Annotated in this window: 56 protein-coding genes and 1 pseudogene (2 of these 57 running past the window's edge); 25 read left to right on the top strand and 32 right to left on the bottom strand. The window is 66.0% G+C overall.

Annotation, left to right across the window (positions count from 1 at the left end; translation table 11 throughout):
- Positions 1–136, top strand: the end of a protein-coding gene (locus tag QXK92_RS21435; protein WP_306245012.1) for a SpoIIE family protein phosphatase. 1,829 nt of this gene lie to the left of the window's left edge; 136 of the gene's 1,965 nt are visible here — the last part of the coding sequence; its start codon lies off the left edge, out of view; it ends in the stop codon at positions 134–136.
- Positions 137–144: 8 nt separating this feature from the next.
- Here the strand turns inward: QXK92_RS21435 and QXK92_RS21440 are convergent, their stop codons facing one another.
- Positions 145–1,380, bottom strand: a complete 1,236-nt coding sequence (locus QXK92_RS21440) for an acyl-CoA dehydrogenase family protein (RefSeq protein WP_306245014.1) — start codon at positions 1,378–1,380, stop codon at positions 145–147.
- On the bottom strand, positions 1,377–2,498 hold the full coding sequence (locus tag QXK92_RS21445) for an acyl-CoA dehydrogenase family protein (RefSeq protein ID WP_306245015.1): 1,122 nt from the start codon (positions 2,496–2,498) through the stop codon (positions 1,377–1,379). The genes QXK92_RS21440 and QXK92_RS21445 overlap by 4 nt, the downstream gene beginning before the upstream one ends.
- Before the next feature lie 175 nt (positions 2,499–2,673).
- On the opposite strand from QXK92_RS21445, the gene QXK92_RS21450 reads away from it, so the two are divergent.
- Positions 2,674–3,525 carry a hypothetical protein gene (locus tag QXK92_RS21450; RefSeq protein ID WP_371934227.1) on the top strand — a complete coding sequence of 284 codons (852 nt, stop codon included), beginning with the start codon at positions 2,674–2,676 and terminating at the stop codon, positions 3,523–3,525.
- A gap of 95 nt (positions 3,526–3,620) precedes the next feature.
- Positions 3,621–4,286 carry a hypothetical protein gene (locus tag QXK92_RS21455; protein WP_306246393.1) on the top strand — a complete coding sequence of 222 codons (666 nt, stop codon included), beginning with the start codon at positions 3,621–3,623 and terminating at the stop codon, positions 4,284–4,286.
- A gap of 82 nt (positions 4,287–4,368) precedes the next feature.
- Here the strand turns inward: QXK92_RS21455 and QXK92_RS21460 are convergent, their stop codons facing one another.
- The 4 genes from QXK92_RS21460 to QXK92_RS21475 are packed head-to-tail and all read right to left on the bottom strand — an operon-like array spanning position 4,369 to position 7,950.
- On the bottom strand, positions 4,369–5,328 hold the full coding sequence (locus QXK92_RS21460) for an alpha/beta hydrolase (protein ID WP_306245019.1): 960 nt from the start codon (positions 5,326–5,328) through the stop codon (positions 4,369–4,371).
- Positions 5,329–5,360: 32 nt separating this feature from the next.
- The gene (locus QXK92_RS21465; RefSeq protein ID WP_306245021.1) at positions 5,361–6,527 is read right to left on the bottom strand and encodes an amidohydrolase family protein; all 1,167 of its coding nucleotides are present in this window, start codon (positions 6,525–6,527) and stop codon (positions 5,361–5,363) included.
- Positions 6,524–7,594, bottom strand: a complete 1,071-nt coding sequence (locus tag QXK92_RS21470) for an amidohydrolase family protein (protein ID WP_306245023.1) — start codon at positions 7,592–7,594, stop codon at positions 6,524–6,526. Before QXK92_RS21470 ends, QXK92_RS21465 begins: the two co-directional genes overlap by 4 nt.
- On the bottom strand, positions 7,591–7,950 hold the full coding sequence (locus QXK92_RS21475) for a Rieske (2Fe-2S) protein (RefSeq protein ID WP_306245024.1): 360 nt from the start codon (positions 7,948–7,950) through the stop codon (positions 7,591–7,593). The genes QXK92_RS21470 and QXK92_RS21475 overlap by 4 nt, the downstream gene beginning before the upstream one ends.
- A 132-nt stretch (positions 7,951–8,082) precedes the next feature.
- Here QXK92_RS21475 and QXK92_RS21480 point away from each other — a divergent pair, with 132 nt between their 5' ends.
- A complete protein-coding gene (locus QXK92_RS21480; protein WP_306245026.1) occupies positions 8,083–9,309 on the top strand; it encodes a cytochrome P450 in 1,227 nt (408 codons plus the stop codon).
- Entirely contained in the window at positions 9,306–10,463 is a 1,158-nt protein-coding gene (locus QXK92_RS21485; protein ID WP_306245027.1) for a Zn-dependent alcohol dehydrogenase, read from the top strand. The genes QXK92_RS21480 and QXK92_RS21485 overlap by 4 nt, the downstream gene beginning before the upstream one ends.
- Before the next feature lie 72 nt (positions 10,464–10,535).
- Here QXK92_RS21485 and QXK92_RS21490 read toward each other — a convergent pair whose 3' ends face one another.
- From QXK92_RS21490 to QXK92_RS21510, 5 genes and pseudogenes are all read right to left on the bottom strand, one after another.
- Positions 10,536–11,318, bottom strand: coding sequence for an SDR family NAD(P)-dependent oxidoreductase (locus QXK92_RS21490; RefSeq protein ID WP_306245029.1), 783 nt, complete (start codon positions 11,316–11,318; stop codon positions 10,536–10,538).
- A complete protein-coding gene (locus QXK92_RS21495; protein ID WP_306245031.1) occupies positions 11,315–11,755 on the bottom strand; it encodes a VOC family protein in 441 nt (146 codons plus the stop codon). The genes QXK92_RS21490 and QXK92_RS21495 overlap by 4 nt, the downstream gene beginning before the upstream one ends.
- A gap of 65 nt (positions 11,756–11,820) precedes the next feature.
- A complete protein-coding gene (locus tag QXK92_RS21500) occupies positions 11,821–12,648 on the bottom strand; it encodes an SDR family NAD(P)-dependent oxidoreductase (protein ID WP_306245033.1) in 828 nt (275 codons plus the stop codon).
- A 12-nt stretch (positions 12,649–12,660) separates the two neighbouring features.
- Positions 12,661–13,882, bottom strand: a pseudogene (locus QXK92_RS21505) (cytochrome P450).
- An 11-nt stretch (positions 13,883–13,893) separates the two neighbouring features.
- Positions 13,894–14,913, bottom strand: a complete 1,020-nt coding sequence (locus QXK92_RS21510) for an LLM class F420-dependent oxidoreductase (RefSeq protein ID WP_306245035.1) — start codon at positions 14,911–14,913, stop codon at positions 13,894–13,896.
- 106 nt (positions 14,914–15,019) lie between these two features.
- Between QXK92_RS21510 and QXK92_RS21515 the strand changes: the two genes are divergently transcribed.
- Entirely contained in the window at positions 15,020–16,516 is a 1,497-nt protein-coding gene (locus QXK92_RS21515) for an acyl-CoA carboxylase subunit beta (RefSeq protein WP_306245038.1), read from the top strand.
- A gap of 76 nt (positions 16,517–16,592) precedes the next feature.
- Here the strand turns inward: QXK92_RS21515 and QXK92_RS21520 are convergent, their stop codons facing one another.
- From QXK92_RS21520 to QXK92_RS21540, 5 genes are all read right to left on the bottom strand, one after another.
- Positions 16,593–16,832: a hypothetical protein gene (locus tag QXK92_RS21520; protein WP_306245040.1), complete on the bottom strand. Its 240-nt coding sequence runs from the start codon at positions 16,830–16,832 to the stop codon at positions 16,593–16,595.
- Positions 16,833–17,119: 287 nt separating this feature from the next.
- Complete coding sequence (locus QXK92_RS21525; protein ID WP_306245042.1) at positions 17,120–18,157, bottom strand: TIGR03857 family LLM class F420-dependent oxidoreductase; 1,038 nt, start codon at positions 18,155–18,157, stop codon at positions 17,120–17,122.
- Entirely contained in the window at positions 18,154–18,531 is a 378-nt protein-coding gene (locus tag QXK92_RS21530) for a nuclear transport factor 2 family protein (protein WP_306245043.1), read from the bottom strand. The genes QXK92_RS21525 and QXK92_RS21530 overlap by 4 nt, the downstream gene beginning before the upstream one ends.
- The gene (locus QXK92_RS21535) at positions 18,531–19,664 is read right to left on the bottom strand and encodes a PHB depolymerase family esterase (protein ID WP_306245045.1); all 1,134 of its coding nucleotides are present in this window, start codon (positions 19,662–19,664) and stop codon (positions 18,531–18,533) included. The genes QXK92_RS21530 and QXK92_RS21535 overlap by 1 nt, the downstream gene beginning before the upstream one ends.
- Positions 19,665–19,673: 9 nt before the next feature.
- Positions 19,674–21,314, bottom strand: a complete 1,641-nt coding sequence (locus QXK92_RS21540; RefSeq protein ID WP_306245046.1) for an NAD(P)/FAD-dependent oxidoreductase — start codon at positions 21,312–21,314, stop codon at positions 19,674–19,676.
- A 90-nt stretch (positions 21,315–21,404) separates the two neighbouring features.
- Between QXK92_RS21540 and QXK92_RS21545 the strand changes: the two genes are divergently transcribed.
- Positions 21,405–22,421, top strand: coding sequence for a Rieske 2Fe-2S domain-containing protein (locus QXK92_RS21545; protein ID WP_306245048.1), 1,017 nt, complete (start codon positions 21,405–21,407; stop codon positions 22,419–22,421).
- Complete coding sequence (locus QXK92_RS21550; protein WP_306245050.1) at positions 22,418–23,071, top strand: cysteine hydrolase; 654 nt, start codon at positions 22,418–22,420, stop codon at positions 23,069–23,071. The genes QXK92_RS21545 and QXK92_RS21550 overlap by 4 nt, the downstream gene beginning before the upstream one ends.
- On the opposite strand, the gene QXK92_RS21555 is transcribed toward QXK92_RS21550, so the two are convergent.
- The gene (locus QXK92_RS21555; protein WP_306240110.1) at positions 23,052–24,260 is read right to left on the bottom strand and encodes an IS110 family transposase; all 1,209 of its coding nucleotides are present in this window, start codon (positions 24,258–24,260) and stop codon (positions 23,052–23,054) included. The two genes, QXK92_RS21550 and QXK92_RS21555, sit on opposite strands and share 20 nt — an antisense overlap.
- A 244-nt stretch (positions 24,261–24,504) precedes the next feature.
- Here QXK92_RS21555 and QXK92_RS21560 point away from each other — a divergent pair, with 244 nt between their 5' ends.
- The 3 genes from QXK92_RS21560 (at position 24,505) to QXK92_RS21570 (ending at position 27,209) form a co-directional block, all read left to right on the top strand.
- Positions 24,505–25,122 carry a PaaI family thioesterase gene (locus QXK92_RS21560; protein WP_306245052.1) on the top strand — a complete coding sequence of 206 codons (618 nt, stop codon included), beginning with the start codon at positions 24,505–24,507 and terminating at the stop codon, positions 25,120–25,122.
- Positions 25,123–25,200: 78 nt separating this feature from the next.
- Positions 25,201–26,838 carry an acyl-CoA synthetase gene (locus tag QXK92_RS21565; protein WP_306245055.1) on the top strand — a complete coding sequence of 546 codons (1,638 nt, stop codon included), beginning with the start codon at positions 25,201–25,203 and terminating at the stop codon, positions 26,836–26,838.
- Positions 26,835–27,209, top strand: coding sequence for a lipocalin-like domain-containing protein (locus QXK92_RS21570; RefSeq protein WP_306245057.1), 375 nt, complete (start codon positions 26,835–26,837; stop codon positions 27,207–27,209). Before QXK92_RS21565 ends, QXK92_RS21570 begins: the two co-directional genes overlap by 4 nt.
- Here the strand turns inward: QXK92_RS21570 and QXK92_RS21575 are convergent.
- Positions 27,206–28,411, bottom strand: coding sequence for a cytochrome P450 (locus QXK92_RS21575; RefSeq protein ID WP_306245059.1), 1,206 nt, complete (start codon positions 28,409–28,411; stop codon positions 27,206–27,208). The genes QXK92_RS21570 and QXK92_RS21575 overlap by 4 nt on opposite strands.
- A gap of 209 nt (positions 28,412–28,620) precedes the next feature.
- On the bottom strand, positions 28,621–29,355 hold the full coding sequence (locus QXK92_RS21580; RefSeq protein ID WP_306245061.1) for a YoaK family protein: 735 nt from the start codon (positions 29,353–29,355) through the stop codon (positions 28,621–28,623).
- A 151-nt stretch (positions 29,356–29,506) separates the two neighbouring features.
- On the opposite strand from QXK92_RS21580, the gene QXK92_RS21585 reads away from it, so the two are divergent.
- Both QXK92_RS21585 and QXK92_RS21590 read left to right on the top strand, forming a co-directional pair.
- A complete protein-coding gene (locus tag QXK92_RS21585; RefSeq protein WP_306245063.1) occupies positions 29,507–30,562 on the top strand; it encodes a YihY/virulence factor BrkB family protein in 1,056 nt (351 codons plus the stop codon).
- Complete coding sequence (locus tag QXK92_RS21590) at positions 30,559–30,681, top strand: hypothetical protein (RefSeq protein ID WP_306245065.1); 123 nt, start codon at positions 30,559–30,561, stop codon at positions 30,679–30,681. Before QXK92_RS21585 ends, QXK92_RS21590 begins: the two co-directional genes overlap by 4 nt.
- Here the strand turns inward: QXK92_RS21590 and QXK92_RS21595 are convergent.
- The 5 genes from QXK92_RS21595 to QXK92_RS21615 are packed head-to-tail and all read right to left on the bottom strand — an operon-like array spanning position 30,678 to position 36,599.
- Complete coding sequence (locus QXK92_RS21595) at positions 30,678–31,862, bottom strand: acyl-CoA dehydrogenase family protein (RefSeq protein ID WP_306245067.1); 1,185 nt, start codon at positions 31,860–31,862, stop codon at positions 30,678–30,680. The genes QXK92_RS21590 and QXK92_RS21595 overlap by 4 nt on opposite strands.
- 5 nt (positions 31,863–31,867) lie before the next feature.
- Complete coding sequence (locus tag QXK92_RS21600) at positions 31,868–32,905, bottom strand: acyl-CoA dehydrogenase family protein (RefSeq protein ID WP_306245070.1); 1,038 nt, start codon at positions 32,903–32,905, stop codon at positions 31,868–31,870.
- A gap of 3 nt (positions 32,906–32,908) precedes the next feature.
- Positions 32,909–33,763, bottom strand: a complete 855-nt coding sequence (locus QXK92_RS21605; RefSeq protein ID WP_306245072.1) for an amidohydrolase family protein — start codon at positions 33,761–33,763, stop codon at positions 32,909–32,911.
- Positions 33,760–35,385: an acyl-CoA synthetase gene (locus QXK92_RS21610; protein WP_306245074.1), complete on the bottom strand. Its 1,626-nt coding sequence runs from the start codon at positions 35,383–35,385 to the stop codon at positions 33,760–33,762. Before QXK92_RS21610 ends, QXK92_RS21605 begins: the two co-directional genes overlap by 4 nt.
- Before the next feature lie 8 nt (positions 35,386–35,393).
- Entirely contained in the window at positions 35,394–36,599 is a 1,206-nt protein-coding gene (locus QXK92_RS21615; RefSeq protein ID WP_306245076.1) for an amidohydrolase family protein, read from the bottom strand.
- Between the two features lie 271 nt (positions 36,600–36,870).
- On the opposite strand from QXK92_RS21615, the gene QXK92_RS21620 reads away from it, so the two are divergent.
- Positions 36,871–38,085, top strand: coding sequence for a CaiB/BaiF CoA-transferase family protein (locus tag QXK92_RS21620; RefSeq protein ID WP_306246394.1), 1,215 nt, complete (start codon positions 36,871–36,873; stop codon positions 38,083–38,085).
- Positions 38,086–38,094: 9 nt separating this feature from the next.
- Here QXK92_RS21620 and trxA read toward each other — a convergent pair whose 3' ends face one another.
- Positions 38,095–38,469: a thioredoxin gene (gene trxA / locus QXK92_RS21625; RefSeq protein WP_306245078.1), complete on the bottom strand. Its 375-nt coding sequence runs from the start codon at positions 38,467–38,469 to the stop codon at positions 38,095–38,097.
- A 297-nt stretch (positions 38,470–38,766) separates the two neighbouring features.
- On the opposite strand from trxA, the gene QXK92_RS21630 reads away from it, so the two are divergent.
- On the top strand, positions 38,767–40,224 hold the full coding sequence (locus QXK92_RS21630) for an NAD(P)/FAD-dependent oxidoreductase (RefSeq protein WP_306245080.1): 1,458 nt from the start codon (positions 38,767–38,769) through the stop codon (positions 40,222–40,224).
- Between the two features lie 20 nt (positions 40,225–40,244).
- Complete coding sequence (locus QXK92_RS21635; protein ID WP_306245082.1) at positions 40,245–40,400, top strand: hypothetical protein; 156 nt, start codon at positions 40,245–40,247, stop codon at positions 40,398–40,400.
- 64 nt (positions 40,401–40,464) lie between these two features.
- Here QXK92_RS21635 and QXK92_RS21640 read toward each other — a convergent pair whose 3' ends face one another.
- The 4 genes from QXK92_RS21640 to QXK92_RS21655 form a co-directional block, all read right to left on the bottom strand.
- Entirely contained in the window at positions 40,465–43,386 is a 2,922-nt protein-coding gene (locus QXK92_RS21640) for an RND family transporter (protein ID WP_306245084.1), read from the bottom strand.
- Complete coding sequence (locus tag QXK92_RS21645) at positions 43,383–43,814, bottom strand: MmpS family transport accessory protein (protein ID WP_306245086.1); 432 nt, start codon at positions 43,812–43,814, stop codon at positions 43,383–43,385. Before QXK92_RS21645 ends, QXK92_RS21640 begins: the two co-directional genes overlap by 4 nt.
- Before the next feature lie 267 nt (positions 43,815–44,081).
- Positions 44,082–44,912: an enoyl-CoA hydratase gene (locus QXK92_RS21650; protein WP_306245088.1), complete on the bottom strand. Its 831-nt coding sequence runs from the start codon at positions 44,910–44,912 to the stop codon at positions 44,082–44,084.
- Between the two features lie 117 nt (positions 44,913–45,029).
- Complete coding sequence (locus QXK92_RS21655) at positions 45,030–45,302, bottom strand: GlsB/YeaQ/YmgE family stress response membrane protein (RefSeq protein ID WP_306245090.1); 273 nt, start codon at positions 45,300–45,302, stop codon at positions 45,030–45,032.
- A gap of 154 nt (positions 45,303–45,456) precedes the next feature.
- Between QXK92_RS21655 and QXK92_RS21660 the strand changes: the two genes are divergently transcribed.
- Positions 45,457–45,705, top strand: coding sequence for a hypothetical protein (locus tag QXK92_RS21660; protein ID WP_306245092.1), 249 nt, complete (start codon positions 45,457–45,459; stop codon positions 45,703–45,705).
- A 53-nt stretch (positions 45,706–45,758) separates the two neighbouring features.
- On the top strand, positions 45,759–45,995 hold the full coding sequence (locus QXK92_RS21665; RefSeq protein WP_306245095.1) for a CsbD family protein: 237 nt from the start codon (positions 45,759–45,761) through the stop codon (positions 45,993–45,995).
- A gap of 76 nt (positions 45,996–46,071) precedes the next feature.
- Here the strand turns inward: QXK92_RS21665 and QXK92_RS21670 are convergent, their stop codons facing one another.
- Complete coding sequence (locus tag QXK92_RS21670; protein ID WP_306245097.1) at positions 46,072–47,076, bottom strand: dihydrodipicolinate synthase family protein; 1,005 nt, start codon at positions 47,074–47,076, stop codon at positions 46,072–46,074.
- 199 nt (positions 47,077–47,275) lie between these two features.
- Between QXK92_RS21670 and QXK92_RS21675 the strand changes: the two genes are divergently transcribed.
- Positions 47,276–48,043, top strand: coding sequence for a TetR/AcrR family transcriptional regulator (locus QXK92_RS21675; RefSeq protein ID WP_306245100.1), 768 nt, complete (start codon positions 47,276–47,278; stop codon positions 48,041–48,043).
- A 7-nt stretch (positions 48,044–48,050) separates the two neighbouring features.
- Here QXK92_RS21675 and QXK92_RS21680 read toward each other — a convergent pair whose 3' ends face one another.
- Positions 48,051–48,941, bottom strand: a complete 891-nt coding sequence (locus tag QXK92_RS21680; protein WP_306245103.1) for an enoyl-CoA hydratase/isomerase family protein — start codon at positions 48,939–48,941, stop codon at positions 48,051–48,053.
- Complete coding sequence (locus QXK92_RS21685) at positions 48,938–49,618, bottom strand: hypothetical protein (RefSeq protein ID WP_306245104.1); 681 nt, start codon at positions 49,616–49,618, stop codon at positions 48,938–48,940. The genes QXK92_RS21680 and QXK92_RS21685 overlap by 4 nt, the downstream gene beginning before the upstream one ends.
- A gap of 163 nt (positions 49,619–49,781) precedes the next feature.
- Between QXK92_RS21685 and QXK92_RS21690 the strand changes: the two genes are divergently transcribed.
- The 6 genes in view from QXK92_RS21690 to QXK92_RS21715 are tightly spaced (at most 33 nt apart) and all read left to right on the top strand, a layout consistent with a single transcriptional unit that may run on beyond the window.
- The gene (locus QXK92_RS21690; protein ID WP_306245105.1) at positions 49,782–50,603 is read left to right on the top strand and encodes an enoyl-CoA hydratase/isomerase family protein; all 822 of its coding nucleotides are present in this window, start codon (positions 49,782–49,784) and stop codon (positions 50,601–50,603) included.
- Between the two features lie 33 nt (positions 50,604–50,636).
- The gene (locus tag QXK92_RS21695; RefSeq protein WP_306245107.1) at positions 50,637–51,443 is read left to right on the top strand and encodes an enoyl-CoA hydratase/isomerase family protein; all 807 of its coding nucleotides are present in this window, start codon (positions 50,637–50,639) and stop codon (positions 51,441–51,443) included.
- Positions 51,443–52,222 carry an enoyl-CoA hydratase/isomerase family protein gene (locus QXK92_RS21700; protein WP_306245110.1) on the top strand — a complete coding sequence of 260 codons (780 nt, stop codon included), beginning with the start codon at positions 51,443–51,445 and terminating at the stop codon, positions 52,220–52,222. The genes QXK92_RS21695 and QXK92_RS21700 overlap by 1 nt, the downstream gene beginning before the upstream one ends.
- The gene (locus tag QXK92_RS21705) at positions 52,222–53,664 is read left to right on the top strand and encodes a class I adenylate-forming enzyme family protein (RefSeq protein WP_306245112.1); all 1,443 of its coding nucleotides are present in this window, start codon (positions 52,222–52,224) and stop codon (positions 53,662–53,664) included. The genes QXK92_RS21700 and QXK92_RS21705 overlap by 1 nt, the downstream gene beginning before the upstream one ends.
- Positions 53,654–55,213 carry a class I adenylate-forming enzyme family protein gene (locus tag QXK92_RS21710; RefSeq protein WP_306245114.1) on the top strand — a complete coding sequence of 520 codons (1,560 nt, stop codon included), beginning with the start codon at positions 53,654–53,656 and terminating at the stop codon, positions 55,211–55,213. Before QXK92_RS21705 ends, QXK92_RS21710 begins: the two co-directional genes overlap by 11 nt.
- Positions 55,206–55,413, top strand: partial view of a class I adenylate-forming enzyme family protein gene (locus QXK92_RS21715; RefSeq protein WP_306245116.1) — the 5' portion only. The gene runs 1,316 nt beyond the window's last position; only the first 208 of its 1,524 coding nucleotides appear in the window; its start codon is at positions 55,206–55,208; the stop codon falls past the right edge of the window. The genes QXK92_RS21710 and QXK92_RS21715 overlap by 8 nt, the downstream gene beginning before the upstream one ends.

Below are 55,413 nucleotides of genomic sequence, written 5' to 3' on the forward strand. Positions count from 1 at the left end.
GCGGGAGCGGGCGCGCAAGCAGGGCGGCGACTGCGTACTGGTGGCGCCCCCGGGGAGCCCTGCCCACCACGTCTTGTCGCTGGTTCAAATCCCGGTCAGCAGCGGGGAATCCGAAGACATCCTGGTCGAGGACTGAGCCGGCGGCTACCGCGTCCTGCCGTGCCGCACCTGATTGAACGGCACCCCGCGATCCGCGGCGAATTCCCGCGGGAAGTTCAGCACCCGCTCGCCGATGACGTTGCGCGCCATCTCCGTGGTGCCACCACCGATGGCCACCGACTGGCGCGAGAGGTACCGAAGCCCCGATTGCAGCCCTTCGCCCACCTCCCCCACCACACCGGCGGCACCGGCGAGCGCCAGAGCGGTGTCCATCTCCAGCATCACCGTCTCGGCGTGGAAAAGCCTGATCAATGTTCCGCCGGCCGGCGGCAGTGAGCCGTCGCGGACACTGCGGTAGACGTGGCTGATCAGTTGCTCGGCGACCGCCCGATGCACCAGCGCGCGCCCGGCCATCTCCTGCGCACGCTCGCTGTCGGACTGACCGGTGCGTGCCAACAGATCGGCATAGTCCACCGGTGTCGTGTGCCCGCCCTCGCTGCCCGAGCCGCTGGCGAACTCCGAGCCCTGCCCGACGGCGCGCCGTTCGTGATAGAGCTGCCGTGACGCGACCGCCCAGCCCTTATTCACCTCACCGACCACGGCGTCGTCGCCGACGTCCACCCCGTCGAGGAATTCCTCGCAGAACTCGGCGCCGCCACTGACCTGCGTGATGCGCCGCAACGTGATGCCGGGGTGGTTGATCGGCACCAGGAACATGGTCAGCCCGTCGTGCTTGGGCACGTCCCAATCGGTGCGGGCCAGGCACAGACCGTAGTCGGCGGCGAAGGCGCTGGTGCTCCAGGTCTTGGCGCCGTTGATCACCCAGCGGTCGCCGTGGCGTTCGGCACGCGTGATCACCCCGGCCAGATCCGAGCCGCCGCTGGGTTCGGAAAGCAGCTGCACCAGCACCTCGTCACCGCGCAGCGCCGCGGCGATGTGCTGCTTCTTCTGCTCCTCACTACCGGTGTCCAGCAGGGTGGCGCAGCAGATGGTGAACGTCGGCACGTTGAGGATCAGCGGCATCTCGTAATTGAGCGACTCGACGTCGAAAGCCCGCTGGTACTCGTAGTCCAGCCCGAGGCCGCCGTACTCCCGCGGAAAGCAGATGCCCGCGAATCCGCCTTCGTAGAGCCGCTTTTGCAGTTCGCGCGCCCGCTGCCAGGACTGTTCGGCATCCCGCGGCACGGCCGGTGGGGACTCGGGGTCGATGCGGGGCATGTTCTTGGCCAGCCAGGACCGCGCACGGGCGGCGAACTCGGCGACGGTCTCGGTGGAACTCATTTCACACCCGCCTGGTAGACCCGGAGATTATGCTCCTCGGGCGTGCCGAACATGGAGCGGTACAACGTGATTCGCCGCAGATACAGATGCAGGTCGTGTTCCCAGGTGACCCCGATGCCGCCGTGCATCTGCACGCACCGCTGCACGATCTCCCCGCCGACCTCGCCGACATAGGACTTGGCGACGCTGGCCGACAAGCCGGCGTCCGGCGCCCGGGCCGCGACATCGGCGACCGCGGCCGCCGTGGTCGCGCGGCACGCCTCCAGCCACAGCTTCATATCGGCGAAACCGTGTTTGAGCGCCTGATACGACGCCAGGGGCCGGCCGAAGCTGTGCCGGTCCAGGGCCCACTGGACGGTGAAATCGAAAACGGTCTGCAAGATGCCGACTGACTCGGCACACTGCAACACCTGCGCGATCTGACTCTGCCGGTCGATCAGCCCGGCCGTCTCGGCGGCGGTGCCGACCACCGCTGACGCCACCGCACCGTCGAACTCCACCCGTGCGTACTGCTTGACCAGGTCGACCGACTGCACAGGGGTGATCCGTACCCCCGGCGCGTCCGTCGGGACCAGGAATTGGCGCACCCCGTCGGCGCAGCGTGCCACCACCAACAGCACCGCGCTCTGCGCGCCGGCCTCCACCCGGTCTTTGGTGCCGTCAATGCGGTACCCGGATTCGACCGCGGTCGCGGTCACCATGGGCTGCTGCGGGGCCCAGCCCCGCCGCGGCTCCGACACCGCCCACGACGCCACCGTCTCCCCCGAGATCAGCGCATCGATCAATTCCGCGTGGGTGTCCCGGTCGGCGCAGTCCACCAGTCCGGCGAGCACGGTGCTGACCGGATACAGCGGTCCGGGGGCCACCGTCTTGCCCAGCAACTCGGCGACCCCGGCCAGGTCCGCCACCCCGTCACCGGAGACACTGCCGCCGCCCAATTCCTCGGGAACCAGCAGCCCGGTCCAGCCGAGCTCGGCGGCGCGCCGCCACCACGCCGGATCCCACGATGCGCCCGCGGCGTGCAGTTCGCGGACGTGACGCAGCGACGCTTCTTTCGACAGAAAGGCTTGGCTGGTGGTGGTGAAGAGTATCTTTTCGGGAGAGTCGACAGCGGTCATGATGCCGACCGGACATTCCTTGGCATTCCTTCGCCGTCGCGAAGGAAGCTGGGGGAAAAGATTGGGTGATTAATCATCCGCCTGATCGGTCCTCGTCGGAGTTCGCTGGCGACTCCGATGTTACCAATGGGCGATACCGTAAGAGATACCGGAGTTCAGTCGATAATGACGAGCGGTGGCCGTAATGGCTGACAGAGACGACGACGCGGTGCCGTCGAAGGCCGACGTGCTGGCGCTGGCCGCGGAGGCCGAGGCTGAGGCCGCCGAGGCCGAGGCGCTGGCCGCGGCGGCACGCGCCAAGGCTCGCGCCGCCCGGTTACGCCGGGAAGCGCTTGCCGCTGCCGATGATGACGACGAAGACGAAGAGGACTACGAGTACGAGGACTACGACGACGACGAGTACGACGAGTCCGACGAGTACGAAGACGCCGACGAATACGAAGAGCCGGAAGGCTATGACGAGTCGGAGAACTACAGCGAGGCCGAACCCGAGGCAGCGGCGAAGCCGTCGCGGCGGGAACGCATGCGCGGCGCGGTGCGGTTCCCGGGACTGTCGACGATCGCCAAGGTGGTCGCGGTATTGCTGATCCTGGGATTCAGCGGCCTAAGTGGCTACTTCGTGTGGGAGCACCACCAGGCCACCGACCGGGAGCAGAAGGCGGCGGCTTTCATCGCCGGTGCCAAGAAGGGCGTCGTCAACATGACCTCGCTGGACTTCAAGAAGGCCAAAGACGACGTCCAGCGCGTCATCGACAGTTCCACCGGCGAGTTCCGCGACGACTTCCAGCAGCGCGCGGCCGACTTCACCAAGGTGGTCGAGCAGTCCAAGGTGGTCACCGAGGGCACGGTCAACGCGGCAGCGATCGAATCCATGGACGGGCGCACCGCGCAGGTGCTGGTGTCGGCGACCTCCCGCGTCACCAATTCCGCAGGGGCCAAGGACGAGCCCCGCGCGTGGCGCTTGCGCGTGACCGTGACCGAAGAGGACGGACAGTACAAGATGTCGAAAGTTGAGTTCGTGCCGTGAGCGATGACGAACGCGAATCGAACGCCACCAAGCACCCCGCCGACGACACCGAAACCACGGTGATCGACACCCTCGGCGAGGATCGCGACGACGAGTTGGACACCTACTCCGACGACCATCCCGACAACTACTCAGACCACTATTCCGACGCAGACGTCGCCGAAGCCGTCGACGAGGACGCCGACGTCGAAGACGAACCCGAGGTTCACGCCGCCGAGGACGCCGAGCCCGCGCAGCGCAAGCCGAACTGGCGGCGCGACATCTGGAGCCGCAAGATCACCGTCAGGCCCATTCCGGTGCTGCTGATCGTGCTGGTGCTGATCTCCGGTGGCGTGACGGCATGGCTGTACGCCCACTATCACCGGCCCGACCAGCGGACCAGCCCCAGCGTGGGGCGTGCGGCGGTCAGCGCGGCCTCGGACGGAACGGTCGCATTGCTGTCCTATGCGCCGGACACCCTCGACAAAGACTTCGCCTCGGCCCGCTCGCATTTGACCGGCGACTTCCTGTCGTACTACGACCAGTTCACGCAGCAGATCGTCGCGCCGGCGGCCAAACAGAAGTCGCTGAAGACCTCGGCCCACGTCATGCGCGCCGCGGTGCAGGAGTTGCACCCGGACTCCGCGGTGGTGCTGGTCTTCGTGGACCAGAGCACGACCAGCAAGGACAATCCGGAACCGTCGATGGCGGCGAGCAGCGCACTGGTGAATCTGGCTCTGGTCGACGGGAAGTGGCTGATCACCAAGTTCACGCCGGTTTAGCCCGACCCCTTCCGCCGAGCGTGAACCGAGGGCGAGATACGGCGCCCGAATTCCGCCCTGTGTTCACGCTCGGCGCGCGTGATCAGACCGCGAACGCGCGGCGCAGCGTCTGGGCGTGCAGCGCCCGGTTCTCCTGCGAGACAACCCAATCGGGCACCACAGAGTCGAACCCATGGAACGTTGCGGCGATGACGTGCAGGCTGGCGGGGACGTAGGCATGCAACAGCCGGTTGGCGTAGTCGATGGCTTCGTCGCGGCACGGGTCGACGTCGGAGCAGCTGACGAACGCCGGCGGGAGCCCCTCCAGGTTGGCGCGGTGTGCGGGCACCAGCTGTCCGGTGGCGGTGGCGTGCCCGAGGTAGTGCCCCCACGCCCGGCTGACCGCCGGACCGTTGAGCCCGGGTGTGCGCTGGAATTCCCGCCGCGAGGGCGTCGCGTCGGAGTCGAGCATCGGCTGATGCAGGATCTGCACGGCGATCCTGGGCCCCTCCGCATCGAACACGCGCTGGGCGACTCCGGCGACCAGCGCGCCGCCGGCGTCGCGGCCCATCACGGCCAGGCGCCCGGCGTCGATGTCGAGTTCGGACGCATGCCCAATCGCCCACCACAGCGCCGCCTCGACATCGTCGAGGGCGGCCGGGCAGGGGTGCTCCGGAGCGAGCCGGTAGTCGACCGACACCAGCAGACAATCGGCGTCCCGGGCCAGCTCCACACAGTGCGCATGGTCGGTGTCCAGGTTGCCGGTGACGAACGCGCCACCGTGGGCGTAGATCAGCAGCGGCACGCCCGTGGCGGTGGCGCCACGGTAGAGCCGCACGTTCAGTTCGCCGCCGTCCGGGCCGGGAATCGTCCGCGATTCGACGGTGACGCCGGTGGTGTCGACCGCGGACGCGCGTTCGGCGGCGGCCCGGTCGGCACGTTCCCGCTCGGCCGGCAACGTGTCGGCGCTGAACTCGACCGTGCCCAGTGCGGCGGCGGCGTCTCGGAGTTCAGGGTCGATACGGCCCAGTCCCTGCGGCCGCGTGAGATTCGTTTGTGTCATGCCCTCTGGCCTTCCGGCTCGACGGTCAACGGCTAATCGAGAACCGTACCGCCGTCGACGCGCTCGCCGGGCAGGGCCTTGACGGTGCCGGGCAGACCGTAGAGCGCCGTCGCGTTGCCGCGCATGATCCGCTCCCGCTGGTCGCGGGGGAACCGGTTGATCGCATACATCGGGGAGTCGTAGCTCCAGTGCGGGTAGTCGGTGGAGAACATCAGGTTGTCACCGAGATCCATCATTTCCAGATACTCGCGGAACTGCACGGTGTCGGCGTCTTCCAGCGGTTGGGTGGTGAACCGCACGTGCTCGCGCACGTACTCCGAGGGACGTCGGCGCACGTGCGGCAGATCGCCGCGGCGCGCCTCCCAGATCCGGTCCATGCGCGTCATCACCGGCATCGCCCAGGTGAAGCCGCCCTCGATGAACACCACCCGCAGATCGGGATGGCGGTCGAATGCGCCGTCGAACACCAGGCTCATCAGATGTGAGACATAGAGCAGCGGCCAGGACGCGAAGAAGTCATGCCAGTGCGCGGGGTTGCCGACCGGGTAGATCGGAATCAGCTCGAACGGCGTCTGCCCCATCAGGTGGGTGGCCACCGGCAGCCCGTTGCGCGCCGCCGCGGCATAGAGCGGGTCGAAATGCTGGTTGCCGAAGGGTATTCCGCGAGTCTGCGGCGTCATCAGCACCTGATGCATGTAGGGATGTCCCGCCCACCGCTCGACCTCACGTGCCGCCTGCTCGGGCGTCTGCGCGCTGACACTGATCGAGCCGCGCCACCGGCCGTGCCAGTTGTGTTTGTCCAGCCAGACGTCGGCCAGCCAGTCGTTGTAGGTCGACTTCAGCACGTGCTCGGCCTGGGGTAACTGCGCGTCGCACATCGGCTCCAGCGACGCGATGCTGACGCCCGCGTCGAGAAGCAGTTGCTTGGCGGCGTAGTCAGGGTCGCTGCCGGCGAATCCACCGCCCGGCGGGGCGGCGTCCAGTCGCATCGACATCGTCTTGTACGAATCGGGGGTGTCATAAAAGTGCGGCACGGGCGTCACCGCGTTGCCGGTCGGCCAGATCTTGTCCACCCACTCGGCGGGCGCGTAGGACTTGAGCACCTCGGCGGAGACGGGCAACGGGTGCACATCGGTGTCGACGACGGTGACCGCGACATCCTGCGTTGTGTCCTGCTCGGACCGTTCCACGATCGTCATAACGCGCTTCCTTCACTCACCGTCAAGCCATACAGATCGCTGGCGTTTTGCCACAACACTTTTCGGCGTTGCTCGGCACTGAGACCGGCGGCCGCGTCGGCGGCCTGCGTCGTCGACCAGTGCGGATAACCCGACCCGTACATCACCAGATCCGCCTTGCCGGAGAAGTCCATCCAGCGGGCCGCGTGCCCGGCCGTCGGAGATCCGTCCAGCGCCGAGGAACAGAACCGGACATGGCCGGGCAGGTATTCGCTCGGATACCGGTCCACCCACGGCGTCTGATCGCGCATCGACAGCCAGAAGGTGTCCAGTCGCCACATCAGCGGTGTGAGGATGTCGTAGCCGCCGTCGGCGAACACGAACTTCAGTCCGGGGTGCCGGCCGAACATCCCCTCGACAATCAGGGTGGCCAGGTGCACGAAGTAGTTCAGGGGCATGAACGACGCGTAACCCGGATAGGTGTGGGCATGCCCGGCGAACGTCGGCGGATGGTCGACGCCGTTGCCGCCGTTGATGTGCACCGCCACCGGCAGACCATGGGCGGCCGCGGCCTCCCAGATGGGTTCGAACATCGGCTTGCCGAACGGCTCGCGCGACTGCATCGGCACGCCGACCTGCACCAGCTTGGGATGGCCGGCGAGGCGCTCGATCTCGGCGACCGCACCCTTGGGGTCTTCGGGATTGACCCGGATGGTGCCCCTGAAACGGTCGGTGGTGTCGGGTTCGAGCCACCGGTCCAGCAGCCAGTCGTTGACCGCGGCGCAGATACGGCTGTTCAGCAGGTAGTCGGCGATGTTGCCGCGGGTCAGCGGGTTCAGGATGGCGTAGCTTGCCCGCGATTCCGGGGGGCCCTCGTCGAACAGATGCCGGCTGACGATCTCGGGATCCGAACCCGGGTATCCGTCGCCGTAGAGGTCGGCGCGGTGGTCGCCGCCGGGCGCTTGGTACCACTGCTGTTCGACGTCGGGGATGGAGCGCAGCTGGTGGGCGGCAGGGAGATAACGCCGGATTTCGGCGTTGTAGCGGAAATGCGGCTGGACGTTGGCGTCGACGACTGGGCCGATCATGCGGTCACGAACACTTCCCCATCGGCGACATCCACCGGATACGTCCGGACGCGCCGAGCCGGATCGGCTACATTGCGCCCGGTGGTGATGTCGAATTCCCAGTTGTGCCAAGGGCATCGGACGATCTGGCCGTCCCGCACCCGACGCACCCCGCCCGGCTCCTCGGGTGCCGGCTCGTTGGTGCCGCCCAGCAGGCCGAGGCACAGCGGAGCGCCCTCGTGCGAGCAGTAATTCACGATCGCGTACAGCGCGCCGCGCACGTTGTACACACCGACCCCGAATTTCCCTATGTCGACCAACTTCATCGCCCCGGGCGGCAGGTCCTCGAGCGTGCACACGAATCGGCGTTGTGGCATCGGGGTGTCACCGCCTTCGCTCGTGGGGGCCAGCCGTTGTCGTCTAGGTTGCTATTTATATTATGATAGCGACATTCCGCTTTCCGGCCCGCGTGTCCACGGGCAAACTCGGTTGCTCAGGGAGGAGCGCTGGTGACGCTCAGCACCAATCAAGAGGGCGCGCCGGTCGCGCTCGATTTCACCGGCGAGAACAGTCCGTACCCCTTCTTCGAGTACATGCGCCGTACCGACCCGGTGTGGCATGGCGGCCTGATGGACACCGAGCAGGTTCCGGAGGAATTGCGCCCCAGCGATGAATGGGTGCTGTTCGGATACGACGATGTGTTCCAGGGCTTCCGTGACGACGCCACCTTCACCTCGGCGAAGTACGACGAGACCATCGGCCTGGTGATGGGACACACCATCCTGGCGATGGGCGGCAAAGAGCACCATGACCATCGCAGCCTGGTGGCCAAGGCGTTTCGGGCCACGGCGCTGGAACGCTGGGAACCCTCGGTGATCGGGCCGGTCTGTGACCAACTGATCGACGAGATCAAGGCCGACGGCCACGCCGATCTGGTGAAGGCGCTGACGTTCGAGTTCCCCACCCGGATCATCTCCGAACTGCTCGGTCTGCCGCGCGAAGACCTCGATATGTTCCGTCGTCTGTCGCTGGATCTGATTTCGATCTCGTCCGACATCATGGCCGGCCTGACCGCGGCGGGCGAGTTGCACGGTTACTTCCTCAACCAGGTCGAACAGCGTCGCCGCAAGCTCACCAACGACATCATCGGCGATCTGGTGGCCGCCGAGATCGACGGGGAGAAGCTGACCGACGAGGCCATCATCGCGTTCCTGCGCCTGTTGTTGCCAGCCGGACTGGAAACCACCTATCGGTCGTCGGGGAACCTGTTGTACGCCCTGCTGACCAACCCCGAACAGCTGGAGATGGTCTACCGGGACCGCTCGCTGATCCCGGTGGCGATGGAAGAGGGCCTGCGTTACGAAACCCCGCTCACCATGGTCATGCGCACCACCACCCGGGAAATCGAACTGGGCGGCAAGACGATTCCGGCCGGCGCGCAGATCGACATGTGCATGGGCTCGGCCAACCGCGACGAAACCCGGTGGACCGACCCGAATACTTTCGACATCCGCCGCCCGCGTCAGGCCCACATCGCCTTCGCCGGCGGCATTCACATGTGTCTGGGCATGCACCTGGCCCGGCTGGAGACGCGGGTGATGCTCAACAGCTTGTTCGACAGGGTGAAAGATCTGAAGTTCGTGGCAGACGACGGCACCGGCGAGGAGTCCAAGATCGTCGGGCTCGTCTTCCGCTCCCCCAACAAACTGCCCGTCACCTTCAGCCCCGCCTCATGAAGAGCCGCGCGGCGATCCTGCACGGCATCGGCGGACCGTGGTCGGTGGAAGACTTCGAACTCGACGCGCCGCGGGCCGGCGAGGCCCTGGTCGAGATGGCCGCAGCGGGGCTGTGCCATTCCGACGACCACATCCTCAAGGGCGACATGTCGGCGCCCAACGAGGTGATGAAAGCCATGGGATTGCCGACCATGTTCCCGATGATCGGCGGCCATGAGGGATCGGGCATCGTGCGCGAAGTCGGGCCCGACGTCACCGATTTCGCGGTGGGCGATCACGTGGTGATGTCGTTCGTCGCCGTCTGCGGCCAGTGCCGTTGGTGCGCCACCGGCATGGAGTACCTCTGCGACACCGGCATGGGCACCATGATCCCGGGCATGCCGACCGACGGCACCTTCCGGCACCACACCGCCGACGGCAAGCCGCTGGGCCATTTGGCGAAGGTCGGCGCTTTCGCGAAACACACTGTGGTATCGGTGAATTCGCTGATCAAGATCGAACGCGAGCTGCCGCTGGTGCCCAGTGCCCTGCTGTCCTGCGCGATTCCGACCGGGTACGGTTCGGCCGCCAACCGGGCCGGGGTGCGCGGCGGTGACACCGTCGTGGTCATCGGGGCCGGCGGCATCGGCACCGGCGCCATCCAGGGCGCCCGGATCAACGGGGCGGCGCAGATCATCGCTGTCGACCCGGTGGAGTTCAAACAGAAGTCGGCCCTGCAGTTCGGCGCCACCCACAGCGTCGCATCGGTGGCCGAGGCCACCGATCTGGTGCGCGGCCTCACCCACGGGGTGATGGCCGACTCGGTGGTGGTCTCACCGTCCCTGATCACCGCCGACGACGTTCGCGACGCGGTGGCGCTGACCCGCAAGGGCGGCACCTGCGTCCTGACCGGTATGACGTCGCAACTGACACATTCGGTCAACATCAACCTGCAGGACTTCATCCTGATGAACAAGACGTTGGCGGGCACCATCTTCGGCTCGTGCAACGGCAAGGCCGACATCTCCCGGCTGGCCCGGCTCTACCAGACCGGGCAGCTCCAACTCGACGAGATGATCACCAGGCGCTACCGCCTGGACGACATCAACCAGGCCTACGCCGACCTGCTGAACGGTGAAATCGTCAGGGGCGTAATCGATTACGGGCTGTCGTAAACTCGGTTCCCGCCGACTGTGAATTGGGCGACGCGACACGCCGGTACTGCGTCGTGAGGTTCACTCTCGACGCTAGGCCTCGCTGGCTTTCTGCTTGGCTTTGTGGAGCTCCTGCAGCTTCTTGAGCCGCATCAGCTTCTCGACCTGGCCGTAGGCGTCGATCGGGCTGTGTAGCGACAATCCGCCGTCGGCGTGCAGCACTTGGCCTGTCACCCAGGACATTTCGAGCACACCCACAATGGCCTGCGCCACGTCGCCGGGCTCGCCCAGCCGGCGCAGCGCGGTCCGCTTGGACATGCCCTCGACCCAGGCGGGCCACTTCTCGGCGTCGGGCAGCATCGGGGTCCGGGTGACACCGGGACCGACGGCGTTCACCCGGATACCGTGCACACCCCACTCGACCGCCGCGACCTTCACCAGCATGTCCAGGCCCGCCTTGGACACGCAGTAGGCACCCATGTCCCGGTCCGCGACCGTGCCGCTGATGCTCGAGACGACGACGATCGAGCCTTCCTGTTCGGCGTCGACCATGGCCTGGGCGGCCGCCCGGATCGTGTAGAAGGTGCCGGTCAGATTGACGGCCAATACCCGCTGCCACTCGGCGGGATCGATGGCCAGCAACAGACCGGACGAGCCGATACCCGCCGAGGCCACCACCCGGGTGGGCACTCCGTGCTCGCGGACGGTCTGCTCCATGGCCGCCGTCACGGAGTCCAGATCGCTGATGTCGCAGGCGATGTCGCCATTTGCCACATCCCAGACGACGACGTCGTGGCCGGCATCGCGCAGCATCTCGGCGGCCTGGCGGCCGATCCCGGAGCCACCACCGGTCACCAGCGCAGTCGAGGCGCTCATGCCGCGGGTCCGATCAGTTCGACCAGCACGCCGTCCGGGGCGGTGATCACCGCCATCGGAACCGTCTTGCCCGCCGGGGCGGGCATGGTGATCTGACGGACGCCGTCGGTGAAGCCCAGGTCCGCCAGCGTGGCCAGCGTCGCATCCACCTCGCGCTGCAGCGAGAGGAGAAAGAACCCGTGCCTGGGGCCGGAGTATTCGCGCGGCGTCTCGTCGGCCCCGGACAACTCCACCAACTCGACGATCCCGCCGTCCGGTGCCTGCGGGTCCCCGAGAAAGATCGATCTCAACTGATCGGTCTCGGCGCCGAACAGTTCCGGCCAGTCACCGGTGAAGGTGTGGTCGAACAGTTCCGTCAATCCGAGTCCGTCCCGCCAGAACCGCAGCGAGCGTCCGACATCGGCGGTACAGATGGCGGCGTGATGAACACCCAGCACGAAGTCCCCTTCCGGTAGCGCATCCAGTATTACCGCGCCGGCAGCAGGCCGGACAGCGACCCCGGCTAGGTCCGCGCCAGTGCGGCAACCGTGCGATCCCAGAGTTCGCCGGCCAGCACGGGATCGTAGGCCGCGCGGTTGGCCTTCGAGACTTTGTGCCGCGAGTAGTACTCGCCCGGTTGCCAGTCGACCCCGGGGGTAGCAGAGGCCAGCCAGACCAGTTGTTCGGCCCCCTCGTCCGCGGTGGCGGTGAACCGGGCCGTCACCGGGACGTAGTTCTTCATGAAGTGCAGCAACCGCGAGCCCGAGGCTTCACCGAAGTTGGAGTTGACGTAGCCCGGATGAAAAGTCGCCGCCGATATTTCCCGATAGCGGCGGTGTAATTCCTTGGTGAACAACACGATTGCCAGTTTGGTCAGTGCATAGGCGATGCCGGGCCGGCGCCGCGCGGTGTGCTCGAAATCGGTGATCGTGACCTTGGGTAGCAACCGCTGCGACGAGCTGGTGGTGTTGACGACGGTCGCACGCGAGTCGACGAGCGTGTCCAGCAGCTCTGTGGTGAGCAGGAAGGGCGCCAGATAGTTGACCTGATACGTCTTCTCCAGCCCGTCGGCGGTCATCTCGGGTTCCCGGCACATACCGCCTGCGTTGTTGGCCAGCACGTCGATGCGCGGATACTCCGAGCGGATCTTGTCCGCCAGCGCCCGCACCTGGGACAGGTCGGCGAAATCGGCCACGTAGTAGTCCGCGCCCAGCTCTTCTGCCACCGCAGTCGTCTTGCGCTGCGAGCGGCCCACCACGACCACCTTCGCACCGCCGCGGGTGAGTTGCCGAGCGGCCGCGGCACCGATGCCGTCACTGGCACCGGTGATGACAATCGTCTTGGGCGTCATATCGATCGCATCCTAGGACAGCGAATACCGCACGGGCAGGTGCTTGAGACCCCCCGACGAACGTCGCGGCGACCAGTTCCGGATCACCGGCCAGCTCGATGGATGTCAGCCGGGGCAGCAGCTCGGCGAAGAAACTGCCGACCTCCATTCGGGCGAGCGCCGCTCCCATGCAGAAATGCACTCCGTAGCCGAAAGCCACGTGCTTGTTGGGCTCGCGCCCGACATCGAAGCGGAACGGATCGTCGAATACGTCCTCGTCGCGGTTGGCCGACACGTAGGACAGCAGCACCGATTCGCCGGCCGCGATCGGGACTCCGCGCACCTCAGTGTCGGCGGCAGCGGTACGCATGAAATGCCGGACCGGAGTGACCCAGCGGATCATCTCCTCGGTGGCGCGCGGCATCAGGGCGGGGTCGTCCTGCAGCCGCCGGAGCTGGTCCGGGTTTTCCAGCAGCGCGTGCAGCCCACCGGAGATGGTGGCGCTGGTCGTATCATGTCCGGCGGTGGCGACAATCAGGTAGTAGGACACCGTTTCGATATCCGACAGCGGCTCCCCGTCGATGCGGGCGTTGGCGATCGCGGATGCGAGATCTTCGGTCGGGTGCTCGCGGCGGGCAGCGGTCACTCCGTTGAAATAACCGAACATGTCCAGCAGCGCGGGCAACTGGTCCTCGGCCGTGGTGCCGCGCTTGTATTCGCTGTCGTCGCTGCCGAACAGTTCCTGGGTCAGCTTGAGCATGCGGGGGAAGTCGGCCTCGGGGATACCGAGCAGCGACATGATCACGTAGAGCGGGAAGTTCACCGCCACCTCTTGCACGAAGTCGCACTGCGGACCGACTGCTCTCATCTTGTCGACGTAGATCCTGGCCAGTTCGTCGACGCGAATCTTCAGCGCACGCATCGCTTTGGGCCGGAACCAGTCCGAGCCGATGGCACGCACCACCCGGTGCTGCGGATCGTCCAGATGGATCAGCGTGCGCACCCCCGAGGCCGCCTGCAACTCGTCGCCTTCGATGGTCGCCAGTACCGGCCGCGGCCAGTTGGTGAACAGCCCGTTGTTGCGCTCGATATCCATCACGTCGGCGTACTTGGTGATCGCCCAGAACGGCCGGTAACCGGGTACGTCGACGCGGCACACCGGCGCGCTGGCACGCAGATGGGTGAGCGCCGCGTGCAGCCGCCCTTCATCGGTGTAGGCCTGCGGATCCGCCAGCAACCTGGCGGCCTCGTCCATGGTCGGCGCACTCATCGGCGAAAGTCCTTGAGCGCCCGCTGAACACAGTCCGGCGAAGCGGCATAGAAGATGGGCAGCACCCGGTCGGCCACTCCGTCGCACCTGGAGCGCAGCGCAGCGCTGACGTCGTCGGCCGGGCCGACCACGGCGAAGGTGCCGAGGATCTCGTCGTCGATCAGTGACCCCATAGCATCCCACTCGCCTTCTTTGGAGAGGCGGTGCAGTTCCTCGTGCAGGTCGCCCCAGCCGTGCAGTTCGAGCACCTTGCGGTACGCCGGGGTGGACCCGTAGAACGCGATCTGTTTTCGGGTGGCCGCCATGGCGGCTTTCAGCTCGTCCTCGTTGGTGCCGGTGGCGACCATCACCTCCGCCGACACCTCGAAGGCGCTGCGGTCCCGGCCCGCCCGTTCGAGACCGCGTTGCAGGATGGGCAAGGTCACGTCGGTGAGATAGCGCTTGGACACCATCGGGTGACCGAGATGGCCGTCGGCCACCTCACCGCACATCTCGGTCATCGCCTCACCGACCGCCGCGAGAAAAATCTTCGGCGGCGGGTACGGGTTCGGCTCCGGCGTGAACATCGGCGTCATGATCTTGTGCGTGTAGAAGTCACCCTCGAACCGGAGCTTGGTGCCGTCCTTCCAGGCCGACCAGATCGCGTGCAGCGCTTCGACGAACTCGCGCATCCGGCGGGCAGGGTGGCTCCACGTCATGCTGAAGCGCTTCTCGATGTGAGCCTGAATCTGGGTGCCCAGCCCGATGATGAACCGGCCCTGCGAGTACTCCTGCAGGTCCCACCCGAGGTTGGCGACGGTCATGGGGTTGCGGGCGAAGGCCACCGCGATGTTGGTGCCGAGATCGATGCGACAGGTGTGTTCGGCTGCCAGCAAAAGCGGCAGGAACGGGTCGTGGCTGGTTTCGGCGGTCCAGCCGCCGTCGAAGCCCTGCTGTTCCAGAGCGCCGGCCGCCTCGACCACTCGGTCCAGCCTGTTGGGTATGCCACCGTCGATCTTGAGGCCCCCACGCACCATAGTGGGAAAGCTACAGTAAGCAATTCGGTAGGGTCAACGTCAGCGCGGCGCTACAGTGAGCACGTCATCAGGAACCGACCGCCCGGTAGCGAGTGAGGACCAAGGCATGGCCAACTCCCAGGACTGGCAGGAGACGCTCGACGACCTCGACCGCCGCCGCCGGCACTCGCGCGGCATGGGTGGGCAGGAGCGCCTCGACAAGCACCGCGGCAAAGGCAAACTGGACGCGCGGGCCCGCATCGAGCGGCTCCTGGACGCCGGCACGTTCCGGGAAATCGGCACCCTGGTCGGCGGTGACGTCGCCGCCGACGCGATCGTCACGGGTTCGGGCCTGGTTCATGGCAAACCTGTCATGGTCGGCGCCGAGGACTTCACCACGCTGGCCGGAAGCATCGGGCCCGGCGGCAATTCCAAGCGGTACCGGATCGCCGAGCTTGCGGTGCGCGACCGCGTCCCACTGGTGATGCTGCTCGACGGCGCGGGATTTCGGCCCACCGGTGGGCATTACGGCCGCACCCCCACCGACCTGCTCGCCCAGACGCAGTGTTCGGGGCGGGTGCCGACGGTGGCCGCGGTGCTGGGTCCCTCGGCCGGGCACGGCGCCCTGGTGGCTCCGGTGTGTGATTTCCGGATCATGAGCCGGCACGGCACCATCTTCACCGCCGGCCCGCCGGTGGTGAAAGAGTCCACAGGAGAGGACATTTCGAAGGAGGACCTGGGCGGCCCGGACGTCGCACTGCCCAGCGGGGTGATCCACAACGTCGCCGAGGACGACGAGACGGTGCTCGACGAAATCCGCCGTTATTTGTCCTATTTTCCGGCAAGCGCCTGGTCCTATCCGCCCGGCCTGCCCGCCGACGAAACGACGGCACCGCGGCCCACCCCGGAGTTGTTGAACATCGTCTCCCGGGACAATCGTCGCGTCTATGACATGCGCGCGGTGCTCGACGTGGTCTTCGACCGCCCCGACTGGTTCGAGGTGCAACCGTCGTTCGGCAGGGCGATCATCTGCGCGCTGGCGCACCTGGGCGGGCATCCCGTCGCCGTCGTCGCCAATCAGCCGCAGGTGCTGGCCGGTTCGATCGACGCCAGTGCCGCGGACAAAGCCGCGCATTTCATTTTGGTCGCCGATTCATTCCATCTGCCCATCGTGTTCCTGGCCGACAATCCGGGGATGCTGCCCGGCAGCCGCTCCGAGCGCAGCGGTGTCCTGCGCAGCGGCGGGCGGATGTTCGCCGCGCAGACCGCCGCGACGACGATCAAGTTGCACCTGACCTTGCGCAAGGCTTACGGCTTCGGCTCCATGGTGATGTCGCTGCTCGGCTTCGACCACCAGTCCGCCACGTTCGCCTATCCGGGAGCGACGATGGGCGCCATGAGTGCGGCGGCGCTCAGCCGCGCCTCCCACGCCGGTGAGGACCTGACCGCCAAACTGCGCGACGCCGAGCTGCAGGCATCCTTCCGCTCGGCTGAAGGGTTCGGTTTCGACGAACTGATCGATCCGCGGGAGACCCGCGATGCGCTGCTGGTCTCGCTGCAACGCGCGCTGTCCGCCCGGCAGGCGGTCGCGGAGCCGGTGACCCGCACCGTGATCTTGCCCTGACTACGCTCCTGGTAAAACCGGCGGGCTTATTCACATCAACTCCGCCGCAACGGGATCAATTCTCAGCGACTCGAACTCACAGCCGGTGAATCTCACGGGCCAACAACGAGCGCTCAAGGTACGCGTAGCGCTCCGGCTTGCTCTTCTTGCGCGCCGGGAGTGCTGCCTCTTTGGGCGCCAGGAAGATGCGGCGCATCGACGCGCCGATGACCCGGGATTTGTCGACTAACCAACGAGGTGACGACGTGGTCTTTTTGCGCGGTAACGGCACTGCTGCCGACGTGCTGAGGACAACCTCCTGAATATGTGTGGTCATGAGTTCGTTCCTTCACTCGACGACCCAGCGCCGCGGCCTCATCCTGCGAATCGCTGTGAATTGAGGCCGTCAGGCAATGGGTCAATTGCTGCTAACACCCAGAGTAATACCCATACCCGTAGGGGTATTCCTCGTGTGACCGGTGTCATACCCGAACCTCTGCCATCACACCCGGAGGTCAGGCCATGCCCCTGCGCCGTGATCGCCCCTGACGTTCCATTGCGCGAGCAGACGCAAACTCGCACGCTGCAGCGCGCTGCAGCGCGAGTTTGCGTCTGCTCGCGAGGCTAGGTGCGGTAGGCCGCGACCACGGGTTCGAGCTCGTCGGGTGTGGCGCCGTGCAGAATCACCGCGTCGGCGCCGTAGTCGAACTCGCGCCGAATCCGGTCGGCGCACTGCTCAGCCGACCCCGTCGCCGACGGTTCCAGCCATTCTTCGGGGATTAGCGTGGCGATGTGCTCGATCTGCTCCGGCGTCGCCTTGTGGTCGATCCCACCCGCGATCGAGGTGACCACCGAATCTTCCCGGAACCGTTGCAGCACAGCAGGATCCCAGTTGTTGGTCTTGACCATCAGATCGCCGTACCCCTGCAGATAGGTGGCCAGCCGGGCAACGGTCTTCTTCAGCCGCAGCGGCTCGGGCAGGTGATCCCCGACGGTGGCGAAGCACGACCACACCCGCACGCTGTCCGGGTCCCGGCCCGCTTTCTCCGCCGCGGACTTCACCGTGGCAACACAGCGCTGCAGCGTCTCCGGCGTGAAGTAGGTGTGCAGAATGACGTCGTCGAACGCCCGCCCGCCTAGCGCCAGCGTCTTGGGACCGAACGCCACCAGCGCCAACCTGATGTCCTCGTCGAAGTCGCGGTCCAGAAACAGGATGGGGTACTTACCCATCGGCCCGTCGTGATTGAAGATCACCTCGCCGTGCCACAGCCGGCGCATGACCTGCGCCCAGTCCTCCATCTGCGCCGTGGTCACCGCCGGAATGCCGAACGCCCCGTAGATCGCGGCGATACCGCGACCGATGCCCAGGGTGAATCGTCCACCGGACAGCCGGTGCATGGTGGTGGCCCAGGAACCGGTGATCAGCGGATGACGCGTGTTGTGATTCGTTGCGGCAGTGGCAATTTGCATGCGGCTGGTCACCGCGCACGCCGCTCCTACCAGCGAGGAGGCCTCCTTGACGTTCCAGCGTTCGGAGATGAAGGCGGTGCCGAAGCCGAGCTCCTCACCACGACGTGCCTCGTCCATCAGCGTTGCGGGTCCCTCACCGCCCGCCCCCGCCAGCAGGTAGTAGCCCAGTTCGTCGAGCACCCGTTCACTCACTTCCAAACCCCTTGCTGATAGCCGCAATTCCAGACCTCGGTGATCCGGCCGTCGACCACGCGGAACACCTCGATGCTGGCCACGTTGGTGACGCCGCCGTCGGCCATGACCGTCGAGTCATAGACGATGGCGACGTGCTCGCCGTCGTCGCCCGCAACCACGATATTCAGGTCGAAGTGCAGCGACTCGCACACCTGCCACATGTCGGCGACGCGTTGCACCGCCTGGGCGTGGGTCAGGGTCTGAGCCGCACCCACCCCGTGCCGAATGACGTTGTCGGCGAACAACTCGTCGGCGAGTTGCAGGTCCTGCTCGTTCCACACCACCAGGTTGTAAAGCTCCACCACCTCGCGCGCGGTGCGCACTGCCCCCATCAATCGGCCGTCCGCAGCGACATGTCGTCTCTGACCTCGCGCAGGAACCGCTCGGAGATGGCCTGCACGCGGCGGGAGAAGACATGGCTGACGTGGCCGCCGCCGTACCAGTGCAGTTGACCGCCCCACTTGTCCTGCAACACCAGCGCCGGCTCCAGCATCGCCATCCGGTCGTGGCGCGCGGCGACAATCAGCCGGCGCTGCGGCGGGGGTGCCGGGTCGGCCATCAGCGGATCGATGACGGTGGTGAGCCGGGAGACCACCTCGGACTGCAGCAACCTCCGGTACTCGCGGTGTGACGACCCCGAGCGCCCGAGGTGTCGCGCGATCATCGCGTTGAGCCCCAGGATGGGCGTATACAGCGCCACGGCGTCCACCTCCCGCTCGAGGTGCGACACCAGCGCGGCAACCGGACTGCCCATCGAAACCCCGGCAACCACAACCGCGGTGGCTTGCCGCCGGGCCCAGCGCACCACCGCCCGGATCTCCGACACCGACCGCATCATGCCGGCGACGTTGCCCAGCGGGTCCATGTCCGGATAACTCGGCCAGTAGCCCTTCCGGCTGCCGTGGCCGGGCTGGATAGGCATCGCGACATTGAACCCCAGGCCGTGGTGAATCCGGTCGATGCGCGACATCAGCATGTCTTCGGCCCCGCCCTGGCCGGCCCCGTGAATCCAGATCAGCCACGGCCGCGGACCATCGCGGTGCCGGCACAGATGCACCGCGGCCCGCGACGGGCCGCCGAATCCCTCGTCGGTCAACGTCTGCGGCAGCGCCGGATCATGCTCGAAAGACAAGCGCTCATAGGCCAGTCCGGCGATCTTGCGCCGCTTGATCGCCCGCACCCGCAGCGCAGCCGGTTCGGCGTGCGCGCCGTCGATGCCCAGCGCCGACAACTCCTCAGCTGCGGCCGCGCAGGCGTCCAGCGATCGGATGTTGCGCGGCGCACTGCCCCCCAGCACCGAAAACCCGGTCAGCACAAGCTCATCGAGGAATACTTCGCCGAACTGGCGGACACCCCGCGGGGCCGAGGGCTCCGACCGGGTCGACTCGTTGAAGCCGGCCACCGTCCGCGGCAGCACCATCCCCAGTTCTCGGGTGATGCCCAGCCCACGCTGTGCCCACGACATACCAATCACCTACCTCAGCTTGAAACCGATATAGCCGCTCGCCGCGATTTCGTCGCAGCGCCGCCGGTATTCGGGAATTCCGCCGGTATAGCCCATGTACATCCGCCTCTTGCCGGGCACATTGCCCCCGTTGTACCAGGAGTTGCAGGACGGGTGAACAAGCACGGTCGGCGCCACCAGCGCCGTGGTGTGCTCGATCCAGTCCTGTTGCGCACTCTCTTGCGCCTCGATGCAGCGCACACCGTTGGCGCGCAGGGAGGCGATGCAGTCGCCGATCCACTCGACGTGTTGTTCCAGCGCCGCAACGAAGTTCGTCGCCGCGCTGGGGCTGCCCGGTCCCTGGATCATGAACAGGTTCGGAAATCCGGCAATCGCCAGGCCGAGGTAGGACAACGGGCCGGCGTCCGCCCAGAATCGGCTCAGCTGCAGGCCGTCGCGACCCTGAATGTCGATGCGGCTCAGCGCTCCGGTCATGGCATCGAAGCCGGTGGCGTAGATCAGCACGTCAAGTTCGTACTCGCGTCCGCCGGCGCGGATCCCGGCCGGAGTCACCGTATCGATCGGGTCTGCGCGCAGGTCGACGAGGGTGACGTTGTCCCGGTTGAACGTTTCGTAGTAGCCCTGGTCGATGATGGGGCGCTTGCAGGCGAAGGGATGTGCGGGCACCAGCGCCGCGGCCGTCTGCGGGTCCCGCACGATGCGGGCCACCGCCTCGCCGTAAAGCCGTGCGGCCATCCGGTTGGCCTCAATGTCGAAGAAGACGTCGCCCCAGTTCAGCGCGCCGAGCACGCCTTTGTCGTCGATAGCGCGCAGTTGCTCCTCCCGGGTGGCCGCTTTCAGGGGCGGACTGCCCAGCATCTCCAGCAGCACCGAGAAGGCACTGAGGCGGGCCGCGCCGATCGGGTGAGCCCGTTGCGCCGCCCGGATCTCGCCGTAGCGGGCCTTCATCGCGTCCAGTTCACCCGGTTCGAACCGGTGCACCTGCCAGGGCAGGGTGTAGGGCGCCGACCGTTGAAACACCAACAGCTGCTGCGCCTCCCGGGCCACCACCGGGATGAGTTGCACTCCGGTTGAGCCGGTGCCGATGACGCCGACGCGCCGGCCGGCCAGATCGACGCCGTCACGCGGCCAGCGGCTGGTGTACAGCGACGTTCCGACGAATGACGCCATGCCGGCAATGTCGGGCTCCAGCGGGACGGACAGGATGCCGGTCGCGGCGACGACAAACGGCGCCGTGATCGTCTCGCCCGCCTCGGTGCACACCTGCCACATCGCCATGTGCTCGTCGAAGGTCATGGCGACGACCCTGGTGTTGAACGTGATATCGCGACGCAGGTCGAGGCGGTCGGCGACGAAGTTCAGGTACGCCTCGATCTCGGGCTGGGCGGGCATCGATTCCGTCCACACCCAGTCCTGCTGGATCTCCTCGGAGAAACTGTAGGAGTATTCGATGCTTTCGATGTCGCAGCGCGCGCCCGGGTAGCGGTTGAACAACCAAGTGCCACCAACGTTTTCGGCCGCTTCCAGCCCACGCGCGCGCAGGCCTAGCTGACGCAGGCGGTACAGCATGTACAGCCCGGAGAAGCCCGCGCCGATCACCAGGACGTCGGCGCCGGTCGACGCCTCGGTACCGGCAACCGCTTCAGTCATCTCGCTCCTCGCGACACCGGATGAGTAGAGCCAACGTGCTGAAATCTATACTGTAACGAATTTAGTATCAGACGGCGGGAGGTGTCCGGCTTGCAGGTTCCGTTCACCTGGAAGGTCACCGGTTGGTTCATGATCGGCTGGTCGCCGGAGTTTCCGGCCGGCGAAGTCCGGCCGCTGCACTACTTCGGCGAAGACCTGGTTGCCTACCGCGACGAGTCCGGCGAACTGCACGTGCTCGAAGCGCACTGCAAGCACCTCGGCGCACACCTCGGCCACGGCGGCACGGTGGTCGGCGACTGCGTGCAATGCCCCTTCCACGGCTGGCGCTGGGGACCCGACGGCACCAACCGCTATATCCCCTACCAGCCGGACCGGCCCAACAAGGCGTTGACGCTGCGGACCTATCCGGTCACCGAGCAGTACGAATGCGTCTTCCTGTGGCACCACCCGCTCGGCGGCGACCCGCAATGGACGATGCCGGACATCTTCGGCAAGTTCCCGCAGTTCGAGACGGACCCGGCCGCCTACTACCGGGCGTACCCGGAGTTCTCCCGGCGCGCCGAGCGCGAACCGGTGCACCCCCAGATCGTGGCGGAGAACGCACCAGACAGCGCTCATTTCGAGTACGTGCACCACGCCTCGGTGACACCGCGGGTGCTGGACTGGACGATCGCCGAACACGAATGGCGGTTCGTCGCCGGCTGGCCCGACGCCCGCAGCGACAACCCCGACGATCTCGCGCTACGTTTCCACAGCCACCTGTTCGGCCTCGGCGGAGCGATCAGCGTGTTCGAGGGTGCCCAGAATCATCGCCTGATCTTCACCTGCACGCCGGTGGACGACGAATGCTCGGACCTGTTCTATTCCATCTGGTGGCCGCGGACCCCGGGCGACACCGGCGAGGTGCCGCAGGGCAAGCTGCGCGAGCTGATCGAGAAGCAGTTCCTGTCCACCGTGTTCGACGATCTGGAGATCTGGCGCTACCAGAAGTACGTCGAGCATCCGGCGCTCTCCAAGACCGATGCGAAAGGGTATATGGCACTGCGCAAGTGGGCTCAGCAGTTCTACGACGTGCCACCTCGCGGCACGATGAACGCGTCCGCATGAAGCCCGCGCTCGCCCAGCTGGTGGCACCCGGGCACACCGCCGTCGTCACCCAGGAGTGCCAGGGCGCGGTGATCGGCCCCGATGCCGGACTGCCCTTGCTGGCGGCCGAGGCCCGCCGCGTCGCTTTGCCCAACATCGTGCGACTGCTGCCCGCCGCCCGCGCCGCCGGAGCGCACGTCGTGCACTGTCTGGTGCGGCGGCGACCGGACGGACTCGGCTCCAATCACAACGCCAGGATCTTCGCGATGAGCGGCGGTACCGTCGACCTCGCGCCCGGCACACCTGGTGCCGCTCTGCTGCCCGAATTAGGTCCTGAGCCAACCGATCTGACGCTGAGCCGGTGGCACGGTGTCGGGCCGATGGGCGGTACCGATCTGGACGCGGTGCTGCGCAACCTGGGTGTGACCACCATTGTGGCAGTAGGCGTCTCGCTCAATATCGCGATCCCCAACCTGGTGATGGACGCGGTGAACGCGGCCTACCGGGTCGTGGTACCGCGCGACGCCGTCGCCGGCATCCCTGCCGACTACGCCGACGCGGTCATCGCCAATTCGCTGTCGCTGCTCGCCACCATCACCACCACCGACACGTTGCTCGAGGCCTGGGCTGAAGGGACTCTCAATGAAGAAGTCAAGCCGCCGATTCAGTGATGGGTGGTGAGTCGGGTTGCCAGGTGCGGTTGTCGCGGATGAGTGCGTAGAAGACGTTGGTGCGGCGTCGGGCCAGGCAGATTGTGGCCGGGATCGCTCGTTTGCCTTCGTCTCTCTTGCGCCGGTAGTAGGCCTTGGAGTCGGGGTCGCAGCGGATCGCGGTCAGTGCGGACATGTACATGACGCGGCGGAGTCGACGGCTGTAGCGCTTGGGGGTGTGCAGTCGTCCGGTGCGTTTTCCGGAGTCTTTGGATACCGGGGCCAGTCCGGCCCAGGCGGCGAGTTGGTCGGCCGATCCGATCAGCGCGGGATCGCCTACGGCGGCGAGGAATTCTGCACCGAGCCGAAAGCCCATGCCGGGCAGGCTGGTGATCACCTCAGCGAGCGGATGGCGGCGAAATCGGCCCTCGATGTCGGTATCGGTGGTCTTGATGCGGTCATCGAGGGCGATCACCCCCTGGGCCAATTCGGCGACCAGGGCGGCAGCGACCTCTTCGCCGGGCAGGCGCACCGTCTGAGACTTGGCGGCGGTGACCGCCGCCGCAGCGATCGCGGCTGCGTTGCGGACCCCGGCATCGGCCAGTATCCGGGTCAGCCGCGAAAGCCCCTTCTGACGAATCACTTTCGGTCTTTGATAGCGCGAGAGCAGCACCACCCACCCGCGATCCTGGGTGATCTGAGCGGCCCGCTCCAAGGCCGGGCACACCGCGATGAGTTGCTGGCGCAGCCGGTTGATGGTGCGGGTGCGGTCGGCCACCAGATCCGCACGATGGGCGGTGAGCATGCGCAGTTCGGTGATCAGGTCGTCGTCAGGATGCAGGATCGGCAGATCAGCACCACGCATCCGCGATTGGTCGGCGATCACCCGGGCGTCCTTGGCGTCGGTCTTGGCTTCGCCGCCGCGGTAGGTCACCGAGGCTTGCCAGACCGCACGGCCGGCGAGGTAGCGCACCGACTTGCCGGCGTCAGCCAGCACCGTCAACAGCAGGCTGGCGTACACCGTGGTCAAATCCACCGTCCAGGCCACCTGTCCGGCCACCCCTTCGATCTCGGCGATCAGCTCGCGAATCGATTGCTCATCGTTGGCGAGCTTGCGCGAGAGCACCACGGCGCCCTTATCGTCGACCACGCACACCCAATGGTGTTCCTTGCCGACATCCACACCAGCCCACAACTGGCTCGCCGCCATCGAACCTCCTCTTCGCTTGTTGCCCAACATGATCCCCACGGACGACCCCGCCAGCATGTCCTTAAACAAGCGATCACATCGCAGATCTCAATCAGCGGCCAGAGAAGTCCAAGCAGACCGGGCGGCCAGTCCTTTCAAGCCGCACCCACGGGCCGACAACAACATGACAGCCTCACCCGGCCCACCCGGGTCACAGCACAACGTAACAACACGAAGTAACTGCAACTACGAACTTAAGGACACCATGACAGACACGACCAGCGAGATCCGGGGTGGTTTCCCCGATGTCCGGCCCCTCGAGGCGCCGCCGGGGCTGGAGCGCTACATCACCGCCCTGCGCCGGCTGCAGGACCTGACGGTGTCGACCAAACCCGACGCCGCGGCGTGGGACGCCGCCAGCGATCATCTCGAAAGCGCCTGTGCCGTACTGGAATCCCATCGCGTGCCCGAGATCGAGGTGCCGGCCGGCCGCGTCCTGGAAATCCCGGGCCTGGGCCATCCGCTGATGCCACCGTGGACGCTGACCACGATGGGCTCCGACGAAGTCGTCATGCAGGGACACTTCACCCAGTCCCATGTGGGCGGGAACCACGCGGTGCACGGCGGCATGATCCCGCTGTTCTACGACTGGCTGTTCGGCATGGTGGTCACCGGTGCCGACATCCGTCCGACCCGGACGGCCTACCTGCACGTCGACTACCGCAAGGTCACCCCGATCGACGAACCGCTGACCGCGCATGGGCACATCGACCGAATCGAGGGCCGGAAGGTGTTCATCACCGCCAGCATGACAAGCTCCGATGGTGCGGTACTCACCGAGGCCACCGGCCTGATGGTCCGCCTGCTCCCCCACCAACCGTAACGGCGCGAGCAGACACAAAATCGCACCCGTCGGGGCCCGCGTGTGCGATTCTGCGACTGCTCGGCAGGAAGGACTCACGTGCCTGAATTCACTGTGCCCGCTGTCGCGGCGGCCATTGCCGCCGCTATTCCCGACCGCGAACTGGTGGTCCAGGGCGACAAGCGCTTCACCTACGCCCAGATCGTCGAACGGTCCAACCGGCTGGCCGCCTACCTGCACTCGCGCGGCCTGGGCTGCCACACCGAACGCTCCGAGCTCCCCGGCCACGAGGCCGGCCAGGACCTGCTGGGCCTGTACGCCTACAACGGCAACGAGTTCGTCGAGGCGCTATTCGGCAGCTTCGCGGCGCGGGTCGCTCCGTTCAACGTCAACTACCGCTACGTCAAGAAGGAGCTGCAGTACCTGCTGGCGGACTCCGGGGCGACCGCGTTGCTCTACCACGCGGCCTTCGCTCCGCAGGTGGCCGAGGTGCTGCCCGATCTGCCGAATCTGCGGGTGCTGATCCAGATCGCCGATGACTCGGGCAACGAACTGCTGGACGGGGCAGTCGATTACGAGAGCATCGTGGCGGAGCCCGCCGACCCACCGCCGGTGCAGCACTCGCCCGATGACCTGTACGTGCTCTACACGGGCGGCACCACCGGAATGCCGAAGGGCGTGCTGTGGCGCCAGCACGACATCTTCATGACCTCCTTCGGCGGCCGCGACCTGATGACCGGACAGTTCGTGACTTCTGTCGAGGAGATCGTGACGCGGGTGAGCGCCGGTCCCGGCACCAAGGTCATGGTGTTGCCGCCGCTGATCCACGGCGCCGCGCAGTGGACCGTGATGATGGCCGTGACGACCGGGCAGACGATCGTGTTCCCCACGGTGGTCGACCATCTGGATGCCGACGACGTGGTGCGCACCATCGAGCGCGAGCGCGTGGCCGTGGTGTCGGTGGTCGGTGACGCAATCGCCCGCCCGTTGGTCGCCGCGATCGAGAAGGGGATCGCCGACGTGTCGTCGCTGTTCGTCGTCGCCAACGGCGGCGCCCTGCTGACGCCCTACGTCAAGCAGCGCCTGATCGACGCGCTGCCCAACGCCATGATCGTCGACGGCGTCGGGTCCTCTGAGACCGGTGCCCAGATGCACCACATGTCCACCTCGGGCGCGGTGTCGACCGGCACATTTACCGCCGGACCGGACACTTTCGTTGCGGCCGAGGACTTTTCGACGCTCCTCGCACCAGGCCACGACGGCATCGGCTGGCTGGCCCAGCGAGGTTATGTGCCGTTGGGTTACAAGGGCGATGCCGCGAAGACGGCTGCGACCTTCCCGGTGATCGACGGTGTGCGCTACGCCGTCCCCGGCGATCGCGCCCGCCATCACGAGGGCGGCCACATCGAGTTACTGGGACGGGACTCGGTCACCATCAACTCCGGCGGCGAGAAGATCTTCGCCGAGGAGGTCGAGACCGCGATCGCCTCGCACCCGGCGGTCGCCGACGTGGTGGTCGCCGGCCGCCCGAGCGAGCGGTGGGGCCAGGAGGTGGTCGCGGTCGTCGCCCTGGCCGAAGGAGCCAGCGTCGAGGCTCAGGAACTGGTGGCCCACGCCGGCCAGTCACTGGCTCGGTACAAGTTGCCCAAAGCGGTCGTGTTCCGCAGCGTGATCGAGCGCAGCCCCTCGGGCAAGGCCGACTACCGGTGGGCGCGCGAGCAGGCACTGAATCCATGACTCTGCGACAGGCGCTGCCGGGCGGCTGGCTGCTGGAGTCCTTCGTCTCGCGCCGTGACGGCACCGGTCCCGTCCGGTACCCGTTCGGCGAGCATCCCTCCGGCCTCATCCTGTACACCACCGATGGCCACATGTCCGCGCAGCTGACGCCGGGCACCGGCGAATTCGTCTCCTACGGAGGGCGATTCGAGGTCGACGAAGCGGCAGCAACCGTCACCCACCACGTCATCATCGCGACGATGCCGGAACTGTTGCTAGAGCCGCAGATTCGGCACGCGCGGGTCGAGGATGACCGGTTGACACTGTCGGCCCGCCAGACCACGGACCAGGGCGCCATACACAGCACCCTGGTCTGGCGCCGCGACGGCTAATCCAGGACCCGGACCGGTACGTGGCTCCAGCCGGCCACGTTCTGCATGTTGACGCGCCGGCACCCTGACCAGTCCACCTCGTAGCGCGGCATGAAGTCGAGCATCCGGTCCAGGGCGATCGTGCTCTCCAGCCGCGCCAGGGCAGCGCCGAGGCAGCTGTGGATGCCGTAGCCGAGCCCGAGGTTCTGCGCCTGGGTGCGGTCGCGATCGATCTCGAATGTGTCGGGATCCTTCCACGCCAACGGATCCCGGTTGGCCGAGGCACCCACCAGGAAGACCGGTTTGCCGGCCGGGATGGTCGCGCCGTGCAGCATGACGTCGCGGGTTGAACGCCGGACGTTGTACTGTGCTGGTGCCTCGTAACGCAGCAGTTCCTCCACCGCGAGTGGGATCTTGGAGCGATCATCGAGCAACTTCTGCCACTGGTCCGGAAACTTCGCGAACACCACGGCGGCGTTGCCGATCAGCTTGGTGACGGTCTCGGCCCCGGCACCTCCCAATAACGTTGCGAATTCTGTGATCTCGATGTTCGTCAGGTGGCCCGTCTCGCCGTTGTCGCGTTCGATCTCTGCCACGATCAGCCTGCTCAACAGATCGTCGCCCAGTTTTTCGCGACGCTGTTTGGTGAGCCGGTAGTAGTAGACGGCCATGTCGACGGCGGACTTCTGCCCGCTCTCGCCCATCTCGACCTCACCCGGACCGCGGTGCAAGAGATCGTCGATCCACAGTCGGATCTGCTGCCGGTCCCGCTCCGGCACTCCCTGCAACGTGGTCATCACGTCGACCGGAAAGAGCGCCGAGAAATCCTGGACGAAGTCGAAGTGAGCCGGATCCACCGCGGCCAGATACGTGTCGACCACCCGAGTCACCAGCGGCCGCAACGCCTGGATGGCCCGCGGCGTGAACACCTTGTTGAGCAGACCGCGCATGCGGCGGTGCTCGGGCGGATCCATCGCAATGATCGAGCCGTGCTCGGTCACGTGCCCCGTGCGCACCTGAGCGAGGTCAACGCCGTATGCCGACGAATAGGTCTGGTAGTCCTTGAATGCCGCGGCGACGTCTTCGTGGCGGGTCAGCGCGTAGAAGTCGTACTGCCGGCTGTAGTAGACGGGCGCTTCGTCGCGCATCCGGCGGTACGTCTGGTAGGGACTGGTGAAGAAGTCTTCGGAGAACGGGTCGAATACCACCGTGGCAGCGGTCATGAACTCCTCGTCTTCCGCCTGCTCCGGCAACCTGAGGTGCGTCCGGTAACACTTACAGTATAGAAAACAAGTGCCCGCCGGAAGCCGAGCAGACACAAACTCGCACCGAAACCCGCACTCGCGTGCGAGTTTGCGGCTGCTCGGCAGGAATCCGGCGGGTTACCTGCCGAAAGGGTGGGAAATTTACCCCTGTGAGCGAGCCATGTTGCCTAGTTTCCTCCTGCGGGCTGCGGTGCGCCCTCCGTGATCGCAGCGCCGCTGTAGCGGTTCTGCACTAGGTACGCGGTGCCCAGCGCCAGGCAGATCGCGGCGGGTATCAGCAGCGCGTATCCGCCGAATCGCGCGCCGGCCAGAATCCCTGCCACGCCGCCGCCCAGGAACAGCAACAGCGTGACGCCCAGAATCGCGGCCTTCCACCTGTCGATGCCGTGCGTGCGGCTGCGCCCGATCATCAGCCCGAGGTCGGTGATGGTGCCGGTGAAATGCGTGGTGCGCACGGCCATTCCGCGGAAGCTCGAGGTGAGGCCGTTTTGCAGACCGAGGGCCGTTGCCGCCAACATGGCCTGTATTCCCGTGTCCATCGCGGTTGCTTCCACTCCGGCGGCGGCCAGTAACAGCAGTGTCGCCTGCATCGTCAGCACCGTGGCATGACGCGCGCCCAGCGTGGCCCGGTCGGAGGACAGCAACGCGCCAGCAACTGCCGAGCCCACCAGGAACCCCGACAGGATGGCGAGCAATACGTGGCTCTCGTAACGCCACGGGTTGGCGGTGTCCATGCCGAGCTGAGTGGTCACCCCGGTGAGGTTGCCGACCGGCACCGCCAAGATCATGAGCGCCACAGCGTTCACCAGACCCGCATTGAACGCCAATGCCGCGCAATAGCCGAGCAACCGGCCCTTCACGGGATCGCCGGCTCGGCTTACTCGCGTGACGTCGGTGGACATCGATATCCCTCCCCTTCGCCGCCGCGTCAGCGGTGGCCTGACCTCAATGCTGCGAAGGTGGCCTTGGAGGATTCTTGGGCGATTCTTGGTACGGCGCGCGTCAATTGCCCGCGCCGGGTGTGGACCGGCGCGTCGGCGGGAACCGGAAAGTATGGCCCGACCCGACGCCGATGACGAGCGCAAATGCGCGCTCGATCCCGACGACCCGCGTAAACCCGATTCTCCGGACGACCTGACCAGGGCGTCGTGGTTGTTCGTGCTGCGCAAGACCGCGTACGAGTTCAGCAAGGATCAATGTCTCGACCTCGCCGCCGGACTCACCTACTACGCGGTGCTCTCACTGTTTCCGGCGCTCCTGGTGCTGGTTTCGTTACTCGGCGTGGTCGGTCAAGGGCGCCGTACCACCGACGCCCTGCTCGAAGTGGTCGCCGGTATGGCGCCCGCGTCGGCGGTGGACATGCTGCGCCAGCCCATTGCGCAGGTGGTCGACAACCCCTCGGCCGGTCTGGCACTGGTGTTCAGCGCGCTGGCGGCGCTGTGGTCGGCGTCGGGATATGTCGGCGCCTTCGGGCGCGCGATGAACCGCGTGTACGAGATCGGCGAGGGCCGCCCGGTATGGAAGCTGCGTCCGCTGCAGTTGGGACTGACGTTCGCCGGCCTGGTGCTGGCTGCGGCGGTGGCCTTCATGCTGGTGATCAGCGGCCCGGTCACCGGGGCGGTCGGCAGCGCGTTCGGCTTGGGCAGCGCCGCCCAGACGGCCTGGTCGATCGCGAAGTGGCCCGCCATACTGGCGATCGTCACGCTCGTGGTGGCGATCCTCTACTACGCAACACCCAACGTCCGCCAGCCCAGGTTTCGCTGGATCAGCGTCGGGGCCGGGGTGGCGATTGTGGTCTGGGCCGCCGCGTCAGTCGGATTCGGTTCCTACGTCAGCCATTTCGGAAGTTACGACAAGACGTACGGCGCGCTGAGCGGCGTGATCGTATTCCTGCTGTGGCTGTGGATCACCAATCTCGCGCTGTTGTTCGGTGCTGAACTCGACGCCGAACTCGAACGGGGACGGCAGCTGCAGGCCGGGATCGAGGCCGAACACGAATTGCAGTTGCCGCCCAAAGACACTCGTGCCCTGGCGAAGAAAGAAGCCGCCGCGCGCAAAGACATCAGGCGCGGGCGCCGGCTGCGCCGCACCCGGGGCGGAGGCGAATGATTCTGCCTCAGAACGCGTATCGCACCCGGTTCCGGGTCAACCTGGCAAGCGGCACCACCGTCACGAAGTCGCTGGAAGCGAAGTGGGAGTCCGGGCAGAGCCCCACTTGGCATACCTAACCCACGGGTGCTGAGTAGGCCGGCTTGCCGAGGCCCAGCACGTGCTGGGCGATCATGTTGCGGAACACCTCCAGCGTGCCGCCGTATATCCCGGCCAGTGGAGCAAAGCGGTACAGGTATTCCGAGGTCCCATTGTCGGCGGCACCGTCGGTCTCGATGGGCAGCACCGACGCCGGGCCGGCGACATCCATCAGGTCCGGCCCGATGTCGCGCATAGTCTGCGCCTGAGCGACCCGGCCGAAAATGCTCGGCGTCGACAGCGCCGCCTCCAACCGAGCCGCGCTGCGCCCCAGCCGATATGCGACCGACCCGTCGTCGATCGGTGGTACCCCGCTCGCATCCGGCTGTCCCACCCGGGCTGCCACGGCATCGAGGGCCGCAGACATGAACCCGGTCTGATGCTGCATGATCGCCACGTCCTGCAACCCGTCCGGTGCCGCGGCGACGGCACCGTGCTCGGCGTCCAGAGGTCCCCGCAATACCGTCCACCCCCCGTTGACCTCGCCGAGCAGATACTTCTCGTCGACCCGGACATCGCTGTAGTACACGATGTTGGTCCGGTCGCCGTCGACTGTGCGGATGCCCTGGATCTCGATGCCGGGCAGGTCGAGGGGGACCAGAAACATGGTCAGACTCTTGTGCTTTCGCGCACCGGGGTCGGTGTTGGTGATGAGGAAGACATACTGACAGTTGTGGGCGCCGGTGGTGAACATCTTGGAGCCGTTTATCACCCATTGATCGCCGTCGCGCACGGCGCGGGTCTTGCACGTTGCAATGTCCGAGCCGCCCTCAGGTTCGGTGTACCCCAGGCACATGCGCACCTCGCCGGTGAACACCTTCGGCATCACCTCCTCGACGAGTTCGGGTTTACCGAAGGCGGCGACGGCGCGCGCCACCATCGCCGTGGTGCCCCAGGTCACCCACGGGGTATGCACGCGCCGCTTCTCCAACTCCCAGATGCGACGGCGCACCCGGGTGAAGCCGCCTGCGGACAACGGCGTCCACTCTTTCTCCAGATATCCGGCCGCGCCGAAGGCCAAATGCACGCCCTCGTCGAAGTTGTCGCCGGTTTCCCGGTCACGCCGGCGAACCTCGTCGGTGACGTGTTCGGCGAGGAACGCACGGGCCTCGGCGAGAAAGGCCCGGTCATCGTCGTTGAGATCAACAAGGCTGAAATCCATTGCGATTACGCGCTTTCCCGCTCGGCAACCATGCGCCCCACCTGTTTTGCCGTCAGACCGGGGTCTCCTCCGGCCAGTGCCCACCCCCGGGCCCGGACCAGATACGCCGTCGCGGCGGCTTCCACCGATACCCCGAGACCGCCCTGGATGTGCACCGCCATGGTCGCCGCTTTGGGCGCTTCTTCGGCCATGAACACGAATGCGCACCCGGGCAATTCGGGCCGCTCGTCGGGCTCGTTGTCGAGAAACCATGCGGCGCGCCGCGCCAGGTTGCGGCCGCCCTGGACGGCGATCGCCATGTTCGCCAGCGGATGCGAAATCGCCTGCAGCGTCGAGATGGGCACTCCCAGGGTGTAACGCGTCTTGGCGAACTCGGCCGCGATCGTCATCGTCTGCTCGACCAGACCGGTCAGTGCCGCGGCGGTCAGCACCCGCCATTCGTCGACGGCAAGACGGTACGCGGCGACGGCCTGCGGGCCCGTACCCAGAACCGTGCGCGAATCGGCAGTATCGGGATCCACCCAGGCCATCGGCAGCTGGCCGAGATTGGGCACCCGCTCGGGGCGGGTGGCGAAACTCAGCAGCAGGATGTCGTCACCGGCACGCACGATCACACCATCGGCAACCGCGGCGGACGGGACAACACGCCGGCCGGTCGCGGGTTCCGGGGCGATATCCAGGCCGAGAATCCGGTTGCCGTCGACCGCGTCCGATGTCACCGCACCGAGCCGTTCGGCGAGGCGCGCCGCGCAGACGTGATCGATCCACGGCACGGGTGCCAGTGCCCGCCCCAGTTCCTCGGCGACCAACGCCAGATCCACCAGGGTCGCCCCGTCACCGCCCGCGTGCTCCCCTACCGCCATCGAGCTGGCGCCCATCGCGCACAACCGCTCCCAGAGGCTCTTGTCGAATCCCGTCTCCTGCGCGGCCCAGACGGTCTCGATGGGGCAATGGGTGTCCAGCAGCTGTCGGTAGGCCGATTGCAGGGCCTTGTGATCCTCGGTCAGGCTGTAGTCGATCCGGCGTAATTCGTAGCGATCCATTCGTTACCGCTCCTGATCCTTTCCGGCGCCGAAGAAGAACTCGTTGGCGTTGTTGTGAAGGTAGTTGTCGAGGACCTCGGCCGGCAGGTCCAGCGCTTTGGCCTCGGGCACGACGCGGTGCTGGCGCAGTACCGGCCAGTCGGAGGCGAAGATGACCTTGTCGGGACCGCGGGTGCGCATGTAGTGAATTAGGCTGTCCGGCAACCGCTTCGGTGACCACGCCGAGGTCATCAGCCGCAGGTTGCGGTACTTGATCAGCATCCGTATCGCAATGTCCCACCACGGGTCGGCGCCGTGGATCATGCACAGCTTCAGCTCCGGAAAACGCACACACACCCGGTCCAGGTGAATCGGGTTCTGCACTTCGCCGGGGATGGGCGGTCCGGGCAGACCCGTGTTGACGCACAACGGCAGTTCGATCTCGGCGCACTTGGCGTACAGCGGGTAGTACACCGCATCACTGGGCGGATACTGGCCGTCGGCCCAGAAGCTGGGGCCCACCACCGCGTAGGCCACCGGTAGGTCGGCTGCCACGGCGGTCAACTCCCGCAACGACTTGACCGGACGCAGCAGGTTCATCCCGCCCATCGCGAGAGCGAATCGATCCGGCCGCTCTTCGGTGAACTTGCGTGCGGTGACCGAGGGTTTGGCAAGGTTGTCCATCAGAATGGCCTTGCGCACCCCGTGTTCGTCCATCTCATCGAGCAACGCGCCGAGGTCGACGGGGTCGAACATCGACTGCGGACCTTTGAAGTAGTCGTCGCGCACCCTGTTCATGAACTCGGGCTGGGCTTCGGTTTCACCGAAGTGCACATTGACGAGACAGTCGATCACCGGCCGTGGGTCAGGTGGCGTCATTGGCGGGATGTCCTTGCGGTGCTTGAGTTTTCGGCGTGGCAGGTGGCCCATCGGTAATCGGCCTTGCCGTTACCGAGCCGACGGATGCGATCTACCACGAGAAACATCTTGGGAACTTTGAACCCCGCCAACTCGGCGGCGCAGTGCGTTTGCAGCGCGGCCGTGTCCAGCTCGCCCACATCCCGGGGCTCGACCAGCGCGACCACTTCCTGTCCCCACCGCTGGCTGGCGCGGCCCACTACCAAGGCATCGGCGACGGCCGGGTGTGCTCGCAGCACCTCCTCGACCTCCTCGACGAACACCTTCTCGCCGCCAGTGTTGATCACCAGCGAATCCCGGCCGAACAACCGCAACGTGCCGTCGGCCTCCAGCGAAGCACGGTCGCCTGAAATCACCACCCGCTGCCCGTCGACGACCGGGAATGTCTTTGCGGTCGCGGCCTCGTCGGCGAAGTAGCCCAACGGGATACGGCCGGTGCGGGCCACCCAGCCGATCTGCGGTTCGCCCGGCTCGAGGAAGCGCCGGTAATCCTCCGACAGCACCAGGCCACCGGTCCGGATCGTGAAGGTGTCGGTTTGAGCACCCTGGCGGCTGTGCCCGAAACCCATGTTTCCCGTTTCGGACGAGCCGTATCCGTTGATCAGCGTGATGTGCGGGAGATACTTCAACAGCGCTTGTTGATGTTTGACGTTGGTGGCCGCCCCGCCGGTGCCGATCGCGAACAGGGCCGACAGGTCGTAGCTGCGCCGGCCGAGCTCCTCCACCAGTGGCGCCGCGTAGGCATCGCCCACCATGGTCATCAAGCCGACCTTCTCGCGTTCGGCGACCTCGAGCACCGCGGCGGGATCGAACTTCTGGCGGGTGTCGTACAGGACGGCCGTCTGCCCGGACAGGATGGCCGAGAAGGCGGTCCACATCCCCGCGGCGTGCATCAGCGGGGACACCGCAAACCAGGGCGCCCCGGCCCGTCGCGCCCGCTGGTGAATCTCGGCCACGCCCTCGTGGTCGTCTCCATTCATCGACGCGACGTACATGTCCGCCTGCCGCCACAACACCCCTTTGGGCCGGCCGGTGGTACCGCCGGTGCAGATCATCAGCAGGTCGTCCGGTGACGGTGTGCTGGTGTGGTCGGAATCGCCCTGTGCCATCGCGTCTTCGAGTGATACCGCGCCGGCGAGCTGGGGGGCATTGCGGCCGTCGTCGATCGACAGCAGCAGGTCTGCGCCGGGCAGCACATCGGCGAACTTCGCACCGAGAGATCGGTGGTAGATGACGCCGCGCGGCCTGACGTAGGCCAGCAGGTCGGCCACTTCGCGTGGGGTGTAGTAGTGGTTGACGTTGACCGGTACCACCCGCGCTTTCAGGCAGGCGATGACCATGTCGGGGTAGAGGTCGTTGTGCATGACCAGCGCGACCCGGTCTTGCCCGCATTCCCAGTTGCCCAGCGCAGCACGTTCGGCGTGCGCGCCGAAACCGTTGCCGGCCAGGTAGTTGGCTACTCGGCGGGTTCGGTCGGCGGATTCGGCGAATGTGCTTCGCCGGGTGCCGCAGACGGTCATCAGCCGATCAGGCACGGCGTCGGCGACCGCATCCAGTACCGCTCCGATGGTCCATTCGCTCATCGTGCGTGTTACACCGTGACGCTCGCGCCCAGCAGATCAAGGGCGTTGTCGCGCATCACTTTCCGGGTGTCCTCGGTACTGAACTCGGGAAACTGCGGGATGTCGGCGGTGAACGACATGGGATCGGCCAGGCCCTCTCCGTGTGGCCAGTCCGAGCCGAACAGAATCTTGTCCACGCCGATCGTCTCGGCGAGCAGCTTCACGTCGTCCTCGTAGTACGGCGCGATCCAGACATTGTTCCTCAGCTGCTCAACCGGGTCGGCCTTGAAGTGGTACGGCGCGGTGTTGGCCGCCTTCTTCAGCCGCTTGATCAGCCGGTAGACGAAGTACGAGCCATTCTCGATGCTCGCGACCTTCAGCGTGGGGTGCCGGGTGAAGACCTGGTGCACGATCATCGAGGCCATCGTGTCGTGGATCGCGCGGTCGTCCAGCAGCACCTGGTCGAGCGGGTCCTTCTTACCGAATCCCTCGAAGGTGGCCTTGCCGCCCCACAGCGCGTTGATGGCCAGATAGCCGCTGTCGCTGAGGTGGAACCCGACGGGAACGCCGGCCTCGGCCAGCCGGGCCCAGACCGGGTCATGCACCGGGTCCCCGAGCGAGCGGGGCTTGACTCGGCCAGGCACCGGAGCCGGCCGGACCAGCACCATCTTGGCACCTCGGCCGAGCACGAATTCGACCTCCTGGATGGCCATCTCGGGGTCGGCCAGGGAGATGATCGGCGCGGAGATGATGCGGTGATCGGGACGATCGAATCCCCAGTCCTCGTCCAGCCATTGGTTGAATGCGTGCACCGAGGCCATGGTGGCGTCGATGTCGCCTTTGAGGGCTTCCTCGACGCCACAGGCGAAGGTCGGCAACATGAAGACCGTCTCGAGATTCTGGGTGTCCATCACGCGCACCCGGGCCTCGCGATTCTGATACTCCGGATGGTTTTCCAGCCGGTCGACCTTCATCAGCGAGGCCGGGTCGACGCCGTCGGGAATCTCGCCGCGGAACAGCAAGTCCAGGCAGCCCGGTTCGATGATCGGGTCGAAGGTCGGGTTGGGGATGAACTGGTTGATGCGTTCGCCGATCACCGCCCAGGTTCGTTTGCCGTCCCGCAGCATCTGCACGCCGCGTCGCTTGAACTCCTTCGGCAGGTGGCGGGTGAACGAGTCGATCGGTTCGTAGTAGTGATTGTCGACGTCGATCGCCTGGTAGCCCAGCGTTGCCATCGTGGACGTCCTTCCCCAGTAAGCTGCGTGACCCGCCGACGCGCGGCCGCCCAGTACATACTGTATACCTATCGGTACTGCTTTCTGCAATGACCGCCGAGACCGTCGGAAGTCAGAAGAATGCCTGATCAGACGCCTCTCGGAGATCACTTCACGGACGCCTGCGCGGCGCAGCGACAGCCCGGGAATGCGTAGCCCTATACCGTACTGACTACAGTAGGTCTCACGTTCGACGCCGCCCAGGGAAAGAGGTCCGCCGATGATCAGGGTGATGGAGGGCATTCGGGTCCTCGAGGTCGCGCAGTTCACCTTCGTCCCGGCGGCGGGAGCGATCCTCGCCGACTGGGGAGCCGACGTCATCAAGGTCGAACACCCCCTGCGCGGAGACACCCAGCGTGGCTTCCTCAATATGGGCGGCATCCAGATCAACCCGGACCGCCATCCCCTGATGGAGCACCCCAACCGCGGCAAACGCAGCGTCGGTATCGACGTGGCCACACCGGGCGGTCAGGAAGTGCTCTACGAATTAGCCAAGGTTTCCGACGTCTTTCTCACCAACTACCTTCCCGCGCAGCGCCAGAAGAACAAGTTCGACGTGGAGCACATCCGCGCGGCGAATCCCGGCATCATCTACGCGCGCGGGTCGGCGTATGGCGACAAGGGGCCCGAACGGCACACCGGCGGGTATGACGGCACGGCCTTCTGGACCCGCAGCGGCGTGGGCTACGCCCTGACCCCCGCGGAACTGGGTGGCGCGCTGGGGCAAGGCATTCCGGCGTTCGGCGACTCCATCGGGGGGATGTTCATCGCCGGGGGCATCTCGGCGGCACTGCTGCACCGGGAACGCACCGGCGAAGCTGTCGAGCTCGACGTGTCATTGCTGAGCACCGCGTGGTGGGCGGCAGGTGCGAGCGTCACCCAGGGCATGGAGGCCGGAGAGGTGATGCGCACACCCATGCCCGGATCTCTCGCCCCCTCGGTCAACCCGTTCATGGGCAACTACCTGACCTCCGACGGCGGCACCATCAACCTCTGCATCATCAGCCCGACCGGGCTGATCCGGGATACCTTCGAGCATCTCGGAATTCCGGAGGCGGCCAACGATCCTCGCTTCTCCGAAGTGCTGCCCCTGATACAGAATGCCGATGCGGCCGGCAAGCTCATCGCCGACGCGTTCGCCGCCAAACCGTTCGCGTACTGGCGACAGCACCTGAAGACCATGAAGGGTCAGTGGGCGCCGTTCCAGAGCCTGCTCGACCTGGCCCAGGACGAGCAGGCGCTCGCCAACGACATGATCTCAGAGGTCGAAGTGGCCAGCGGCGGAGCGCCATTCAAAGTGGTACGCGGACCGGTTCAGTTCAACCACGAGCCGCTGCAAACCACCCGGGCACCACAAGCCTCCGAGCACACCGAAATCGTCCTTATGGAGATCGGGATGGACTGGGACCGCATCGCCGCCCTCAAAGACGCCGGCGCCATTGCCTGACCCGGCCGATTATGCGTTCGCCCCGGCCTTACGCTGTGCGATCTTGGCGCGCACCGCGTCCATATCCAGGCCCCGGACCTTGGTGATCAAGTCCTCCAGGACGGCGGGCGGCATCGCCCCGGCCTGGCTGTAAACGAGGATCCCATCCCGGAACGCCATGATGGTGGGCACCGACCGGATACCGACCGTGCCGGCCAGCTCACGCTCGGCGTCAGTGTCGACCTTGGCGTGCACGACGTCGGCGTGCTTCTGCGCGGACCGCTCGAACACCGGCGCGAACGCACGACACGGTCCGCACCACGGGGCCCAGAAGTCAACCAGCACAATCGAATTGTCGACGATCGTTGCCTCGAAGTCGGTGGCGGTGAGGGATTTGACGGTCATTGCTCTTCCTTATCTCTGGCAGCGAGCCGGTCCAGGGGATCCTGGAACAGCCAGGCCGCTCGTACCTACTGAAACCGTTATACCCCGAGGGGTATTCCCGCACAGCGACGTCGTGCGGGGCGCGCCCGAGTTCCGCCGATAAAGGTCATTCGACCCTAGGAACGCCGCACCAACACGGGCCACTCTGGCAATAGGCCGCTCGCCGGGGGTCGCCGTTCGTATACCCTACGGGGTATACTCTCAACGAGCGTCCACGCCCGCTGAGCGTTGGGGGTCTTTGCAGAGAGGGAGCGAAATATGGCACGAGTCCTCATCCTCGGCGCCGGCATCGCGGGACACACTGCCGCGCTGCATCTCCGCCGATGGCTGAACCGCAAGCACGAAGTCGTCGTAATCTCCCCGAATGCCGATTGGAACTGGATCCCGTCGAACATCTGGGTTGGGGTCGGCAGGATGGATGCCTCAAAGGTGCTCATCCCCCTGCAGCCGATCTATCGGCGCAAGGGAATCGTCTTTCATCAAGGTCTCGCGACGGCGATCTATCCAGAGGGCAAGGGCGAGCAGTCGATGCCATCGGTGGACTTCACCTATACCGACCGGGCGCGCCAGGGCGAGATCGGCAATCTCACCTACGACTATCTCGTCAACGCCACCGGGCCCCAGCTTAATTTCGCGGCAACCCCTGGTCTTGGACCGCAGGGACATTCTTATTCAGTCTGTACCGCGGCCCACGCCACTGAGGCGGCGAAGGCCCTCGATGAGGTCATCGCCAAACTGAAGGCCGGCCATCAGCAACGCCTGGTCATCGGAGTCGGGCACGGCACCTGCACGTGCGAGGGCGCAGCGTTCGAATACGCCTTCAATGTAGAACACACCCTGCGTACCGCCGGGGTTCGCGACCTGGCCGAAATCGTCTATTTGACAAACGAATACGAGCTTGGCGACTTCGGCGTGGGCGGCATGAGCTTCGTCGAGAAGGGCTTTGTGCAGTCCAGCCGCCTATGGACCGAGTCGTTGTTCCGTGAGCGCGGTGTCAAGGCGATCACCCAGGCAGCCGTGCACGAGGTGATGGACGGCAAGCTGCGATATGAGCAGCTCGACGGCACAGAGCATGACCTGGACTTCGACTTCGCCATGCTGCTGCCCCCTTTCAGGGGCGCCAGCCTGGCCGCCTATGACAGAGAGGGCAACGACATCACGTCGTTGCTGTTCGCTCCGTCCGGCTTCCTGAAAGTGGACGCCGACTACTCCGGCAAGCCTTTTGACGAGTGGAGCGCCGAGGACTGGCCGCACACCTACGAGTCAACGGCCTATCCCAACATATTTGCGCCGGGGATCGCTTTCGCGCCGCCACACCCGATCTCGAAGCCGCGGAAGAGCCGCAACGGTACCGTCATCACTCCCAGCCCGCCGCGCACCGGCATGCCATCGGGTGTGATGGCCAAGACGGTGGCCGCAACGATTCGGGATCGTATCGACAACGGGGCCGCGGCTCCCGCGCACCGCGCCTCGATGGCGAGTATGGGCGCCGCATGCGTCGCATCGGCAGGCACCGGATTACGCGAGGGATCAGCGGCTGCGATGACCATGTTCCCCGTCGTGCCCGATCCGGCCAAGTATCCGCAGACGGGGCGCGACATCGCCGGCACCTCAGGCGAACTCGGCCTGGCAGGACATTGGATCAAGGCATTGTTGCACTACCTGTTCATTTACAAGGCGAAGGCACGGCCGTTCTGGTGGCTGATCCCCGAGTGAAAGGTGCTCCCGTGAAAGACATGGACTCGGAGGTCAATGTGCTGACCGCCGAACGCATTGCCGATGCCCCGCTTCCTACCGATTCGACACTGCGCAGGCGCCGAAACCCCTTCGTGCAATTGTGGCGTTTCGCCCGCATCAATCTGAGAATGATGAGGATCATTCGCGCCCACTGACTTTGGAGTCGCTTGCCTGACTCCGGTAGCGGCGTCTTTCGCGGCGTCTGAGGGTTTCGCCCCGTCAGACGCCGGCCCCCACCTTCTCCTCGCGGCGTTCTGCCGGCCGGGGCGCATCGGCTTCTTCGCCCAACAGCAGCGAGCGCACCAGCCGGCGCGGACCGAAGGGCCGCAGCATGTAGCTGGCGGGGCGGGGCCGCACCTTGAGCGGCCACCAGAACCACCTGCCGAGCAGAGCGGCGATCGACGGTGTCATCAGGGAGCGCACGATCAACGTGTCGAACAACAGGCCGAGCCCGATTGTGGTGCCGGCCTGGCCGATGGAACTCAGGTCGCTGGCAGCCATGGACATCATGGTGAACGCGAACACCAGGCCCGCGGCGGTGACGACGCCGCCCGTTTCACCCATCGAGCGGATGATCCCGGTCCGCAGACCCGCGCCGATCTCCTCCTGGAATCGGGAGACCAGCAACAGGTTGTAGTCGGAGCCGACTGCCAGCAGGATGATCAGGCCGAACACCGGTGCGATCCAGTTGAGCTCCAGACCGAGGATGTGCTGCCACACCAGGACGGACAGCCCGAACGCGGCGCCCAGCGACAGCAGCACCGTGCCGACGATCACCAGCGAGGCGACCAGGGCCCGTGTGATCACCACCATCACGACGAATATCAATGTCAGAGCGGCTATTCCGACGATCAGCAGGTCGAACTGGGAGCCGGTCTGGATATCGTTGTACACCGCGGCGGTGCCGGTGAGGTAGAACTTGGCATTGGCCAGCGGCGTGCCCTTCACCGCTTCGTGCGCGGCGTTGAGCTCGGGTTTGACGGCCGCGATGCCTTTGGGCGTCGCCGGGTCGGTGTCGTGGGTGATGATGAACCGCGCCGCTTTCCCGTCGGGCGACAAGAACAGCTTCAGGCCCCGCTGGAAGTCCGGGTTGTCGAATGCCTCGGGCGGCAGATAGAAGTAGTCGTCGGCCTTGGACGAGTCGAAGGCCTGGCCCATCGCGCTTGCGGTGTCGGTCATCCGTGACATCTGAGTGACCAGCCCGGAGAAGCTGCTGTGCAGCGTGAGCAGCGTGCCCTGCATCGACTGTGCCACCGCGATGATCGGAGGAAATTCGGCGGCCATCCTGGGCAGCAGGGCGTCGATGTTGTGCATGTCGCCCAGCAGGGTGGTCATGTCCTCGCTGAACTTGTCCACACCGTCGATCGCCTCGAACACCGATTTCGCCGCCCAGCAGGCTGGAATGTTGAAACAGTGCTGTTCCCAATACAAATAACTGCGGAACGGCCTGGCGAAATCGTCGAAGTCGGCGAGATGGTCCCTCATCTCGTCCAGGGTGGCCTTCATCGTGCCCATGTCGCCGACCATGTGGTGCGTCGTGCCGCTCATCTGGTTCACCAGCCCCTGCATGCGCTGCATCGAGGCGATCATGACGCCGAGATCGTCGCTCATCGTGAGCATGTCGGCCATCCGGTCCTTCATGAACTGCAGGTTCTGCTGGATCGGCAGCGACTGCATGCTGACCTGGAAGGGAATCGAACTGTGCTCGATCGGTCCGCCCAGCGGCCTGGTGATGCTCTGCACCCGGGCGATTCCGGGGGTCCGGAAGATGTCCTTGGCGATCCGGTCCAGGATGATCATGTCGCTCGAGTTCCGCATATCGTGATCACCCTCGATCATCAGGATGTCGGGGTTGAGCCGGGCCGCGCTGAAATGCTTTTCCGCGGCGTTGTATCCGACGTTCGACGGCAGACCGGACGGGATGTAGTAGCGGTCGTTGTAGCTGATCGACATGGTCGGCACCACGAGCAGGCCGACGAGGGCGATGAGCAGTGATGCGACGAAAATCGGCCCGGGCCAGCGAACGGTTGCCGTCCCCATCCGGCGCCATCCCCGCGTCTTGATCATCCGCTTGGGATCGAGCAGTCCGAATCGGGTCGCGACCGCGACGACGGCCGGCGCCGCGGTCAATGCACCGGCGATCACCACGAGCAATCCCACTGCCGACGGGATGCCGAGAGCCTTGAAGTAGGACAACCGCGCAAAGTGCAGACAGAAGGATGCGCCGGCGATCGTCAGCCCGGAGCCCAGAATGACGTGATAGGTACCGCGAAACATCGTGTAGTAGGCGGTTTCCCGGTCTTGCCCGGCTTGCCGCGCCTCCTGGTAGCGCCCGATCAGGAAGATTGCGTAGTCCGTCCCGGCCGCGATCGCCAATGACGAGAGCATAGCCACCACGAACGTGGAGAAGCCCAGCAGGTCGTAGTTGCCCAGAATCGCGACGACGCCTCGGGCCGTGCCCATTTCGAAGCCGACCATCACCAGAACCAGTAGCACGGTGACGACGGAACGGTAGACGATGAAAAGCATGATCATGATGACCACACCGGTCACGCCCATCATCTTGAACATGCTCTTGTCGGCGGCTTCATTCATGTCCGTGGTCAGCGCCGCCGGACCGGTGACGTATGTCTTGATGTCCGGGGGCGGCTTCGACTCATCGACGATCTTGCGGACGGCGTCAACGGACTCGTTGCCCAGCGTGCTGCCCTGGTTGCCGGCCACATTGATCTGGACGTAGGCGGCCTTGCCGTCCCCGCTCTGCGACCCGGCCGCGGTGATGCGGTCGCCCCACAGATTCTGCACGTGCTGAACGTGTTTGGTGTCCGCGGCCAGCTTCTTGACCAGACCGTCGTAGTAGGCGTGCGCCTGGTCACCGAGGTCTTTCTTGCTCTCCAGGACGACCATGACGATGCTGTCGGAGTCAGATTCGTGGAACGTCGCGCCGATGCGCTTGGCGGCGATCATGGCCGGTGCGTCCTGCGGGGACATCGTCACCGCATGGGTACGGGCCACCGATTCAATCGGTGGCACAAGGAGATTGACGGCAAGGGTCAAAAGGAACCACAACAGGATGATCGGAATGGCGAAAGCCCGGACGAATCGCATGAAGCGCGGGCGGGTGTCAGTGTCAGTTTTCATGCGGCTTTCACCAGACAGAAGGTTTGGGCGTGATGACCGGTCGCTGACTGCTCATCCCGGACATCGCCGTTGACGGTGATGCGGCAACCGATTCGGTCGCTGTCCCCCTGCGCCACGACGTTGGCGATGACGGCCGGATTGGTCGTCGAGATCGTGTACGTCCAGGGCAGGCTGCTGAACCTGGCCTCCTCAGCCTGGGCGTCCTTGTTCAGATAGCTCAGGCTTCCTGTGGTGTCACTGGGCCCAAATACTTCGTAGGTCACGGTCTTTGGGTTGAAGGGCACGATCGTCTCCGCGGCACTGCCGGTGGTCGAGAACAGCTTGTCGGAGCCGAAGACGCCACGCAGTCGCTGCACCGCGATGCCGCCGAGGGCAACGGCGACCACGACGACAAGCGGTATCCAGGCTCGCTTGAGAAAGGTGAGCATGATGGTTCCCCTGGTCTTTCGGCCTTGCCTTTACTGAGTCTCGCGCCGGGCCCGAGTGGCCGAAAGGGTCGTTTGGCCTTCGTTTCGATGGCCTTCCGTCGCACACACAAACGCCCGTGCCCTCATATCTGCCTCCTTCGTCCGGCGTCGCTCCCTGGTGAATATACCCTACCGGGTATGGCATCGGGCAAGGTGAGGCCACAGCGACTGCGGGTGAAATGCGTTACGCAGCTATCGGCCGCGCAGCTAAGGTGCGCTCGGCGTCGACTACCCGTCGGTGAGCGAAGGAAATTGCGGCGGCCGCTTTTGCAGGAAACTGACGATCCCTTCGCGGACATCGGGCCGAGGCAGGGCCTCCCACATCAACGCCTCGGCATCCGCTGTCGCGGTGACGATGTCGCGCGAGGCGTCGCCATAGGCCTGCCGCTTGATCACCGCCATCGCTGTCGGAGAACAGTATTGGGCGATGTCCCCGGCGTACTGCATCACCCGCGTCATGAGGTCCTCAGGCGGTACGACTTCCTTCACCAGACCCAGCCGAAGCGCCTCGTCGGCCAGGAACGTGCGGCCGCTCAACAGCAGATCCAGCGCGACACCCCAACCGGTTAGTCGCGGCAGGATCCAGGAGATACCGAACTCGGCAACCAGGCCGCGGCGCGCGAACACGGCGCCGAATTTGGCGCCGGCCGCGGCGAATCGGACATCGCACATCAGCGCCTGGGTCAGCCCGATGCCGACGCAGGGTCCGTTGATGGCCGCGATGACGGGCTTACGCAGCTCGGTCACGAAATGCGGGGGCCGCTCACCTACCAGCTCCGCGACGGACTTGCCGCCCGCGCTTTCCAGCGATTCACCGACGCGGCCGGCTGATCCAGGCGCACCGAGGTGTGCGCCGGCACAGAAGGCGCGCCCACGCCCGGTTACCACGATCACCCTGACCGCCGGGTCCCGCTCGGCGCGATCCACCGCGTCGTAGAACGGGCCGGCCATATCGGGGCCCCACGCGTTGAGCCGATCCGGACGATTGAGCGTGACAATCGCGACGCCGTCTGACGTGGCCTCGTACAGCACCGCGTGTTCCGCGTCGTCTGCGCTCATGAGTCACTCCTCGCGGGATGGCGGTGAAATGTTCACCCATACCGTATACCTATCGGTACTTCATTCCGCGCGGGGCGACAGGCGCCTCGAGTCGTTGTGAGCAGGATGTTCGGCGAACTACCGGGACACGCGGCGGCCCGTGACGAGCTTGACGATCCCGAGCAGGATCACCGCCCCGAGCAGACAGGTGAGGAACGAGAACATCAGTCCGCCCCCGGCGACATCGACACCGAAGCCGCGCAGCAGGAAACCGCCCAGCAGTCCTCCGACGATGCCGACCACGATGTTCAGTACCAGGCCCATCTGCCCGTCGGTCTTCATGATCTTGCTGCCGATCCACCCGGCCAGGCCGCCGATCACGATCCAGCCGATGACACCCAGAGTGAGCATTTTCAGTCCTTTCGACAGCGACGATTGGCGTCGCAGTCATCCGCACGGGTATGCCCACCATGCCCGGGCGGTAATCCGACGGGTTTGGACAGGCCGGCGTCCGGGTTATCGATAGCTGGCTTACGCCAGAACACACGGCCTATGGGAGGACTCCATGAACACCACAAAAGCAGTTGCTCATCGCGTAGGGCAGGCGCGCGGATTGGCGTTGCGCGCCCAGCTGGCGTGGATGCTGACTCAGCTGTTGTTCTGGCTGTCGGTGATCGGCGGGGTCGTCACGCTCGCGCTCTGGACCCGCCGTCGGCTCACCGCGGGTGCCCGGACCGCTGCCGCCGCCACGACCCCGTCGGTGCCGCCGGCTGACGCCGTGACGAGCGACACATCTCCATCTCGTTTGCGCTGACCCTCGATTTGGGAAAAGCCTTTGCAGCGACAACAAACGAAAAGGAGAGCGACATGGCGAACGAGAACAGCGGTCCGGCCGAGGCCATCAAGGGTGTCGTCGAGGACGTCAAGGGCAAGGCCAAAGAGGTCATCGGCACGGTCGCCGGCCGCGACGACCTGGTGAACGAGGGCAAGGCTCAGCAGGACAAGGCCGAGGCTCAGCGTGACGCCGCCAAGTACGAGGCTCAGGCCGAAGCCGCCCGTGGCGAGGCCAAGGTCCAGGAGGCCCGCCAAGAGGCTCACCAGTAAGCAGCCGTCAAACATGCGGAAGGCCCGGTCACATGACCGGGCCTTTGGCATGCAATGGGGTGCAATGTTTTTCGCGTCAGCTGATGAGTCCCAGCCGGCGGTAGGCGGCCTCGATCTGTGACTTGGCCTCAGCAGGCAGATGCGCCTGGGGCGGGCGCGAATGCGGATACGACCCGATCGGCAGCCCCAGTAGTGATGCCGCATATTTGAACGCACCGCCCCAGTGGGTGAAGTAGTCCGGACGTCCGGGATAGCAGGTCCACCACGAGCCGAGGTCCAGATCGAACTGGTCCAGACCCGACTCCCGGCCGTAGTCCATCGCCTCGAGCAACTTGTCCGCCATCACCAGGTCCCAGTACTCGGAGAACAACCGGCGCTGCGGCGTTTCGAAGAGATAGCCGGCGGTGCCCAACTGCGCCGGACAGACGATGCCGGCACGCAGCCATCCGGCCCGGTAGACCGTGCGGTCGCACTCCCAGAGCACCAGACCGGGCGCAAGGTCGTGCAGCCGGCGGCTGCTCTCCGGGCGGAAGGCGCCCTCCTTGGTGGCGCATACCGCCGGGATTTCGTGATAGATCCGGGCACTTTCGGACGCCGTCAGCACGTAACCCGATGACGGCGAATTGAACATGCCCAGAGCGATATCCGTGCGCGCCGCGATGTAGGAAAAGAAGCGCAGCACGCCCTCGCCACCGTGTGCTTCCATCATCGGCGTCTGGATGTAGGCGATGTCGGCCCCCACCTGCTGAGCGTGCAGCGTCAGATCCAGGCAATCCTTGGCACTCGTGGCCGCGGTACAGGCCTGGACGACGACACCGGGATTCGCCCGTCGCCCCTCGTCGATCGCCACTTCCAGCAAGCGTTTTCGTTCATCCAGAGTCAAGGCCCAGAACTCGGCGAGGCCACTGGTACACCACAGCATCGGGTGCCCGAGATCGCCGACGCAGTAGCGCACCAGCGTCCGGTACGCATCCCAGTCGATGTCGTCGCCGTCAGTGCCGCAGAATGGCGTGTACAACGAGTCGCCGATGCCGCGCAGGGCGCCACGCGCCCAGGACCGTGCTTCACTCGCCGTCGCCATCGCCTGCCCTCCCGATAGCGGCGGAAAGCGCCGGCATTCGCCCGGCCCGGCTCGATGGCCTAGCCTGTGGCTCATTCGATGGCTGCAGCACCGTCACGTCCGCCCGCCCGGCGATCTATATCAAAAAGCCTACGATAGGTATTACAGTAGCAGACAGAAAACCCGCACGCGGGGTGGATTTTAGTGGAGGTATCCGGGAGTGGCAAAGCAGGCGACTGCGGAGAAGCGGCAGCGGCGCGAACGCGGGTCCATCAATCCCGATGACATCATCAGTGGCGCTTTTGAACTGGCAGAACAGGTTTCGATCGACAATCTGAGCATGCCGCTGCTCGGTAAGCACCTCGGCGTCGGTGTCACCAGCATCTACTGGTACTTCCGGAAGAAGGACGATCTGCTCAACGCCATGACGGACCGCGCCTTGAGCAAATACGTGTTCGCGACTCCCTACGTCGAAGCCAAGGACTGGCGCGAGACGCTGCGCAACCATGCGCGTCTGATGCGGAAGACGTTCATGGGCAACCCGATCCTGTGCGACCTGATTCTGATCCGGGCGGCGCTGAGCCCGAAGGCAGCCCGGGTCGGCGCCCAGGAAATGGAGAAGGCCATCGCCAATCTGGTCGAGGCGGGGCTGTCGCCCGAGGACGCCTTCGACACCTACTCCGCGATATCGCTGCACGTCCGCGGATCCGTAGTGCTGCACCGGCTGCACGAGAAAAACCAGTCATCAGAGGACGGCACGCGCTCCATCGAGGAAGCGGTGGCCGTGGACCCGCAGACCACGCCGCTGATCGCTCAGGTCACCGGCAAGGGACACCGCATCGCCGCTCCGGACGAAAACAACTTCGAGTATGGGCTCGAATGCATCCTCGATCACGCGGGTCAATTGATCGAGGCGGGCAAGTCCTCGTCGAAAGCCGCCAAGTCTGCGCCACGTCGCACCCGCGCCAAGTCTCCGGCCGCGCGCTGAAAGGCTCTCATTCCTCGGGTTCCGGAACGTGAAAGTGTTGATCGCGCAACCGGAACGCCTCTTTGGTGCCGTGCTCCGCACGGGTTTTGACGAAGTTGAACTCACCCGGCGCGAACTGCAGGTTGGTGCCGAACGCGTGGAACAGATAACTGGCGACTTCCTCGCCCTGGTAAGCCTGACTCTGTTCCACCAGCCGGAAGGCTTCCTTGGCGATGACGACACCGTCGGCCGGCATCTTTGCCGCCTTCTCAGCCCAATACCGGGCACGGGCCGTCACTGACTCCGAATCGCATGTCTCGGTAAAGATTCCGAGATGCGCAACCTCGGCGGCGGCAATGATGTCGCCGGTGAGCAGAAGACGGCGGGCCAACACCGGGCCCAGCCGGTGAAAGAACATGTGCAGACTGCCCAGCGCCGGTCCGAGGAAGCGGGTCGCCGGCATGCCGATCTTCGTATCGCGGGCGATCACCGAGATATCGGTCATCAGCGCCAGCTCGAACCCGCCGCCGAGAGCGTAACCGGCAATCTCTCCCACCGTGACCTTCGGGAAGCCCATCAGATTGTGGTAGAAGCCAAATGACTTGCGGTCCACTGTGAGTCGGCGGCGCTGGCTCGGCCGCCTGGCCGCCTGTCCCTCCGCACCCGCCGACTCGCCGTACCAGCCGTAAGCGTTGTTCATGTCCGCACCGGTGCTGAATGTGCCACCTGCACCACGCAACAGGACGACGGTGAGGTCGTCGTCCTCGGCAACCTGATCCAGACACCGTGCCATGGCGTCCCGCATGGCGGGGTCGTAGGTGTTGCGTCGCTCGGGGTTGTTCAGCGTGATCGTGGCGATGCGCCGGCCATGGTCGACGTCGAAGAGGATCCGTGCGTCAGCAGTGTCCGCGGCGGTCATGAGCCGGACTCCTTTCGGCGTCTGCCGAATTGGGTGGTGGAAAGCTGATCGGGTCGCGATGCCGCGGTGTTCACCTCGCCGGTGCACAGCACCTCGTCGTCGCGCAGCAGCCGGGCCGTGGAGACGACGGCTCGCTCGACCGGTGATCGCGTGATGTCGAAACGCAGGTCGGTCAAGACCGGCGTCGGCCGGCGGAAGGTGACCGTCAAGGATCGTGTCTTGCCTGACAATCCGGTGACGCAGTTGTGGTGCTGCACGACGCAGTCGAAGAAGACACCGAGAAATCCGCCGTGCACCAAACCGGGCGGCCCTTCGTAGACCAACGGAAATCTGACGGTTCCAGCACCGTTGCCGTCATCGAGCCGGTCAAACGAATACTCCGGAAAGCACGGGTTGTAGGCACCGATGTCGGTTGCGTGATCGAGATACACCCGGCGCTCGTCGTCGCTGTCGGATCCGATGCGGGGCGCCGGATCGCGCGGCGCCGCTGCGGCCAGTTCGCGTTCCCAGTCGGCGAATTGGCCGACCATCGCCTCCACCGTGGGGTGCGGCTGTTCCAGGGACAGCAGCACTGAGGTGAGCCGCCGGATGGCTCCGGCGGCGGCAACGGTCTGGGCAAGCGGCGCTTCACCAAACGCGGCGCCACCGGGAACTGTCCCGCCTGTGCCCTCGGTCATGCTGCCTCAACGCTTCCCGGGTCGTCCGGTTTTCCGGCCGTTCCCACGGCAATGTTTTCGCCGGTAGGGTTTCCTTGCTAACTTATACACCGTAGCAATCGTATCGCCTACTGTATGGGTAACCGTATAGACCGGGCGCTGGGCGGAAGGGCCGGATGCAACGGTGAGCCACGACGCCGGCGGCGCCGCCGCCGAAGGCACGGTCCTCGCCTCGCGGGACGGGCCCGTGCTGCGAATCGTCATCGACCGCCCGGCATCGCGTAATTCGCTGACGCCGTTCATGATCGGGCAGTTCGTCGAGTTGCTCACCGACGCCTCCACCGACGACTCGTTGCGAGCGATCCACATCCGCGCAGCCGGGCACGACTTCTGCTCGGGCGCCGACTGGGTGGCCACCAACGACCCCGGCGCCGAACGTCCGCGCACCGGCGCGCTGGTCCGCAGAGTGCCCCATGCCGCCCACCGCGTCATAGAACTTGTCCACACGATCCAGTTACCGGTGGTCTGCAGCGTGCGCGGCTGGGCCGTCGGCATGGGCTGCAATCTTGCACTGGCCGCCGACTTCACCATCGCCGCCTCCGACGCCACGTTCTGGGAACCGTTCGTGGACCGTGGATTCAGCCCAGACTCGGGCTCCTCCTGGCTGGTCCCCCGGTTGATCGGACTCGCGCGCGCCCGCCGAATGCTGCTGCTGGGCGATAAAATCTGCGCACCGGACGCGGCCGACTGGGGCTTGATTCACGAAGCGGTCGCCCCGGCAGAACTCGACGACATCGTCGAGGCGCTGCTGGACCGCCTCGCCGGCGGCCCGACTGTCGCCATCGGACTGGCCAAACAGGCCTTGAACCACGCCGCGCAGGCGACGCTGAGCCAATCGATGACGCAGGAGCTGTTCAATCTGGAATTATCCTGTCGCACCGCCGATTTCAAAGAGGGCCTGGAAGCCTTCCGACACCGGCGCAGGCCGGAATACCGGGGCCGTTGAGTGGCGCCCGAAATGCTGAGAAGGGAAGCGGCCATGCCTGCGTTCGACAACATCACCTACGAAGTCGACGGACACACGGCCACCATCACGCTGAACCGTCCGGAGGCGCTGAACGCCCTGAGCCCGCACATGATCACCGAACTGCGGGCGGCCTACGACGAGGCCGAGAACGATGATCGGGTCTGGCTGACCGTCGTGACCGGTACCGGTCGCGCGTTCTGCACCGGAGCCGATGTCACAGCCATTCCCGAAGACGGCAAGGTGATCTACGAACGCCCCTACCTGTCCACCTACGACCAGTGGGAGGCGCCGCAGGAAGGGACACCGCCGTTTCGCAGTACGGCCAAGCCCGTGGTGACCGCGGTCAACGGCTTGTGCTGCGGCGCGGGCATGGACTGGGTGACCACCTCGGACATCGTCATCGCCTCCGAGCGGGCGACCTTCTTCGATCCGCACGTCAGCATCGGACTGGTGGCCGGACGCGAGATGGTGCGGGTGTCCCGGGTGCTGCCCCGCTCGATCGCGCTGCGAATGGCGTTGATGGGCAAGCACGAACGGATGGACGCGCAACGGGCCTATCAGCTCGGGCTGATCAGCGAGATCGTCGAGCACGACCGTCTGCTGGACCGCGCGCGCGAAATCGCCGACATCGTCAACTCCAACGCTCCGCTGGCCGTCCGCGGAACCCGCCTCGCCATCCTCAAGGGCCTCAACGTGCCGCTGCACGAGGCCGAGATACTGGCCGAGACGTTCCGCGAGCGGGTACTGCGCACCGCCGACGCGCAGGAGGGCCCCCGGGCCTTTGTCGAGAAGCGCACACCGGATTGGCAGTGCCGCTGATGAGTTTCGAGACGATCCTGCTCGAGGTCGATGCGGGCGGCCATGTCGCGACCATCACGCTCAATCGGCCCGCGCACCTGAACGCGTTCAACCGCACCATGTGCCTGGAGATGGCCGAAGCCTGGCGCATCGTCAAACTCGACGATTCGGTGCACGCGGTGGTGTTGCGCGCGGCGGGCACCCGGGCCTTCAGCGCCGGGCTGGATGTCAAGACACCCTACGGTCAGCCCGACAACATCTGGAATCACGAAGATCCCGGTGAGTACCTGAGCCCCAAGTGGCAGAAGATGTGGAAACCCGTGGTGTGCGCCGTCCAGGGGATGTGCACCGCCGGCGCCTTCTACTTCGTGAACGAGTCCGACGTTGTCATCTGTTCCTCGGACGCAACGTTTTTCGACTCCCACGTCTCGGCGGGCCTGGTGTGCGCGCTCGAGCCGATCGGACTGATGCGCCGGATCGGACTCGGGGAGACGCTGCGGATGGCGTTGCTCGGCAACGACGAACGCATCAGCGCCGACACCGCCCTGCGTATCGGGCTGGTATCGGAAGTGGTTGACTCCGAACGGTTGTGGCCGCGGGCGCACGAGATCGCGGCGGCCATCGCCGCCAAGCCGCCGTCGGCCACCCAGGGCACCGTGAAAGCGATCTGGGAGTCACTCGACAAGCCGTATCGCGCCGCGATGGAGCAGGGCCTGATCTACACCCGGCTGGGCAACCCGATCGGCATGGCCGAAGTCGCGGCCCGGGACAGTGAGCAGCGAAAGCCACAGATCCGCTAGTGGCCGTGCATCCGCTCAGCAAGCGAATCGCCGAGGTGCTGGACCTGCGACCCGATGCGGGGGCCATCGAGTACGACCGTCGGTGGATCTCCTGGGCGCAGATCGGCAGCGCGGCCCGGCGGGTTGGTGCATCGGTGAAGGGCGGCGACGCCGGGATACTGTTGCGCAACCGGCCCGAACAGGTGGCAGCCCTCCTGGGTGTCCTGATGCGCGGCGCCACCGTGGTGACGATCAACCCGTCCCGCGGAGACGAGCGCACCCGCGCAGACATCGCCGCGCTGGGGCTGCCCGTCGTACTGGGCGAGCCCGACGATCTGGACGCCCTGGTCCCCGAGAATTCCGGCACGGCAACCGTTTCCCTGGCCGGCCTGTACGACGGGACCGGCGAAGCACCGGAATCGATGGATGCGTGCTCGGGCGTCGCGGTGCGGATGCTGACCAGCGGCACCACCGGCCCACCCAAACGCATCGACCTGAGCTACGACACGCTCGCACATACCGTGATGGGCCCGGACTACCGCACCGCGCCCCCGCCTGCCGGGGTACGCCGCGGCGTCGCAATCGTCAACTCACCGCTGGTTCACATCGGTGGTGTGTTCCGGGTGCTGCAGTGTGTTGCCGACGCGCGCCCGTTCGTCCTGCTGGAGCGCTTCGAGCTGAACGACTGGGCCGCGGCGGTCCGAAGGCACCGGCCCCGGACTGTGTCGCTGGTGCCTGCTGCCCTGCGCACGGTGTTGCACTCGGACCTGACCCGAGAGGACCTGGCCGGTATCCGCACCGTGACCTGCGGCACGGCCCCACTGTCACCCGAGGACGCCGATGCCTTCACCACCAGGTACGGCATCCCCGTTCTCACGTCCTATGCGGCAACGGAATTCGGTGGCGGCGTCGCGGGCTGGACGCTGGCCGACCATGAGCGGCACTGGGCGGCCAAGCGCGGCAGCGTGGGCCGGGCCAACCCCGGAACCCAATTGCGGGTGGTGGACGAGGCCGGCACTGTGCTGGGACCAGATCAGGTGGGCCGCCTGGAAGTCAAACCCGCGCAACACGGTTCGGCGCAGTGGTTGCAGACCACGGACGTGGCGCGTATCGATGCGGACGGATTTCTCTGGATCATGGGCCGGGCCGACCAAGCCATCATCCGCGGCGGGTTCAAGGTGATGCCCGATGACGTGCGCAACGCGCTGGAAAGCCACCCGGCGGTGGCCGGGGCGGCCGTCGTCGCCCGCGCCGATGACCGGCTCGGTGAAACGCCAGTGGCGATGGTCGAATTGCGGGCACCCGCCACCGCCGGCGAATTGGTGGACTTCCTGCGGAAGCGCCTGGCCCGATACGAAATTCCGGCCGACATCGCCGTCGTCGACGCCATCCCCCGCACACCGTCCGGCAAGACGGACCTCGGTGCGGTCCGCGAGTTCTTCCAGCGAGCCCATGCACGCTGAGCCCACCACTATCGCGGAGCTGCTGCGACAGCAGGCTCAGTCGCGCGGCGGCCACCCGATGCTGGTCTGCGACGCCGACCGCATCAGCTACACCGACGCCGAGCAGCGCTCGGCACGCCTGGCCCGCGCCCTGATCGCGCTGGGAGCGGGCAAGGGCACCCATGTGGGCCTGCTCTACCCCAACAGCGCCAACTTCGCAGTCGGGATGCTGGCGGCCGCCCGCATCGGCGCGGTGGTGGTGCCGTTCTCCACCTTCGTCACCGGGCGCGAATTGCGGGCACAACTGTTGCACGCGGATGTGTCAATCTTGTTGAGCATCAGCTCGTTCCGCACCCACGACTACCAGCAGCGCCTGACCGAAGCCCTCGGCGAGGCGCCGTGCGAGGGCGAACTGTTCGTCGCCGAACTCCCCCTGTTGCGCTACGTCACCGGCGTCGAGCGGGCCGGCCAGCTCGGCGGCCTCGTCGACGAAACCCGTTTGCGCGCAATGGAGGACGACGTCGTGGGCGCTGACGTGCTGGCCGTCGTCTACACGTCCGGCTCGACCAGCGCCCCCAAGGGGGTGGTGCACACCCAGGCCGCGATGATCGGACACCAGCGAAACCTCAATGCCATTCGTGGGCTGACCGCGCAAGACACGCTGTTCTGCAATTCGCCGTTTTTCTGGATCGGCGGGTTCGCGTTCGCCCTGCTGGCGACGCTGGTGGCCGGCTCGACGTTGGTGTGCTCGACCTCGACCGACGCCGGTGCCGTGCTGGACCTGATAGAACGCGAAAAACCGACTATGACAAATGGTTTCGTCGCAGGGGTGGCACACCTGACTGACCATCCGAGTTACCCGCAGCGCGACCTGTCGTCGCTGCGCCGCGGGAACCTGTATCCGATCATGGCACCGCAGGCCCGCCCGGCCGATCCGGAGCTGCGGCACAACATGCTGGGCATGACCGAGGCCGGAAGCGTCGTGTTGATCAGCGGCGACGAATCGGATCAACCCGAACGCCGCCGCGGCTCGTATGGAAAGCCCGCGCCGGGGTTCCAGACGCTTATCGTCGATCCGGACGACGGCACTGTGGTGCGACGTGGCGACGTGGGCGAATTGTGCATCCGGGGGCCGTATGTCATGCAGGGCTATTACAAACGCAGCCGCGAAGAGTGCTTCGACGTCGACGGCTGGTTTCACACGGGCGATCTGATCCGCGCCGACGATGACGGGTACATGTACTTCGCCGGCCGATTGGGCGGGATGATCAAGACGGCCGGCGCCAATGTCTCTGCCGCCGAGGTGGAGAAGGCGATGGCCCGCGTCGGCGTCACGGCGCACGTGGCGGGGCTACCGGATCCGGCGCGCGGGCAGGTGGTCGCCGCGGTCGTCGTCCTACCCGACGGAGTGCACGACTTCGACGAGGCGGCGCTGCGTCAGCGCCTCAGAACGGAACTGTCCGCCTACAAGATTCCGCGGCGCTACCTTGCCGTGTCCCGCACCGAGGTACCGCTGCTGTCCAGCGGCAAAGTCGATGTGCGGCAACTGAAGAAGCTCTTCGATGGCTGACACCATCGATCAGCTGGTGCGGTTGCAGGCCGCCGCGCACGACACCAAAACCATGGTCGTCGATCCCGCCGGTGCCCTTAGTTATCGCGACATCGACGTCACCGCCGGCGAGCTGGCGGCGGTACTGATCGCGGCCGGGGTGCGCAAAGGCACCCGCGTCGGATTGATCATGCCCAACTGCACCCGCTGGGTGCAGGTCG

Origin of the sequence: Mycobacterium sp. TY815 (assembly GCF_030755135.1) — a bacterium.
Taxonomy (GTDB): Bacteria; Actinomycetota; Actinomycetes; order Mycobacteriales; family Mycobacteriaceae; genus Mycobacterium.

What these genes read in the sequence shown, in the direction of transcription:
- QXK92_RS21440 (WP_306245014.1), bottom strand. Translation starts at nt 1,380, where the DNA reads ATGAGTTCCACCGAGACCGTCGCCGAGTTCGCCGCCCGTGCGCGGTCC.
- QXK92_RS21445 (WP_306245015.1), bottom strand. Translation starts at nt 2,498, where the DNA reads ATGACCGCTGTCGACTCTCCCGAAAAGATACTCTTCACCACCACCAGC.
- QXK92_RS21460 (WP_306245019.1), bottom strand. Translation starts at nt 5,328, where the DNA reads ATGACACAAACGAATCTCACGCGGCCGCAGGGACTGGGCCGTATCGAC.
- QXK92_RS21465 (WP_306245021.1), bottom strand. Translation starts at nt 6,527, where the DNA reads ATGACGATCGTGGAACGGTCCGAGCAGGACACAACGCAGGATGTCGCG.
- QXK92_RS21470 (WP_306245023.1), bottom strand. Translation starts at nt 7,594, where the DNA reads ATGATCGGCCCAGTCGTCGACGCCAACGTCCAGCCGCATTTCCGCTAC.
- QXK92_RS21475 (WP_306245024.1), bottom strand. Translation starts at nt 7,950, where the DNA reads ATGCCACAACGCCGATTCGTGTGCACGCTCGAGGACCTGCCGCCCGGG.
- QXK92_RS21485 (WP_306245027.1), top strand. Translation starts at nt 9,306, where the DNA reads ATGAAGAGCCGCGCGGCGATCCTGCACGGCATCGGCGGACCGTGGTCG.
- QXK92_RS21490 (WP_306245029.1), bottom strand. Translation starts at nt 11,318, where the DNA reads ATGAGCGCCTCGACTGCGCTGGTGACCGGTGGTGGCTCCGGGATCGGC.
- QXK92_RS21500 (WP_306245033.1), bottom strand. Translation starts at nt 12,648, where the DNA reads ATGACGCCCAAGACGATTGTCATCACCGGTGCCAGTGACGGCATCGGT.
- QXK92_RS21510 (WP_306245035.1), bottom strand. Translation starts at nt 14,913, where the DNA reads ATGGTGCGTGGGGGCCTCAAGATCGACGGTGGCATACCCAACAGGCTG.
- QXK92_RS21515 (WP_306245038.1), top strand. Translation starts at nt 15,020, where the DNA reads ATGGCCAACTCCCAGGACTGGCAGGAGACGCTCGACGACCTCGACCGC.
- QXK92_RS21520 (WP_306245040.1), bottom strand. Translation starts at nt 16,832, where the DNA reads ATGACCACACATATTCAGGAGGTTGTCCTCAGCACGTCGGCAGCAGTG.
- QXK92_RS21530 (WP_306245043.1), bottom strand. Translation starts at nt 18,531, where the DNA reads ATGGGGGCAGTGCGCACCGCGCGCGAGGTGGTGGAGCTTTACAACCTG.
- QXK92_RS21535 (WP_306245045.1), bottom strand. Translation starts at nt 19,664, where the DNA reads ATGTCGTGGGCACAGCGTGGGCTGGGCATCACCCGAGAACTGGGGATG.
- QXK92_RS21540 (WP_306245046.1), bottom strand. Translation starts at nt 21,314, where the DNA reads ATGACTGAAGCGGTTGCCGGTACCGAGGCGTCGACCGGCGCCGACGTC.
- QXK92_RS21550 (WP_306245050.1), top strand. Translation starts at nt 22,418, where the DNA reads ATGAAGCCCGCGCTCGCCCAGCTGGTGGCACCCGGGCACACCGCCGTC.
- QXK92_RS21555 (WP_306240110.1), bottom strand. Translation starts at nt 24,260, where the DNA reads ATGGCGGCGAGCCAGTTGTGGGCTGGTGTGGATGTCGGCAAGGAACAC.
- QXK92_RS21560 (WP_306245052.1), top strand. Translation starts at nt 24,505, where the DNA reads ATGACAGACACGACCAGCGAGATCCGGGGTGGTTTCCCCGATGTCCGG.
- QXK92_RS21570 (WP_306245057.1), top strand. Translation starts at nt 26,835, where the DNA reads ATGACTCTGCGACAGGCGCTGCCGGGCGGCTGGCTGCTGGAGTCCTTC.
- QXK92_RS21575 (WP_306245059.1), bottom strand. Translation starts at nt 28,411, where the DNA reads ATGACCGCTGCCACGGTGGTATTCGACCCGTTCTCCGAAGACTTCTTC.
- QXK92_RS21580 (WP_306245061.1), bottom strand. Translation starts at nt 29,355, where the DNA reads ATGTCCACCGACGTCACGCGAGTAAGCCGAGCCGGCGATCCCGTGAAG.
- QXK92_RS21585 (WP_306245063.1), top strand. Translation starts at nt 29,507, where the DNA reads ATGGCCCGACCCGACGCCGATGACGAGCGCAAATGCGCGCTCGATCCC.
- QXK92_RS21590 (WP_306245065.1), top strand. Translation starts at nt 30,559, where the DNA reads ATGATTCTGCCTCAGAACGCGTATCGCACCCGGTTCCGGGTCAACCTG.
- QXK92_RS21595 (WP_306245067.1), bottom strand. Translation starts at nt 31,862, where the DNA reads ATGGATTTCAGCCTTGTTGATCTCAACGACGATGACCGGGCCTTTCTC.
- QXK92_RS21600 (WP_306245070.1), bottom strand. Translation starts at nt 32,905, where the DNA reads ATGGATCGCTACGAATTACGCCGGATCGACTACAGCCTGACCGAGGAT.
- QXK92_RS21605 (WP_306245072.1), bottom strand. Translation starts at nt 33,763, where the DNA reads ATGACGCCACCTGACCCACGGCCGGTGATCGACTGTCTCGTCAATGTG.
- QXK92_RS21610 (WP_306245074.1), bottom strand. Translation starts at nt 35,385, where the DNA reads ATGAGCGAATGGACCATCGGAGCGGTACTGGATGCGGTCGCCGACGCC.
- QXK92_RS21615 (WP_306245076.1), bottom strand. Translation starts at nt 36,599, where the DNA reads ATGGCAACGCTGGGCTACCAGGCGATCGACGTCGACAATCACTACTAC.
- QXK92_RS21620 (WP_306246394.1), top strand. Translation starts at nt 36,871, where the DNA reads ATGGAGGGCATTCGGGTCCTCGAGGTCGCGCAGTTCACCTTCGTCCCG.
- trxA (WP_306245078.1), bottom strand. Translation starts at nt 38,469, where the DNA reads ATGACCGTCAAATCCCTCACCGCCACCGACTTCGAGGCAACGATCGTC.
- QXK92_RS21630 (WP_306245080.1), top strand. Translation starts at nt 38,767, where the DNA reads ATGGCACGAGTCCTCATCCTCGGCGCCGGCATCGCGGGACACACTGCC.
- QXK92_RS21635 (WP_306245082.1), top strand. Translation starts at nt 40,245, where the DNA reads ATGGACTCGGAGGTCAATGTGCTGACCGCCGAACGCATTGCCGATGCC.
- QXK92_RS21640 (WP_306245084.1), bottom strand. Translation starts at nt 43,386, where the DNA reads ATGAAAACTGACACTGACACCCGCCCGCGCTTCATGCGATTCGTCCGG.
- QXK92_RS21645 (WP_306245086.1), bottom strand. Translation starts at nt 43,814, where the DNA reads ATGCTCACCTTTCTCAAGCGAGCCTGGATACCGCTTGTCGTCGTGGTC.
- QXK92_RS21650 (WP_306245088.1), bottom strand. Translation starts at nt 44,912, where the DNA reads ATGAGCGCAGACGACGCGGAACACGCGGTGCTGTACGAGGCCACGTCA.
- QXK92_RS21655 (WP_306245090.1), bottom strand. Translation starts at nt 45,302, where the DNA reads ATGCTCACTCTGGGTGTCATCGGCTGGATCGTGATCGGCGGCCTGGCC.
- QXK92_RS21660 (WP_306245092.1), top strand. Translation starts at nt 45,457, where the DNA reads ATGAACACCACAAAAGCAGTTGCTCATCGCGTAGGGCAGGCGCGCGGA.
- QXK92_RS21665 (WP_306245095.1), top strand. Translation starts at nt 45,759, where the DNA reads ATGGCGAACGAGAACAGCGGTCCGGCCGAGGCCATCAAGGGTGTCGTC.
- QXK92_RS21670 (WP_306245097.1), bottom strand. Translation starts at nt 47,076, where the DNA reads ATGGCGACGGCGAGTGAAGCACGGTCCTGGGCGCGTGGCGCCCTGCGC.
- QXK92_RS21680 (WP_306245103.1), bottom strand. Translation starts at nt 48,941, where the DNA reads ATGACCGCCGCGGACACTGCTGACGCACGGATCCTCTTCGACGTCGAC.
- QXK92_RS21685 (WP_306245104.1), bottom strand. Translation starts at nt 49,618, where the DNA reads ATGACCGAGGGCACAGGCGGGACAGTTCCCGGTGGCGCCGCGTTTGGT.
- QXK92_RS21695 (WP_306245107.1), top strand. Translation starts at nt 50,637, where the DNA reads ATGCCTGCGTTCGACAACATCACCTACGAAGTCGACGGACACACGGCC.
- QXK92_RS21700 (WP_306245110.1), top strand. Translation starts at nt 51,443, where the DNA reads ATGAGTTTCGAGACGATCCTGCTCGAGGTCGATGCGGGCGGCCATGTC.
- QXK92_RS21710 (WP_306245114.1), top strand. Translation starts at nt 53,654, where the DNA reads ATGCACGCTGAGCCCACCACTATCGCGGAGCTGCTGCGACAGCAGGCT.